At 62.4% G+C, this 57,671-nt stretch carries 46 protein-coding genes (2 of these 46 running past the window's edge); 28 read left to right on the top strand and 18 right to left on the bottom strand.

Translation table 11 applies throughout. The features are described from left to right. The 8 genes from tssB to tssA form a co-directional block, all read left to right on the top strand. A protein-coding gene (tssB, locus tag ACQKRQ_RS36295) for a type VI secretion system contractile sheath small subunit (protein WP_106280696.1) crosses the window boundary here: on the top strand, positions 1-395 show its 3' portion. Its footprint begins 154 nt before the window's first position; the window shows 395 of its 549 coding nt (coding positions 155-549); the start codon falls outside the window, past its left edge; the stop codon is at positions 393-395. Between the two features lie 14 nt (positions 396-409). Further along, on the top strand, positions 410-1,900 hold the full coding sequence (gene tssC, locus ACQKRQ_RS36290; protein ID WP_132382930.1) for a type VI secretion system contractile sheath large subunit: 1,491 nt from the start codon (positions 410-412) through the stop codon (positions 1,898-1,900). A 72-nt stretch (positions 1,901-1,972) separates the two neighbouring features. Continuing rightward, complete coding sequence (locus ACQKRQ_RS36285; RefSeq protein ID WP_020070381.1) at positions 1,973-2,476, top strand: Hcp family type VI secretion system effector; 504 nt, start codon at positions 1,973-1,975, stop codon at positions 2,474-2,476. 85 nt (positions 2,477-2,561) lie between these two features. After that, entirely contained in the window at positions 2,562-3,041 is a 480-nt protein-coding gene (tssE, locus tag ACQKRQ_RS36280) for a type VI secretion system baseplate subunit TssE (RefSeq protein ID WP_007176945.1), read from the top strand. Between the two features lie 135 nt (positions 3,042-3,176). Beyond that, complete coding sequence (tssF, locus tag ACQKRQ_RS36275; RefSeq protein WP_427482436.1) at positions 3,177-5,015, top strand: type VI secretion system baseplate subunit TssF; 1,839 nt, start codon at positions 3,177-3,179, stop codon at positions 5,013-5,015. Further along, the gene (gene tssG, locus ACQKRQ_RS36270; RefSeq protein ID WP_427482434.1) at positions 4,979-6,073 is read left to right on the top strand and encodes a type VI secretion system baseplate subunit TssG; all 1,095 of its coding nucleotides are present in this window, start codon (positions 4,979-4,981) and stop codon (positions 6,071-6,073) included. Before tssF ends, tssG begins: the two co-directional genes overlap by 37 nt. Positions 6,074-6,108: 35 nt before the next feature. Continuing rightward, the gene (gene tssH, locus ACQKRQ_RS36265) at positions 6,109-8,784 is read left to right on the top strand and encodes a type VI secretion system ATPase TssH (RefSeq protein ID WP_427482432.1); all 2,676 of its coding nucleotides are present in this window, start codon (positions 6,109-6,111) and stop codon (positions 8,782-8,784) included. A 53-nt stretch (positions 8,785-8,837) separates the two neighbouring features. Next, positions 8,838-9,944, top strand: a complete 1,107-nt coding sequence (gene tssA, locus ACQKRQ_RS36260) for a type VI secretion system protein TssA (RefSeq protein WP_427482559.1) — start codon at positions 8,838-8,840, stop codon at positions 9,942-9,944. Between the two features lie 93 nt (positions 9,945-10,037). Here the strand turns inward: tssA and ACQKRQ_RS36255 are convergent, their stop codons facing one another. The 4 genes from ACQKRQ_RS36255 to ACQKRQ_RS36240 form a co-directional block, all read right to left on the bottom strand. Continuing rightward, entirely contained in the window at positions 10,038-10,994 is a 957-nt protein-coding gene (locus ACQKRQ_RS36255) for an OmpA family protein (protein ID WP_427482431.1), read from the bottom strand. A 4-nt stretch (positions 10,995-10,998) separates the two neighbouring features. Beyond that, on the bottom strand, positions 10,999-11,991 hold the full coding sequence (gene tagF / locus ACQKRQ_RS36250; protein ID WP_132382940.1) for a type VI secretion system-associated protein TagF: 993 nt from the start codon (positions 11,989-11,991) through the stop codon (positions 10,999-11,001). Further along, a complete protein-coding gene (gene tssM / locus ACQKRQ_RS36245; protein WP_427482430.1) occupies positions 11,988-15,872 on the bottom strand; it encodes a type VI secretion system membrane subunit TssM in 3,885 nt (1,294 codons plus the stop codon). Before tssM ends, tagF begins: the two co-directional genes overlap by 4 nt. A 260-nt stretch (positions 15,873-16,132) precedes the next feature. Beyond that, positions 16,133-16,966, bottom strand: coding sequence for a M15 family metallopeptidase (locus ACQKRQ_RS36240; RefSeq protein WP_427482428.1), 834 nt, complete (start codon positions 16,964-16,966; stop codon positions 16,133-16,135). Between the two features lie 124 nt (positions 16,967-17,090). Between ACQKRQ_RS36240 and ACQKRQ_RS36235 the strand changes: the two genes are divergently transcribed. After that, positions 17,091-18,023, top strand: a complete 933-nt coding sequence (locus ACQKRQ_RS36235; RefSeq protein WP_427482426.1) for a hypothetical protein — start codon at positions 17,091-17,093, stop codon at positions 18,021-18,023. A gap of 173 nt (positions 18,024-18,196) precedes the next feature. Next, on the top strand, positions 18,197-19,339 hold the full coding sequence (locus tag ACQKRQ_RS36230; protein WP_427482425.1) for a nucleoside hydrolase: 1,143 nt from the start codon (positions 18,197-18,199) through the stop codon (positions 19,337-19,339). A 41-nt stretch (positions 19,340-19,380) separates the two neighbouring features. Here ACQKRQ_RS36230 and ACQKRQ_RS36225 read toward each other — a convergent pair whose 3' ends face one another. Next, positions 19,381-20,337 carry a LysR family transcriptional regulator gene (locus tag ACQKRQ_RS36225; protein WP_408178379.1) on the bottom strand — a complete coding sequence of 319 codons (957 nt, stop codon included), beginning with the start codon at positions 20,335-20,337 and terminating at the stop codon, positions 19,381-19,383. Positions 20,338-21,080: 743 nt separating this feature from the next. After that, positions 21,081-22,133 carry an NAD(P)-dependent alcohol dehydrogenase gene (locus tag ACQKRQ_RS36220; RefSeq protein WP_132382952.1) on the bottom strand — a complete coding sequence of 351 codons (1,053 nt, stop codon included), beginning with the start codon at positions 22,131-22,133 and terminating at the stop codon, positions 21,081-21,083. A 317-nt stretch (positions 22,134-22,450) separates the two neighbouring features. Between ACQKRQ_RS36220 and ACQKRQ_RS36215 the strand changes: the two genes are divergently transcribed. Beyond that, the gene (locus ACQKRQ_RS36215; RefSeq protein ID WP_427482423.1) at positions 22,451-23,419 is read left to right on the top strand and encodes an AraC family transcriptional regulator; all 969 of its coding nucleotides are present in this window, start codon (positions 22,451-22,453) and stop codon (positions 23,417-23,419) included. Positions 23,420-23,444: 25 nt separating this feature from the next. On the opposite strand, the gene ACQKRQ_RS36210 is transcribed toward ACQKRQ_RS36215, so the two are convergent. From ACQKRQ_RS36210 to ACQKRQ_RS36200, 3 genes are all read right to left on the bottom strand, one after another. Then, positions 23,445-24,221, bottom strand: a complete 777-nt coding sequence (locus tag ACQKRQ_RS36210; RefSeq protein ID WP_408178377.1) for a molybdopterin-dependent oxidoreductase — start codon at positions 24,219-24,221, stop codon at positions 23,445-23,447. Further along, positions 24,218-24,850, bottom strand: a complete 633-nt coding sequence (locus ACQKRQ_RS36205; RefSeq protein ID WP_132382957.1) for a cytochrome b/b6 domain-containing protein — start codon at positions 24,848-24,850, stop codon at positions 24,218-24,220. The genes ACQKRQ_RS36210 and ACQKRQ_RS36205 overlap by 4 nt, the downstream gene beginning before the upstream one ends. A 92-nt stretch (positions 24,851-24,942) precedes the next feature. Next, entirely contained in the window at positions 24,943-25,575 is a 633-nt protein-coding gene (locus ACQKRQ_RS36200; protein WP_132382959.1) for a hypothetical protein, read from the bottom strand. A gap of 203 nt (positions 25,576-25,778) precedes the next feature. Between ACQKRQ_RS36200 and ACQKRQ_RS36195 the strand changes: the two genes are divergently transcribed. Then, on the top strand, positions 25,779-26,450 hold the full coding sequence (locus tag ACQKRQ_RS36195) for a heavy metal response regulator transcription factor (RefSeq protein ID WP_408178375.1): 672 nt from the start codon (positions 25,779-25,781) through the stop codon (positions 26,448-26,450). Next, the gene (locus tag ACQKRQ_RS36190) at positions 26,447-27,847 is read left to right on the top strand and encodes a heavy metal sensor histidine kinase (protein WP_427482421.1); all 1,401 of its coding nucleotides are present in this window, start codon (positions 26,447-26,449) and stop codon (positions 27,845-27,847) included. Before ACQKRQ_RS36195 ends, ACQKRQ_RS36190 begins: the two co-directional genes overlap by 4 nt. On the opposite strand, the gene ACQKRQ_RS36185 is transcribed toward ACQKRQ_RS36190, so the two are convergent. Beyond that, on the bottom strand, positions 27,844-28,260 hold the full coding sequence (locus tag ACQKRQ_RS36185; RefSeq protein WP_132382964.1) for a VOC family protein: 417 nt from the start codon (positions 28,258-28,260) through the stop codon (positions 27,844-27,846). The two genes, ACQKRQ_RS36190 and ACQKRQ_RS36185, sit on opposite strands and share 4 nt — an antisense overlap. A 54-nt stretch (positions 28,261-28,314) precedes the next feature. Then, positions 28,315-28,656 (bottom strand): zinc ribbon domain-containing protein YjdM, encoded by a 342-nt coding sequence (locus ACQKRQ_RS36180; RefSeq protein WP_427482418.1) that lies wholly within the window; start codon positions 28,654-28,656, stop codon positions 28,315-28,317. Between the two features lie 268 nt (positions 28,657-28,924). On the opposite strand from ACQKRQ_RS36180, the gene ACQKRQ_RS36175 reads away from it, so the two are divergent. Continuing rightward, positions 28,925-29,227, top strand: coding sequence for a putative quinol monooxygenase (locus tag ACQKRQ_RS36175; RefSeq protein ID WP_427482416.1), 303 nt, complete (start codon positions 28,925-28,927; stop codon positions 29,225-29,227). A gap of 124 nt (positions 29,228-29,351) precedes the next feature. Here the strand turns inward: ACQKRQ_RS36175 and ACQKRQ_RS36170 are convergent, their stop codons facing one another. After that, positions 29,352-30,839: a sensor domain-containing diguanylate cyclase gene (locus ACQKRQ_RS36170; RefSeq protein WP_408178371.1), complete on the bottom strand. Its 1,488-nt coding sequence runs from the start codon at positions 30,837-30,839 to the stop codon at positions 29,352-29,354. Between the two features lie 257 nt (positions 30,840-31,096). Here ACQKRQ_RS36170 and ACQKRQ_RS36165 point away from each other — a divergent pair, with 257 nt between their 5' ends. Continuing rightward, positions 31,097-32,029 (top strand): 2-hydroxyacid dehydrogenase, encoded by a 933-nt coding sequence (locus ACQKRQ_RS36165; protein ID WP_427482414.1) that lies wholly within the window; start codon positions 31,097-31,099, stop codon positions 32,027-32,029. Positions 32,030-32,050: 21 nt separating this feature from the next. Here the strand turns inward: ACQKRQ_RS36165 and ACQKRQ_RS36160 are convergent, their stop codons facing one another. After that, on the bottom strand, positions 32,051-32,809 hold the full coding sequence (locus ACQKRQ_RS36160; RefSeq protein WP_132382974.1) for a GntR family transcriptional regulator: 759 nt from the start codon (positions 32,807-32,809) through the stop codon (positions 32,051-32,053). 258 nt (positions 32,810-33,067) lie between these two features. On the opposite strand from ACQKRQ_RS36160, the gene ACQKRQ_RS36155 reads away from it, so the two are divergent. The 10 genes from ACQKRQ_RS36155 (at position 33,068) to ACQKRQ_RS36110 (ending at position 47,454) form a co-directional block, all read left to right on the top strand. Further along, positions 33,068-33,412 carry a UxaA family hydrolase gene (locus tag ACQKRQ_RS36155; protein WP_240975458.1) on the top strand — a complete coding sequence of 115 codons (345 nt, stop codon included), beginning with the start codon at positions 33,068-33,070 and terminating at the stop codon, positions 33,410-33,412. Positions 33,413-33,471: 59 nt separating this feature from the next. Next, positions 33,472-34,647, top strand: coding sequence for a UxaA family hydrolase (locus ACQKRQ_RS36150; RefSeq protein ID WP_427482412.1), 1,176 nt, complete (start codon positions 33,472-33,474; stop codon positions 34,645-34,647). Between the two features lie 177 nt (positions 34,648-34,824). Then, positions 34,825-36,195 (top strand): C4-dicarboxylate transporter DctA, encoded by a 1,371-nt coding sequence (gene dctA, locus ACQKRQ_RS36145; protein ID WP_132382978.1) that lies wholly within the window; start codon positions 34,825-34,827, stop codon positions 36,193-36,195. A gap of 189 nt (positions 36,196-36,384) precedes the next feature. After that, on the top strand, positions 36,385-37,383 hold the full coding sequence (locus tag ACQKRQ_RS36140; protein WP_427482410.1) for an Ldh family oxidoreductase: 999 nt from the start codon (positions 36,385-36,387) through the stop codon (positions 37,381-37,383). A gap of 178 nt (positions 37,384-37,561) precedes the next feature. Continuing rightward, on the top strand, positions 37,562-40,486 hold the full coding sequence (locus tag ACQKRQ_RS36135; RefSeq protein WP_427482409.1) for a molybdopterin-dependent oxidoreductase: 2,925 nt from the start codon (positions 37,562-37,564) through the stop codon (positions 40,484-40,486). A 27-nt stretch (positions 40,487-40,513) separates the two neighbouring features. Next, positions 40,514-41,269, top strand: a complete 756-nt coding sequence (locus tag ACQKRQ_RS36130; protein ID WP_408178367.1) for a 4Fe-4S dicluster domain-containing protein — start codon at positions 40,514-40,516, stop codon at positions 41,267-41,269. A 20-nt stretch (positions 41,270-41,289) separates the two neighbouring features. Further along, on the top strand, positions 41,290-42,240 hold the full coding sequence (locus tag ACQKRQ_RS36125) for a dimethyl sulfoxide reductase anchor subunit family protein (protein WP_132382985.1): 951 nt from the start codon (positions 41,290-41,292) through the stop codon (positions 42,238-42,240). 435 nt (positions 42,241-42,675) lie between these two features. After that, a complete protein-coding gene (locus ACQKRQ_RS36120) occupies positions 42,676-45,354 on the top strand; it encodes a type VI secretion system Vgr family protein (protein ID WP_427482406.1) in 2,679 nt (892 codons plus the stop codon). Then, the gene (locus ACQKRQ_RS36115; RefSeq protein ID WP_427482404.1) at positions 45,354-46,217 is read left to right on the top strand and encodes a hypothetical protein; all 864 of its coding nucleotides are present in this window, start codon (positions 45,354-45,356) and stop codon (positions 46,215-46,217) included. The genes ACQKRQ_RS36120 and ACQKRQ_RS36115 overlap by 1 nt, the downstream gene beginning before the upstream one ends. A 79-nt stretch (positions 46,218-46,296) precedes the next feature. Next, positions 46,297-47,454: a glycosyl hydrolase gene (locus ACQKRQ_RS36110; protein ID WP_427482557.1), complete on the top strand. Its 1,158-nt coding sequence runs from the start codon at positions 46,297-46,299 to the stop codon at positions 47,452-47,454. A 54-nt stretch (positions 47,455-47,508) separates the two neighbouring features. Here the strand turns inward: ACQKRQ_RS36110 and ACQKRQ_RS36105 are convergent, their stop codons facing one another. Both ACQKRQ_RS36105 and ACQKRQ_RS36100 read right to left on the bottom strand, forming a co-directional pair. Continuing rightward, on the bottom strand, positions 47,509-50,085 hold the full coding sequence (locus ACQKRQ_RS36105) for an adenosylcobalamin-dependent ribonucleoside-diphosphate reductase (protein WP_408178364.1): 2,577 nt from the start codon (positions 50,083-50,085) through the stop codon (positions 47,509-47,511). 271 nt (positions 50,086-50,356) lie between these two features. Continuing rightward, positions 50,357-50,638 (bottom strand): DUF3331 domain-containing protein, encoded by a 282-nt coding sequence (locus tag ACQKRQ_RS36100; RefSeq protein WP_106311561.1) that lies wholly within the window; start codon positions 50,636-50,638, stop codon positions 50,357-50,359. 372 nt (positions 50,639-51,010) lie between these two features. Here ACQKRQ_RS36100 and ACQKRQ_RS36095 point away from each other — a divergent pair, with 372 nt between their 5' ends. Further along, complete coding sequence (locus ACQKRQ_RS36095) at positions 51,011-52,093, top strand: AI-2E family transporter (RefSeq protein WP_408314097.1); 1,083 nt, start codon at positions 51,011-51,013, stop codon at positions 52,091-52,093. Positions 52,094-52,144: 51 nt separating this feature from the next. Here ACQKRQ_RS36095 and ACQKRQ_RS36090 read toward each other — a convergent pair whose 3' ends face one another. Beyond that, positions 52,145-53,068, bottom strand: a complete 924-nt coding sequence (locus tag ACQKRQ_RS36090) for an alpha/beta hydrolase (RefSeq protein ID WP_427482401.1) — start codon at positions 53,066-53,068, stop codon at positions 52,145-52,147. A gap of 99 nt (positions 53,069-53,167) precedes the next feature. Further along, positions 53,168-54,277 carry an OpgC domain-containing protein gene (locus tag ACQKRQ_RS36085; protein WP_132382997.1) on the bottom strand — a complete coding sequence of 370 codons (1,110 nt, stop codon included), beginning with the start codon at positions 54,275-54,277 and terminating at the stop codon, positions 53,168-53,170. 521 nt (positions 54,278-54,798) lie between these two features. Here ACQKRQ_RS36085 and ACQKRQ_RS36080 point away from each other — a divergent pair. Next, entirely contained in the window at positions 54,799-55,959 is a 1,161-nt protein-coding gene (locus ACQKRQ_RS36080; protein ID WP_427482399.1) for a porin, read from the top strand. A gap of 30 nt (positions 55,960-55,989) precedes the next feature. Here the strand turns inward: ACQKRQ_RS36080 and ACQKRQ_RS36075 are convergent, their stop codons facing one another. Continuing rightward, positions 55,990-56,937 carry a LysR family transcriptional regulator gene (locus ACQKRQ_RS36075; RefSeq protein WP_427482397.1) on the bottom strand — a complete coding sequence of 316 codons (948 nt, stop codon included), beginning with the start codon at positions 56,935-56,937 and terminating at the stop codon, positions 55,990-55,992. Between the two features lie 229 nt (positions 56,938-57,166). On the opposite strand from ACQKRQ_RS36075, the gene ACQKRQ_RS36070 reads away from it, so the two are divergent. Then, on the top strand, positions 57,167-57,671 hold the 5' portion of the coding sequence (locus ACQKRQ_RS36070; RefSeq protein WP_427482395.1) for an aldo/keto reductase. 497 nt of this gene lie beyond the right edge of the window; 505 of the gene's 1,002 nt are visible here — the first part of the coding sequence; its start codon is at positions 57,167-57,169; the stop codon falls past the right edge of the window.

Below are 57,671 nucleotides of genomic sequence, written 5' to 3'. Positions count from 1 at the left end.
TCGAGCAGCCGAAGCTGCGCGATCGCAAGTTCGTCAATATCGACCGCGATAATTTCGACGACGTGATGAAGGCGATCGAGCCGCGCGCCGCGTTTCAGGTGGAAAACCGCCTGAGCGAAGCCGGCGGCAAATTCGCCGTCGACCTGCGCTTCAAGTCGATGGCCGATTTCAATCCGGACGAAGTGGTCGCGCAAATCGAACCGCTGCGGCGCCTGCTCGAAGCGCGCTCGAAGCTCGCCGATCTGCGCAACAAGCTGGCCGGCAACGACAAACTCGAAGACCTGCTGAGCGAAGTGCTCAACAACACGCAGCAGTTGCAAACGCTGGCGAAAGACCAGAGCAACGCGGCGGACCAGCACGGCGGCGCGCCGGACCACGACAAGCAGGGCGAATAAGCACGGGGTGTGAGATGAATCAGCAAACGGCAGCAGCCCAACTCGCTACCGCGCAAAGCGGTACGGAATCCACGCTGCTCGACGAAATCGTCGAGAAAAGCCGCGTGGCGAAGTCCGATTCCGAGCACGCGCGCGCGAAAGACCTGATCGGCGAACTCGTGCATCAGGTGCTCGACGGCACCGTGGTCGTGTCCGACAACCTGTCGGCTACCATCGACGCACGCGTTGCCGAACTCGACCGCCTGATCTCCGCGCAGTTGAGCGCGGTGATGCACGCGCCGCAATTCCAGCGCATGGAAAGCACGTGGCGCGGTCTGGACTATCTGTGCAAGGAAAGCAATACCGGCGCAACGGTCAAGATCAAGGCGCTGCATGCGCCCAAGCGCGACCTGGTGCGCGACTTCAAGACGGCGATCGAATTCGATCAGAGCGCGCTCTTCAAGAAGATCTACGAAGAAGAATTCGGCACGTTCGGCGGCTCGCCGTTCGGCACGATCATCGGCGACTTCGAAGTGACACGCCAGCCCGAAGACATGTACTTCATCGAGCAGATGTCACACGTCGCGGCGGCCGCGCATGCGCCGTTCATCGCGTCGGCGTCGCCCGAATTGATGGGCCTTGAAACCTTTGCCGATCTCGGCAAGCCGCGCGATCTCGGCAAGGTGTTCGACACGGTCGAATACGCGAAGTGGAAGTCGTTCCGCGACGCCGAAGATTCGCGCTACGTCGGTCTCACGCTGCCGCGTTTTCTGGGCCGCCTGCCGTTCAATCCGAAAGACGGCGCCACGGCCGAGGGTTTCAACTTCGTCGAAGACGTGGACGGCACGGATCACAGCAAATACCTGTGGTGTAACGCGGCATGGGCGTTCGCTGCACGCCTGACAGCGGCATTCGACGACTTCGGCTGGTGCGCGGCGATTCGCGGCGTGGAAGGCGGCGGTCTGGTGGAAGATCTGCCCACCCACACGTTCAAGACCGACGACGGCGAAGTCGCGCTGAAATGCCCGACTGAAATCGCGATTACCGACCGCCGCGAAAAGGAACTGAGCGACCTCGGTTTCATTCCGCTCGTGCACTGCAAGAACTCGGACTACGCCGCGTTCTTCGCCGCGCAATCGGTGCAGAAACCCAAGAAATACAGCACCGACAGCGCGAATGCCAACGCAGTGTTGTCCGCGCAATTGCAGTACATCTTCTCGGTATCGCGCGTCGCGCACTACCTGAAGGCGATGATGCGCGACAAGATCGGCAGCTTTGCATCGGCACAGAACGTCGAAGTATTCCTGAACCGTTGGATCTCGCAGTACGTGCTGCTGGACGACAACGCGACGCAGGAGCAGAAGGCGCAGTTCCCGCTGCGCGAGGCATCGATACAGGTCTCGGAGATTCCGGGCAAGCCTGGTGCGTATCGTTCGGTCGCATTCCTGCGCCCGCACTTTCAACTGGACGAGCTGTCGATCTCTTTGCGGCTTGTCGCTGACCTGCCGAAACCGGCTAATTCATAAAGCAAGTCAGCTAACCCGCGCTGGCCGCCCGGGTTGGCTGTTAAAACCACCTCTTTGGGGAGTCGATGAGTTATGAAGGATATCTATTTAAAATTCGGCAATCCGGCGATCAAGGGCGAGTCCGCCGATAAGGATCACGCCGGCTGGATCGAAATCGATTCGTGGAGCCACTCGATCACGCAACCGCGTTCGGCAACCGCCTCGACCGCAGGTGGTCACACCTCCGAGCGTTGCGAACATGCCGACATGCAGTTCACGAAAGACATCGACGTGGTCAGCCCGCTGATCTACCAACACGCGTCCGGCGGCACGACGTTCGACGAAGTCACGATCGACTTCATGCGTTCGGATGGCGAAGGCAATCGCATCAAGTACCTGGAAGTCAAACTCAAGTACGTGATCATTTCGAGCGTGACGCCGAGCGTGGTGGGCGAAGGCCTGCCGACCGAACAGTTCTCGCTGAAGTACGCCGCCGTGCAGTGGAAGTACACGCAGCAGAAGATCGGCGGCAACCAGGGCGGCAACGCGCAAGGCGCGTGGAGCCTGACGAAGAACGACAAGACGTACGCGGTCTGATGCACGGGTGCACGCGGCGCGCGGGGCTCGAAAGGGTTGTCGCTCACAGTGTGTGCCTTGCATCGATCCGTTTCTTCGGACGCTGATGAAACGCTTCGAACCCAGCTTTCTCGACAAGCTGTTCGACGACGAACCGCATCTGCCGGCTTCCCCGGCGATGCGGCAATTGTCGTTGGATGAATTGAAGAGCACGGTCGCGCGCGACGTCGAGGCGATCCTGAATACGCGCATTGCGCTGACCGAGCACGAACTGGCGGCGCTGCCGGAATGCCAGCGCTCGGTGCTCACGTACGGTCTGAATGATTTCGCGGGCCTGAGCCTCGCAAGCCATTACGACCGCACCTTCATTTGCAAATCGATTCAACAGGCCATTGCGCGGCACGAGCCGCGCTTGCAGCAGGTGGCGGTCACGCTCGAATTGAACGAACAATCCACCAATGCGCTGAACTTCGCGATTCAGGCGCTGCTGGTGGTCCACCCGGCGGAAGAACCGGTGAGTTTCGATGCGATGCTGCAGCCTTCCACGTTGCAATACTCGGTGACGCGCGCACGCGCGAAGCTGTAGTAGCAGAAATTTCAACCGCTGCATTCGCGTAGCGGCGTTGTCTAGCAGTTGCTTTGTGTACCGCTTTGCCGCAGCCGTTACGCGCGACGGTGGCGATAGTTTGGGCGGAGAGGCTTCAGGTCCGGGGATAGATCGATGGAAGAATTGCTGCCGTATTACGAGCGCGAGTTGTCATTTCTGCGGCGCTATTCACGCGACTTCGCCGAGCGCTACCCGAAGATCGCGGCGCGTCTGGCCATGTCCGGCGAACACTGCGAGGACCCGCACGTCGAGCGGATGATCGAATCGTTCGCACTGCTCGGCGCGCGCATCAACAAGAAACTCGACGACGATTACCCCGAATTCACCGAAGCGCTGCTGGAAGTGCTGTATCCGCACTACCTGCGGCCGTTTCCGTCGTGCTCGATTGCTCAGTTGGGCACGTCCGCCGCGCTGAGTCATCTGACCGAACCGGTTCGGGTCGAACGCGGCACCGAACTCAAGTCGCGGCCCATTCGTGGCGTGCAATGCCGTTTCCGTACCGCCTACGACGTGACGCTGGCGCCGATCCGCATCTCGGAGGCGAAATACACGTCGGTGGCGATGGCGCCGAGTGCCACCGTGCTGCCGGGCAATGCCACGGCGATCGTGTCGATCACTTTTGAATCGACGGCGGCGCAACTCGATCTCTCCGCGCTGAAAGTCGGCACACTGCGCACGCATCTGCATGGCGAGCAGTCTTTTATCGCGGCCTTGGCGGACTGCCTGTTCATCAACGGAATGGCCACTTACGTGGAAACCGACCGTCGCGGCGTGTGGAAGCAATTACGCGAATCGCCGGTCGTGCAAGCCGGTTTCGACGAAGAAGACGCGCTGATCGACTATCCGGCCAAATCGCACCCCGCTTACCGGTTGCTGACCGAATACTTCGCGTTCCCCGAGAAATTCAACTTCGCCGACTTCGATCTGGCGGCGATGACACGCACAAGCGGCCGCTGCCAGCGTTTGACGCTGCATGTCGTGTTGAAGGAAGTGCGCAGCGACTCGCACATTGCGCGGCTGCTGGATTCACTGGCCGCGCATCATTTCCGCCTGTTCTGCACGCCGGTGGTGAACCTGTTCGAACAGCACGGCGAGCCGATCCATATCAGCCATCAGGCGATTTCGTATCCGGTGATTGCCGAAGCGCGCCGCGCGTTTGCCTACGAAGTCTATTCGATCGATTCGGTGAAACTCGTCAGGCAACAGGCGCATGAAGAATCGGTGATTGAATTCCGGCCGTTCTATTCATTGCATCACGGCGAAGCGGCGCGTGCGGGTCACTATTGGTTCGCACGGCGCAATGATTGGGTCGCGCAGAAAAGCCCCGGCTACGAGACTGAAATCTCGATCGTCGATATCGACTTCGAACCGGCCGCGCCGCAAACCGATACCTTGAGTCTCGATCTGACGTGTACCAATCGCGATTTGCCCGCGGGCCTCGCGGTGGGACTCGAAGGCGGCGATCTGTTTCTCGAAGGCGGCTCGCTGACCGGCAGCATCTCGATGCTGCGCCGGCCTACGCCGAGCGTGCGCTTCGAGCGCGGACGCGCCGCGCATTGGCGGCTGATCTCGCATCTGGCGTTGAATCACGTATCGCTCGCGAATAGCGGCTTGTCGGCGCTCAAGGAAATGCTCGTGCTCTACGACTTGCGGCGCACGGCGGTGTCCGCGCGGCATATCGACGGGCTGGTCGGCATCGAACAGCGCGCCGCCGTGCAATGGCTGCCGGGCAAACCGTTCGCCACGTTCGTGCGCGGCATCGAGATTCGTTTGACGATCGACGAAGAGCATTTCGTCGGCACGAGTCTCGCGTCGTTCGTGCGCGTGATCGACACGTTTTTTGGGCTGTACGTGCATCTGAACAGCTTTGTGCAACTGGTCGTCGTGTCGAAGCGCACTGGCGAGGAGATTCTGCGATGCAAACCGCGCAGCGGCGAATCGATCCTGGCGTAGTCGAGCAGCTTCTCGACGAGCCGCATCGCTTCGAGTTTTTTCAGGCGGTGCGGATTCTCGAGAAGTGGTTCGCGCAGCAATCGCCAACCCACACCGGACGTCCCGGCGAAATCGTCGCGCAGCGGATTGCCTTTCGCAATTCGCTGTCGATGTCGTTTCCGCCGAGCGAGATTCACGGCGCGCAGTCTTACGACGACGCAGGCGCGGCGCTGAAGGAAAAAGCACAACGCACGGTGGCGCTCGAAAACGGCTCGCTCGATAAGGTCGATATCACACCGGCTTTTTTCGGTTTGCTCGGCGGGCAGGGCGCGTTGCCGCTGCATTACACCGAGCAGATCATCGCGCGTGAGCAGATCAAGCGGGATCGCGCCGCGCGTGAGTTTTTCGACGTGTTTTCGAATCGTGCGACGGCGCTGTTCTACGCGGCGTGGAAGAAATACCGCTTACCGTTTCACTACGAGCTGGATCGCGACGAACGCTATTTGCCTTTGCTGCTCGCGCTCGCCGGCGTCTCCGACGACGATACGCGCAACAGCCTGCAAAGCGGCGATGGCGCGCTATTCGACGAGGCGATTGCCGGTTACGCGCTGGCTGCGCGGCATCGGCCGGTATCGGCGGCTTATTTGCAACGCACGCTGTCGGAGTACTTCAAGGTGCCGGTGCGCGTCGAGCAGTTCATCGGTAAATGGTACGACGTGCCACGCGATCAGTTGACCTTGCTCGGCAGCGTCAACGCGACGCTCGGCGCGACCGCGCTGGCGGGCGAGCGCGTCTGGCAACGCGACATGCGCGCGCGTCTCGTGATCGGACCGCTCGACAAGGCCGACTATGAAGCGTTTTTACCGGGCGCCGATCGCGCGGTGGCGCTCGAACGCATGCTCACGCTGCTCGCGGGCGTCACGCTCGAATACGAGGTGTCGCTGGTGCTGCGCCGCGAGGCCGTCGGACCGAGCCTGTTGAGCAAGGGCGCGCGCCTCGGCTGGGACGCGTTCCTGTGCACGAAGGAAGCCGACCGTGATCGCGCGGATGCCCGCTACGAATTGCACGTGATTCACTGACCATAACGACAGAACCCGGACCCGGACCGCACGACATGAGCACGTCCCTCAATACCCTGATCGCCAAACTGAACCCGAGCTGCCGGCAGGCGGCTTTGCTGGCGGCGAACAATTGTCTTGCGCGCGGTCACTACGAGGTCGACCTCGAGCATCTGCTGCTGGCGCTGCTGGACGAACCAGCGAGCGACGTCGCGCTGGTGCTGCGCGCGAGCAGGATCGACATGCACGCATTGCGCGCGGATCTCGAGCGCGAGTTGCAGCGTTTGAAAACCGGCAATACGCGCACGCCGGTATTTTCGAAGCATCTGATCGAGCTGCTCGAACAGGCGTGGCTGATTGCGTCGCTCGATTCGCAGATCGGGCGGATCCGTTCGGGACATCTTCTGCTGGCGCTGCTGACCGCGCCGGATCTCGCGCAATTCGCCGAGCGCATGTCGCCGTTGCTGCGCGACGTGCGCGTGACCGACCTGAAGCACAAGTTCGATGAGTTGACCGCGGGTTCGCGCGAAGTCGAGCGCAGCAATGAGACGCAAAGCGCGGAAAGCGGCGCGGACGATGGGACGCCGACCGATACCGCGCCGGGCGCGCCGTCTAAAACGCCCGCGCTCGACACGTACACGAGCAACCTCACGCAGCGCGCGCGTGAAGGCAAGATCGATCCGGTGATCGGCCGCGAGGGTGAGATTCGCCAGACCATCGACATTCTGATGCGCCGCCGCCAGAACAATCCGATCATGACAGGCGAAGCGGGCGTCGGTAAAACGGCGGTGGTTGAAGGTCTCGCGCTGCGCATTGCCGCCGACGACGTGCCCGCGCCGCTCAAAGGCGTGGCGCTGCACGTGCTCGACATGGGTTTGCTGCAAGCCGGCGCGAGCGTGAAAGGCGAGTTCGAAAACCGCCTGAAGAACGTGATCGACGAGGTGAAGAAGAGTCCGCATCCGATCATTCTCTTTATCGACGAAGCGCACACCATCATCGGCGCTGGTGGCCAGGCGGGGCAGAACGATGCGGCCAATCTGCTGAAGCCGGCGTTGGCGCGCGGCGAATTGCGCACCATCGCGGCCACCACATGGAGCGAGTACAAGAAGTACTTCGAGAAAGACGCTGCGCTCGCGCGGCGTTTCCAGGTCGTGAAGATCGAGGAGCCGAGCGAGATGCTCGCCGCGGCCATGTTGCGCGGCATGGCCACGTTGATGGAAAAGCACTTCAACGTGCGCGTGCTCGACGATGCGATCACTGAAGCGGTACGTCTATCGCATCGCTACATCAGCGGCCGGCAACTGCCGGACAAAGCGATCAGCGTGCTCGACACCGCTTGTGCGAAAGTCGCGCTCGCGCACAGTTCGACACCCGCAGCCATCGACGACACGAAGAAGCGCCTGGAACGTATCGACGCTGAAATCGCCGCGCTGGAACGCGAAGTGGCGAGCGGCGCGCTGCACGACGAACGGCTCGCCGAATTGCGCGGCCTGCGTGAAGAAGACCTGAAGGATCTCGCCGAAGACGAAGCACGCTACGACAAGGAACGCGCATTGGTGACGGAGATCGTCGGCTTGCGCGCGGACATCGACGCGGCGCGCGTGAGCAGCGCGGACCCTGAACAAGCCGACAAGGCACAGCAGGCGCGCGAAACGCTCGGCACGCGCGTAGCCGAATTGCACGCCTTGCAAGGCAGCCAACCGATGGTGCCGTTGCAGGTCGACGGCCACGTGGTCGCCGAAATCGTCGCCTCGTGGACCGGCATTCCGCTTGGTGGCATGGTCAAGGATGAAATCCAGACCGTGCTGAACCTGCAACCGCTGCTGGCCGCGCGCGTGATAGGCCAGGACCACGCACTCGACGCGATCGCGCAGCGCGTGCGCACGGCGAGCGCAAATCTCGAAGACCCGAACAAACCGCGCGGCGTGTTCATGTTCGTCGGCCCGTCGGGCGTCGGCAAGACCGAAACCGCGCTCGCGCTGGCCGACGTGTTGTATGGCGGCGAACGCAAGATGGTCACGATCAACATGAGCGAGTATCAGGAAGCGCATAGCGTATCCGGCCTGAAAGGCTCGCCGCCGGGCTATGTCGGTTACGGCGAGGGCGGCGTGCTGACCGAAGCGGTGCGCCGCAATCCGTATTCCGTGGTGCTGCTCGACGAAGTCGAAAAGGCGCACCCCGATGTGCTCGAAATGTTCTTCCAGGTGTTCGACAAGGGCACGATGGACGACGCCGAAGGCCGCGAGATCGATTTCCGCAACACGCTGATCATTCTCACTTCGAACGTCGGCTCGCAGGCGGTGATGCAGGCCTGCCTGAACAAGAGCGCGGAAGAGTTGCCCGACGCCGACGAACTCGCGGAGACCTTACGTCCGCAACTGTACAAAGCGTTCAAACCGGCATTTCTCGGCCGCATGAAAGTGGTGCCGTACTATCCGATTTCCGACGACGTGCTCGCCGAAATCATCGAATTGAAGCTCGATCGGATTCGCCGCCGCATCGAGTCGAATCACAAAGCGGTGTTCGAGTGGGACGAGTCGCTGGTCGATGCGGTGCTCGCGCGTTGCACCGAGGTGGACTCCGGCGCGCGCAACGTCGATCACATTCTGAACGGCACGCTATTGCCCGAAATCGCGCAACAGGTGCTGGAACGTGTGGCGAACGGCGCGACGATCGAACGCATTGCCGTGCGCGCGAGCGAGGCCGGCGAATTCGATTACACGGTGGTGTGAACGGACGCGCCAATCTGTTTTAATGCCGTACCGGATACTTATTGCTTTCTTTCATGCCGATCAATCTGAACACGTTGCTGGCTCCGCTCAGCGAAACCTCGCCTTGTGGTGAAGATCTGCTGTTTTCAGCGGATTTCGATGCGATTCAGCACGCGCGCCGTTTCGAAGACCCGTCGCTGGATCAGGGCGAATGGGTCACGGAGATCAAGGAGGCCGATTGGCCTTTTGTGGTCGAGCGTTCGGGCAGTCTGCTGCAAACGCAGACCAAGGATTTGCGCCTCGCCGTGTGGCTCACTGAAGCACTCGCGATCGACGAGGGCATCAATGGTCTTTCGCAGGGCTACGCGCTGTTGACGGGGCTTTGCGAGCGCTACTGGGATCACGTGCATCCGCTGCCGGAAGGCGACGACACCGAATATCGTCTCGGCAACGTCGCGTGGCTGGTCGGCCGCACCGGCGATCTGCTGCGCGCCATGCCGCTCACGTCGTCGCAAGGCAATGCGTACAGCACGATCGATTGGGACGTGGCCACGCACGTCGCGCAAGCGGTCAAGCGCGATCCGGATCACGCCGACGATATCGCGCGCGGCAAGCCGTCGATCGAACAGATCGAGGCGTCGAAGCGCGCTACGCCGTCGGCGTTTTACTCGGCGCTGCTTGTCGATCTTAAAGCGTTCGAAGCGGCCATGCTCGCACTCGAACAGGAACTGGACCGGCGCGCCGCCGACTCCGCGCCGAGTTTCCGTCAGGCGAAGGACGCGTACGAAAGCGTCTACCGCCTAGCCGAACGCTTTGCACGCGAACTGGGCGTGAACGCCGAAGCGCCGCCGCCCGCGAAAACGCCTGCGCCCAACGAAGTCGAACGTGCCGAGCCTACTTTCAAGACCGCACCGCAACGCGAGGAACCTGTGTTGACGACCATGCCGACGAGCCCGATTGCAGGAATCCAGAGCCGTGCGCAGGCCGTCGCGCAGTTGCGTGCGGTGGCCAAGTTCTTTCGCGCGACGGAGCCGCATAACCCTGCCGCGTATTTCGCCGACAAGGCGGCGGAGGCAGCGGATATGCCACTGCATCAATGGCTATCGACCGTGGTGAAAGACGACGGATCGCTCGCGCATATTCGCGAGTTGCTGGGCGTGAAGCCGGAAGAGAACAGCTGAACAAAGCCTTCAACGCAGCAAACAAAAAAGCCCAGCTTCGGTTATCTATCGAAGCCAGGCTTTTTTCATGCACACCGCCACGCAGGCGCTAACTCAAGATCCCGCACGAAACTCGATGCGCCGATTACGTGCCCGTCCATCGGTCGTGTCGTTCGACGCGATCGGCTGATCCGGACCGACGCCCGTCGTCGTCATCTGTTGCGGCGGGATGCCTTTCGCGACCAGATAACCCTTCACCGCATCCGCGCGCGCCTGGCTCAGCGCGATATTCGACGTGCGGTTGCCCGAGTTGTCAGTGTGCCCGATGATCGCGACGGTCTTGGTCGTCATTTTCCCCATCGCGGCGGCCATCTGATCGAGAATCGCGCGGCCTTGCGGTGTGAGCGTCGCGCTGCCGGTTTCGAATTCGATCGTGCGATTCGCGAGCGTCTGATCGAGCAGGCCTTGTTCGGAAGCGCTCACGCGCAGACCGTTCTTGATCGTGTAAGTCGGGTTCAGCGCATTCGCCATGTCGCTCGCGAGCTGCTGGCGCTGTGATTCGTTGTGCACTTCGCCCTTCACGTCGATCTGCGTGCCGTCGATTTTCAACTGGCCCTTGCTGATCTGCTTCAACTGCGGGCCGATCAACTTTTGCACGTTCGCGGACCAGTTCGGCGGCGTGGCCACATCGGCGACTTCGATTTGGTCGACCACGTTGGCCGCGCCGTACGTATCGCGCAAGCGCGCAAGCACGGCCGCCTTGGTCGCTTCGTCCGGCACCTTGCCGCCGACCACGACCTGGCCCGGCGTCGCGTTGGCGGGCGGCGGCGCCGCGGTAATCGCGCCGGTGCCGGCGCCGGTCGTGCCGCTCGCGAGTCCCGCCGTATTCACCGCAGGGCCAGCATTGCCCACCGGCGCCGACGAAGCCGGCGGCAGCATCGTGGTGTGTATCGAAATGCCGCTGTTGTCGACCGGCGTGACGCGAGCCGGGCCGTCGTTGTCGGCATGCGCGAGGGCGCTCAGCAGAAGACCGGCGAGCAGCACGGACGTGCGAATGGAGAGATTCAGCATCGTGTCACGCTCCCGTGAATGCTTCGCGGAACGTGTCGATGCTGACGCGCAGCGACAGTTGCGGTTGATCGAGGTAACTGACGAGCTTGCTGATGCCATGATCGTTTTGTGCGTGTTCGTCGATCCACTCGGGATCGTCGATATCGATGTTGTGCGCCGCGTACGACTGCGGATCGACCACGCTGTGCAGCGTCTTGGCCGAGGCGCCGTTAAAGCCGATGATGAGCCGCTCGCGCTCGGCAATCGTGCCGATGAAAATCGCCAGCTCGAAATCTGCCTGCGCGACGAACGGCGCAATCAGTTCGAGCCAGAACGCGGCAACGAGGCTGCGGTAGAACGGATCGTTCGGCAGCGGCAAGGTCAGTCCGCGTTCAAGGTGCGAGGAGCCGCTTTGCATCACCGGACGCAGCAGCGAGCCCAGCGCCAGCATCGCGCCACGCAGACGCACCGGATGGCCGCTCGCGAGCAGCATCTGTTCGAGCCCGGAGAGTGTCTGGTGTTCGACGAAGTCGTTGAAGGTGCCGTCGTGCGGATTGCCCGGACCGGCGCCGATTTCGATGGGAACCTGCGTCTCGCCGAGCGCCTGCAGCGCGCCGGGCGGTTCGCTGGCGCCGAGTAGCGGCTTCATCTGCGCCGCGACGCGCGACCAGAGGCGCGCGAAGGCGAGCGGACTGTGCGCGAGGAACGTCAGCGGCTTTTCGACTTCGAGCGCGGTCGCGGCAAGAAACGGAAAGCGCCGCGACGACTGATCGTGACTGGCCATCATATGTCCGGCGATCGCCAGCTTGCTGCGCGAGCCGAGGAACGCGAAGTGCATCGGCTTGGCGTTTTCGTAGACGATCTTCCAGCGCGGATCGTCGGTGAGCAGTTCCATTGCTTCGGCGATCCAGCGGTCTAGCGTGGCCAGCAATTGCGGGTTATGCGCGCTCTTCACGAAGTCGCCGCGCGACGGGATCTTGCCGAAGTAGGCGATTTGCGCCTGCACGGTTTGCGTCATTGCGCACCCCCTGTATTCGAAACCGCGGTGGCGGCCGTAGCCGGCCGTGCCGCGGGCATTGCCGGCGCGGCGGCGGGCAGGGAGCCCGGCGCACCCGCAGCGGTCGCGTTGACCGAATTGGCCGCCGCGCTCACATCCGCCACCGAGGACGGCAGCCGCAAGCCGCGCAGGCTCTGCTGTTGCGGCGCATCGCTGCTGGCGCTCGACGCCTGCGACGTGCTGATGATGCGCATGCTGACCGCCACCGTCACGCTGCCTTGCGTCCACGACAGATCGAACGTGCCGTCCGGACGACGCTTGCGTTGCGCCGAGTTGATCAGTTTCTCCAGACCGTAGCGGCCCGGTTCGTTGACCAGTTGCAGCGTGCGGCCGTCGAAGGTCGTGGCGCTCAGTGTCGCGCCCGGCGAACCCGACGGATTCGGCCACACGAAGTTGGTCCACTGCGGCGGCGTATTGCGGTAGCGCATCTGCTGACCGTCGATCGCCAGCGTGTATTCCGTCGTGCCGCTGCTCGGCTGCGGCAGGATCTGGAACACGGTCTGCGGTTCAGCCGAGCCTTGACCGGCCGCTGCGCCGGCCGCGCCGCCTGCAAGCGGCGCTACCCAGCGCGCGAAGCCGTTGGTGAAGTCAGGCGTGAGCGCGAGACCCATATCGCCCCACGTGCGAGCTGTCAGCGTGTCGCCACGGCGCACCGCGAGCGGCCCGAGCGTGGTGCCGACGAACTTGGCGATCGCGCCGTCCGGGCCGAACACCTGGGCGATTTCGCCGGCGCCGGCTTCGACCTTCGCGTCGCTGGCAAACGGATACTTGTTCGCGAGCGAGCCCTGGAAGCTCTGATACACCTGCGCATTCCACACCTTGTTGACTTCGACGCTGGCCGGCTGGATCACCACCGCATACGCCGCCATCAACGGACGCACGAGCAGCGGACGCAGGGCTTTGCGCTGCGAGTCGGTGAGGCCGGTGAGCATCTGTTCGTCGACGTACTTCAGCGAATCGGCGAGTTCGGAGCCGCTGCCGTCGAGCGTCTGCTGCATCAACTGGCGCGCGCCCGGTCCCGGATCGCCCTGATTCTTGATCACGTTAAAGCGCGTGCGGACTTTCGACAGCGTGTCCATATAGCCCTTGAGCATCGAACCGTTGTCGCCGCTCACGACGATACGGCCCAGCGCCGAGAACTCCTGGCCGATCGGACCCATCGGCACTTCGACCGGATTGCCGTTGATGTCGATGTTCGCGTTGAGCTGGCCGGTCGGCGCACGCGAGAACCAGTTCTTGAACCAGCTCGTCACGCCCGTTTGCGCGCGCTTCAGGTTCGCGTTGAAGAGCGACGGGTTGTCCCATGAAGTCTGGTCGTACGCGGTTTCGAGCACCTTGCGGATCGGCGAGTCCTGCGGATCGCCCAGACGGTTCATCGCGTCCACGGCCTGGCCGAAGCTGCCGAAACTCTGCACCGCAATGCCTTGCATGAACTTCTGCCAGTGCATCGCGTACTCGGTCTTGTACATCGCGACGAGCGCTTTCTGGATCTGCTCGGGGCTGCCTTCGAGCGTCAGGTCGTCGTGCGCGGACGTGTTGAGCACCCAGTCCTTCGCCTGCAACTCTTTCGTGGCGGCGTCGCGAATGGCGGGTTGCACGTACTGGAACCACGCCTCACGCGTGAAGGTGCCGGGGATCGCATAGCTGCCCGCCACCAGCGCCGTATTGTTTTCGCCGACGATGCGCGCGATCGTCATCGGCGCGAAACGGGTCGACGCACGCGCCTTGATTTCCTCGTAGACGCGCTGACGGGCCGGCATGCCGCGCACCACGCGGCGCAGGTTCTCACGCGTCTGATCGACGAGGCCGAGGTTCTGGTCGATCATCGGCCAGTCGTCGTCGGAAACGCGCGACAGGTAGAACGTGATCATGCGTTCGGCGCTGCGGATCATCTCGTCGCGAGGCATGTTGCCGCGATTCGTTTCGAGCCAGCCGCGCCAGAAGCGGGCGACCTGATCGGTGAGGTGAGCCGTTTCCACATGACGCTTGTCGCTCAGCATCAGGTAGGTCTTGAGCGCGTTGTACGCGTCTTCGACGTTGGTCGGCGAGGCGTCGCTATACAGGCCGCCCTGGCTGTTCGCTGTCATGGCCGAATGCGTGGAGACCGGAATCGCAGCGGCGTCCGGCGCGCGGTTCAACGGCGCGAGCTGATCGGGATGCGCGTTGACGTCCTTCAGGAACGACGCGAGATTCTGCGAGACCGGATCGAGCAGGATCTGACGCACGCCGTTGTAGTACTCGGTGAGCAGGCGCTGTTCGAGGCGATCGCCTTGATACAGGCCGAGTGACACCGCGAGCGGCCGGTCGCGGCGGAACTGTTCGAGCTGGTCGATGCGGTCCTCCAACACGTCCATGGCCTGCAGGCGCGATTGCAGGTCGTTGCGGTTCTGCTGCAAACGCACGACATTGTCGAGATCGGCCTGCACGTTCGCCGTGAGCTGCTGGTTGTTGACCGTCGACCAGGTCCAGCCGCCGAGCGCCAACGCGAGCACCGCGACGAAGCCGAAGAAGGTCGCATAGCGCATGCGCGTCTTGGCGGGGCTGGCGAATTGCTTGACCGTTTGCCGGTCGGCGAAGATCACCTTCGAAAACAGATCGCGCAGGAAGAAGCCGTTCTTCGAAAACGCGCTATGCGGCTTGGGCAGGCTATCGGAACTCAGGCCGAAACGGTTGGCGATGCGCGTGGCCGCGGCGCTATTGGTTTCGCCTTCCTGCAAGGCGCTGGTGAAATAGAAGCCGCGGAAAATCGGCTTGTACTGGAACGGGTTGGTTTCGAACAGCGTGGCGAGAAACGCGCGCAACGCGGGCTTGATGGTCGAAAATTCGAGCGGAAAGCTCAGTTGACCCGGCGAGAGTTTGTTGCCGCGATTAATCGACATCTGCGCGACGCTGATTTCTTTCAGGCCGTCGTACAGCTCTTCGAAGTGTTCGTCGAACAGGCCGACCACGTCGCGCTTCTCATCCGGCTCGTAGGGCAGGGTGGCGCCCCATACGCGGTCGTATTCGTGGCGCTCGCTGCCGCTGAAGAACTCGGTGAAGCCGGTAATCAGGTCGGCCTTGGTGAACATCACATACACCGGCGCGAACACTTCGAGCTTTTCGGTCAACTCCTGCACGCGCTGGCGCAGGTTCTTCGCGAGATTGATTGCGAATTCGGGCTTGCTGTTGGTCAGTTCCGCAATGCTCGCGGTGACGATGATGCCGTTGATCGGCGCCTTCGGCCGGAAACGTTTGAGCAGGCCGAGAAAGCCGAGCCATTCGGTGCGGTCTTCTTCATGCACGGAATAGCGGCCCGCGGTGTCGAGCAGAATGCCTTCGGTCGTGAAGAACCAGTCGCAGTTACGCGTGCCGCCAATGCCGTGGATCACCGCGTTGTTCTTGTCGGCGAAGGGGAACTGCAAGCCTGAATTCAGCACCGCGCTGCTCTTGCCCGCAGCGGGGTTGCCGATCACGATGTACCAGGGCAACTCGTATAGCGCCGAACCGCCCGAGACCTGGCCGATCTTCGAGGTCTTGATGGTCTTCACCGCATCGACGAGGCGCGTGCGCAGCACGTCGAGTTCGGCCTGGCGCGCGGGCGTGGGCGCGGGGCCGGCTTCGGCCTGCTTCTCCGCCTGCTGTTCGAGCATCTCGCCGAGCTTGCGATTCGCGCGGCGCGCGCGCAGGCGGCGCACGATCCACACCAGCAGCCACAGCGCGATCACGGCGCCGAACACGATCGCCGGCCACATCGGGTCGATCTGCAAGGTGTCGGCGCCGATGAATAAGACAGCAGCGAGCGCGAGCAGGCCGATGATCGAGAGCGTGCGTGTGTGGGTCAACACGTTGAGAATGCGTCGCATAAGCCGTTCAGGTCTTGATGATGAGTGTTGTGGCGCGTGGTGTGGCAGGCAGCATGGCGCGCGTACGCCGTTTGAAATAAAACGAAAGCATATTCAGGCGAAAGCGAATGCGGCCGAATTGTTAAATCGGCAATAGCCGGCCGTGGCGACAGTGAGCGGAGCAATGCCGTTATGCGTGCGGCATTGCCGCTTTTTGCCAGAAAAATTGATTGAACGCCCCATGTCAACCTCTTTATTACCCGGTTTTTACCCATTCGGCCTTAATGACCGCGCCCGAGGACGAAGCCGGGTTTGTGGTATTCGACGTGCCCGAGATCCATCATTTTCCAACGGCCACCCCACGTCAGACCGACCTGTTCGGCTGTCTGCCCGTATAACTGATAACCTCGCATGGCCCAGGGATCTTTTTCTGAAATGACGAGCTTGCCGTCGCGCAAAAAGGCATTGTCCGAGGCGAGACCGTATTGGTGATAGCTTTGAAACGCTGCGGCATTGGTGACGTTGCCCCCCATTTGCGCCAGCCGGTTTTGCCGCTCCGGACTGCGATAACCTTCCAGCAAAGCCATTTCATACCCGTATTGCTCGCGCATGATTTTGTACACGAGCAATAAACGCGTTCTGAAATCGGCGTCGAGCAAATTCCAGTCGCGGCTCGCGTCTTTAAGCGCGGGCCGGATCTGCTCGACTTCCTGCGTTGCGAATACCTCCGGCGGCAACGGCGGCGGGGGCACGAGCTGTTCGCCATTCAATAACGCGGCAATTTTCTCGTCCGGAACCCGTGCAGTGTCATCGAATTGGAATAATTGCCGGCCGCGTAAAGCCAATGCCACCAATGGAGGCGTCGCAAGAATACCTGTCGTGGTAAAAATCAGCAAGCGCCGCTTTACCAGTAACTTTTGCATATCGACTGCCGTCGATTGCGAAATTTTTGCCGAGCGTGCTAATTGACCGCGAGCGCGCGATGCTCCACGCATAACACGGCCGTGAATAGTGAGCGCCGCACCTAATAAAGAGGCGCGTACCGTCGGCAATAGCAGCATTGCAGCGATCACGACGGCGATGGCGAAATAGGCGAGAAGTACTACGGCAATCAAAGGCGACCCCGGAAATTGGAAACAATTGTATTTTGTAATGCTTGCTCTTAGAATCAGGCCTGCTCGGAGACGAGCCGGAACGTATTATCACGGCGAAATAATCCAGGATTCAATGAGACAGTGAATGAGTGCGCCGGAAAGTTCGAATTCCAAAGCCCCGCCTAGCCTGTTATCCGATAAGGCTAAAGGCGCTGATGGCAATGGTTCGCGAATTCTTGCGAACCTCGAAGGCCGCGTTGCGCCGCCTACGGAAAAACCACGCCGGTGGAAAGCGCCGCTTCTATTGGTCGCCTTGCTCGTAATCGCAGCCGGCGGCTGGGGTGCCTGGCATATGCAGCAGCGTACGCAGAGCGAGTCGCTGGCAGCGGCCGCGCCGGCCAGCGGAGAGAAGACTGCCGCGGCGGCGGTTGCCGCGAGCGCCGCGCCACAGGTCGTCGCCAAAGCTGAGGCGCCGGCTCCCGCTTCCTCGCAAGCGGCGACGATCGTTGCCGACGATAGCGACAGCAAAGCCGCTGCGGCGCCCGCAAGCGACGGCAGCCGGCTGTCGCGCGCGCTCGCCGACGGCGCGGAGTCGAGCAGCGCACCCGCGCCGGTTGCAGCCGCAACGGCTGCTTCCGCGGCCACGGTGCCGGCGGCGAAGCATGGCAAAAGCGCAACGGCTGTGGCCAGCAAGGACAAGCACGAGAGCGCGGTCCACGGCAAGAAGGAGAGCGCCACGGCCAGCAATCGCCATGCGAGCGCGCCGACCGAGGTCGCTCAGTCGAAGAAGACGCGCGCGAGCGGTAATGCTTCGAAAGATGATTCGGATGCCGATCTATTGGCTGCGCTCGTTGCGCGGACCAAACCCGCGGATGCGAAACCCGCGGCAGGCGGTAACGCGGCGACCAAGGTCAGTGCATCGGCTGCGCCTGGCAATGCCAAGCTGGCCGAGCGCGTGAAAGAGTGCGGGCAGCGCGGCTTCTTCGAAGATCAGTTGTGCCGCTGGCGCGTGTGTGACGGTCATTGGGGCAAGGATCCGGCGTGTCCGGGTTCAGCACAGCAGGCTCATCAGCCGTAGGCGCGCTTCGTCATTCAATCGCCATGCGCGTCATTCGACGCGCATGCGTTCCACCATCCGCCGCAAACTGATTCCGTGAATTATCCATTCGACATGACGATTTGATTTCATCTGGATTACGTCTATGATGAGCCTCCTTCGCGCGGCACAGCGCTATAAAAAAGGAGACATCAGTGAAGCGACTTCTCGTGGCATTGACGTGTGTGGCAAGCGTGGCGACCGTCACGGCGCTCTCGGCGTGTGGTGGTAGCGAGATCAATGCGCAGAACCCGCCGAAGGTGATCATCGACAGCGACTACAACACACTGAGCGACGATGGCCAGCTCGGCGTCATGGCCGCGCAATTGCAGGCGCAAGGCTCATTGAAGGTGCTTGGTATTACGGTGGTCTCCGGCAATCAATGGTTGAAGCAGGGCGTAGCGGATGCGTTGAAATCGGTCGAACGGCTTGGCGTTGAAAATCAGATCGGCGTGTATGCCGGCGCCAATTACGCTCTGTCTCACGACTTCGCCACCATTCAGGGCGAGCAGAAGCAATTCCCCGGCGGCGACGGTTATCTCGGCGCATGGAATACACCCGAGCCGAAATCCGATAGCGATCTCGTTGCGCCGCCCGACGGTTTCGCGACCCACACCAAGGTGCAGAGCAAGAGCGCGGTGGATTTCATCGTCGACTCGGTGAAGCAGTATCCCGGCGAGGTGACGATTCTCGCGATCGGCCCGCTGACCAACATTGCGCTCGCTACGCGTCAACATCCCGAGATCGTGCCGCTAATCAAGCAGATCATTTACATGGGCGGTGCGATCGACGTGCCGGGCAACACCACGCCGACAGCCGAGTTCAATTGGTGGTTCGATCCGGAAGCGGCGAAGGCCGTGTTGCGTCTGCCGATCAAACAGGTGGTGGTTCCGCTCGATGTGACGGACACCGTGAAGATGGACAAGGCGTTGTACGATCGTGTCGCGCACGACCCGACGAAGCAGACCATCATCACGCAATTGTTCAAGACGTTAAATGGTTATGGTTTCGACGGCAAGAATGGCTTCGAGACCAACCCGAACTACACGACGAACATCTGGGACACGTTGACGCTGGCGTATCTGATGCATCCTTCGTTCGCCACGCAGACCGTGGACGAGTGGGTGGACGTGGATATGAGCTTCGGTGCGAATGACGGCAAGGCTACCGGTTATACGAGTTCGCCGCCGGCGGGATTGCAGAAGATGACGGTGGTGAAACGCTTCGACAATCCGAACTTTTTTAACTTCTATGTTGATCTGTTGACGCGGCCGGTGCCGGTCAAGTTACCTAATTGACGCGGTTTTCTACCGCGCTGCCTGCGTGCCCGCAACCCGCCTCAGGCGGGATGCAGGCCGCGCAGCAATTGACGGACACGCGAGAGATCCTGATCGACGTGCTCCGCTTTCTCGAACAGCTCCGCCAGCCAGTCCACGAACGCGCGCACGCGCGGCGACACGCGGCGATTCTTCACGTAGGCCACCGAAACCGGCATCGGCACGGGCTTCCATTGCGGCATGACTTCGCGCAATAGTCCCGAGTCGAGATACGGTTGCGCGGCGATCCGCGCGGGCTGGATCAAGCCGAGACCTTGCAGGCCGCAGGTGAGATAGGCCTGTTCGTCGCTGACCTTGACGAATCCTTTTACCTTGACGTTTTGCGCTTCGCCGTCCACTTCGAAATCGAAGTCCACTTCGCGGCCGTTATGCGGCGACATGCAATTGACGGCCACGTGTCCACGCAAATCGTCGAGGTCCGCGGGCGTGCCGTAGCGGGCCAGGTAGGCCGGACTCGCGCAGGTCACGTGCTCGAGGGTGCCGAGTTGACGCGCGACCAGATTCGAATCCGGCAATTCGCCGAGCTGGATGCTGCAGTCGATGGCTTCGGTGATCAGATCGACGGTGCGGTTGCTGATACCGATGGCGAGATCGAGGTTAGGGTAGCGCGTGTGGAAGTCGTCCAGGGCCGGCAGGATGATGGCGCTGGCCACGGCCCCTGGCATTTCGATACGTAGGCGGCCGGTCAGGTTATCCGTGGCGTGACGGATGCTGGCTTCCATTTCGTCGATGTCGGCGAGGATTTGCGCGCAGCGTTCGTAGTAGGCCGCGCCTTCGGGCGTGACGCTTAGGCGCCGCGTTGTGCGGGCGAGGAGGACGGTGCCTAATAGCGCTTCCAGATTCTGAACGATGGTGGTCGCCGTGGCGCGGGGAATGTTCAATGATTCCGCTGCGCGGGTGAAGCTGTTGGTGTCCACGATTCGGATGAATGTGCGCATTGCAGTTATTCTGTCAATCACGGTTCATGCTCCAGTCGAGGGTTTAGGGTTTTGTCTTGCTATTGCTATTGCTATTGCTGTTGCCTGCGCGGCGGATTGTGGTCTTTTTTTGTGTTGGCCTTTCCTTGAAATCACGGTGGTCTATTAGCGTTGCCCCTGTGCGGGGCGGCACCTACTTTCTTTGCCGCCGCAAAGAAAGTAGGCAAAGAAAGCGGCTTCACACCGCTAATTCTTAAGCGGGTCCCTCGCGCAGTCACGGCAGTGGTGCATCTGGAATCTGTCGTCTCGCACATTCCGCCACAGTGACACGGCAGTCATACTTCCCGCCTCGCGCTCCGCGCTCGCCGGAATGGTCTGGTTAAACAAATGACTTCGTTTGTGCGTGGTGGGGCCTCGCCTCGGCGACACGCCGAAAAAGCCCGGTGGGTTAATGAAGTACCGTGGGGCGCGCGTAGCGCCGCCGGAAGAATGACGGCCTTGTCACCGGGGCTGAATGTGCGAGGGCACAGATTCCAGATGCACCACTGCCGCGACTGCGCGAGGGACCCGCTTAAGAATTAGCGGTGTGAAGCCGCTTTCTTTGCCTACTTTCTTTGCGGCAAGCAAAGAAAGTAGGTGCCGCCCCGCACAGGGGCAACACTAATAGACCACCGTGATTTCAAGGAAAGGCCAACACCCCAAAGCACACAGTCAAAAAAACGACTACAAAAAAACCCACGCCGCAGGCCAAAAAAAACCCACGGCGCAAGCCTAAAAAAACCGACTCACTTCCGCAAGGAATCCAAATCAACCACAAACCGATACTTAACGTCACTCTTCAGCATCCGTTCATAAGCCTCATTAATCCCCTGCATAGGAATCACCTCAATATCAGAAGTAATCCCGTGTTCGCCGCAGAAGTCCAACATCTCCTGCGTCTCAGCAATCCCACCAATCAGCGACCCAGCCAGCCGGCGACGCTTGAAAATCAGATTAAACACTTGCGGCGACGGATGATCATGCTCCGGCGCACCAACCAGCGTCATAGTCCCATCCCGCTTGAGCAGATTCAAAAACGGATTCAAATCATGCTGAGCAGCAACGGTATTCAGAATGAAATCGAAGCTATTCAAATGTGCTTCCATTTCTTCGGCGTTCTTCGAAATCACCACCTCATGCGCACCCAACCGCTTCGCATCTTCGATCTTCGACGGTGACGTAGTGAACAACACAACATGCGCACCCATCGCACGTGCGAGCTTCACCCCCATATGCCCGAGCCCGCCAAGGCCAACAATGCCGACCTTCTTGCCAGGACCGGCACCCCAGGTCCGCAGCGGCGAATACGTCGTGATACCCGCGCACAGCAACGGCGCGACACCAGCAGGATCGAGATTCTCCGGCACACGCAGCGTGAACGCTTCATCCACGACGAGCTGCGTGGAATAGCCACCGTAAGTGATCTGACCGTCAACCCGGTCGACACCGTTATACGTGCCGACAAAACCGTTCTCGCAATACTGTTCGAGATCTTCCTTGCAACTCGCACACGTGCGGCACGAATCGACCAGACAGCCGACGCCGACCACATCGCCCGCCTTGTATTTCGTCACGTTCGGCCCGACCGCGGTCACGCGGCCGACGATTTCATGGCCCGGCACAACCGGAAACACCGTGTTCTTCCATTCGTTGCGTGCCTGATGCAAATCGGAATGGCACACACCGCAAAACAGAACTTCCATCTGCACGTCATGGGCGCGCAGTTCGCGGCGCTGGATTTCGAACGGGGCGAGCGGCGCGGTAGCGTCGGTCGCTGCATAGGCATAAGTCGTGCTCATGGGTAGCTCCAGCAAAGAGGGTGAAGTCGCAAGGCGCCAGCGATAGGCGACGCGAATCGCCGATGTGGCCAACCTCGTTATGAACCGGGATCACGGCGCGGGCGGTGGCTGGCAAATTCGTCAAACTGGAATTGGCAACCGAGCCCGGCGCAGCGCGGAAAAGGATGATCCGGCAGGGTTCCCATGATAGGAGCGAGGAGGGAGCCCGGGAATACCTGAATGTCTTGAAGATTTGCCTAAAACTCCTGGTGAGGAGCGCGATAGGTCGTTTGGTGATAAATTTCAAGCATTATTCTCTCGCACGTCACTATACCGTCATGTCAACCCGTTCCGCTGAACCCGTCTCGGTCGATCCCGCCCAGCAGCGCGTGGTCGAATTATTCGATGCGCTCGCACCCACCCCGGGCCTCACGCGCACGAGTCTCGAAGGCGTCAACCTGATGCGCGCGAATAGTCGCATGCCGCGTATGCCGGTTATGTACGAGCCGAGCATCGTGATCGTCTGCCAGGGCCGCAAGCGCGGCTTTCTTGGCGATCAGGTGTTCCAGTACGACGCGCAGCAGTACCTGGTCCTCTCAGTGCCCTTGCCATTCGAATGCGAGACCGAGGCGAGCCCGGAAAAGCCGTTCCTCGCCATCTCGGTGCGCGTCGATCTGACCATGGTGGCCGAATTGTTGATGGCGCTGAACGAAACGCACGGCGCCGCGCAGCACGAACCCGTCGGCATCTATTCGACGCCGCTCGACCCGGCGCTATGCAATGCGGTGCAACGTCTGATGGACGCGCTGGTGTCGCCGCTCGACGCGCGCATTCTCGCGCCCGGCGTGGTGCGCGAAATCTGCTATCGCGTGCTGACTGGCGAGCAGGGCGACGCGATTCGCGCGGCGCTCACGCATCAGAATCATTTCGGCCGCATTGCCAAAGCGCTGCGGCGAATTCATGCCGATTACCACGGCGTACTGGACGTCGATACGCTCGCGTCCGAAGCGGGCATGAGCCTCGCCGTGTTTCATGCGCAGTTCAAAGCCGTCACGGCCACTTCGCCGATGCAATACGTGAAGACCACGCGCTTGCATCACGCGCGTTTGTTGATGGTGCAGGATGGGTTGAATGCGGGCGCGGCCGCGGCGCGCGTCGGTTATGAAAGCGCGTCGCAATTCAGCCGCGAGTTCAAGCGTCTGTTCGGGCTGAGCCCGGTCGACGAAGTGAAGCGCATGCGCGCCGTCTACGATGCTCCGCCGCCGCGCGTGATCAAGCCGGTGGCGCGTTACGTCACCGCAGTGTGATCGGGCGAGCGGGCCGCGCTACAGGTTACAAGCCGCTAAACCAGTTGTACCCCTGGTCTTCCCAATAGCCGCCGGGATTCGTGTTGGTCACGAAGATCGCCGCGATGTGCTTGGGATTCTTGAAGCCGAGCTTGGTCGGCACGCGCAGCTTCAGCGGGTAGCCGTACTTGGCCGGCAGCGGCTCGTTGCGGAAGTCGAGCGTGAGCTGCGTCTGTGGATGCAAGGCCGTTGCCATATCGAGGCTGGAGTAATAGCGGTCCGCGCATTTGAAGCCGACATAGCGCGCGTTCAGATCGGCGCCGATGCGCTCCAGAAACGTGCGAAACGGCACGCCGCGCCATTGTCCGATCGCGCTCCATCCTTCAATGCAGATGTGGCGCGTGATCTGCGAAGCCTGCGGCAATGCGCGTAGCTGATCGAGATTCCAGCTGCGCTTGTCCGACACGAGCCCCGACACTTCCAGTTGATACGTCGAGCCGTCGATGTCCGGCGCGTCGAACTCCGGATAAAACGCATTGAACGGGAACGGGTCGGTGATTTCGCGCGCCGAATAGGTCGGTGCGAGCTTGTTGCGGTCGAACAGCCACGCCTGCACGCGATCGTTCCAGCGCGACATGGCCCACAGCACCTTGTCGACCGAATCGCCGTCCTGCATGTTGCAGCCCGAGAGCATTGCCAATGCGCCAATGGAGAGCGACGAGCGCAGGAACAGGCGTCTCTGCAGCCGTTCGATTTGCGGCTGATGATCGGCAAGTACGATGCGGGACCGGCGCGCGTCGTCGTTGGATTTCGATGCGCTCATGCCTGGCTCCTTTCATGCGTCGAATGCCGTGCGCGCCCTGTCAGCATCGGCAGCAACGTGCGCGGCACGAGCAGCACCAGCGCCAGATGCACGACCACGAAACCGACTACGCCTGCCATCGCGATGAAATGCACGCGTCGAGCGAAGTCGAAGCCGCCGAATAGCGCGGTGAGCCAGGAGAATTGCACCGGCTTCCAGATGGACAGGCCCGACGCCACCAGCAACACGCCAAGGCATAACACGAGCAGATATAGCGCACGTTGCACCGCGTTATATCTGCCGGTATCGTGCGGAAGCTTGAAGCGTAGCGCGAGGCTCGCATCATGCACCACGTCGCGCGGATGAACCGGCAGCAGCTTGCGCCGGAAATGCCCGCGCCCGACGCCATACGCAAGATACAGCAGCCCATTCGCGCAGAGCAGCCACATCGCCGCGAAATGCCACGCGATCGAGCCGCCCAGCCATCCGCCGACGGTCGCCCACACCGGAAATCTGAACGGGAAAAACGGCGACGCGTTATAGATGGCCCAGCCGCTCATCACCATGCAGACCATCGCGAATGCGTTGATCCAGTGCGTGATTCGCACGACGAGCGGGTGAACGAGCAGGCGCGTTTGCGGTTCGGGCATGGTGCAAGGGTCGCGAGGCGAACAGGAAGTGGAAAGCCGCGCCATTGAAGAACGCGGCTGTTCAAGCAAACAGCAAAGCTGGCAACGCCGTATTACATCGGCGGCGTCACGCCATGCTCGCCTGCGGAGATGAAGTTGGCGGCCATCGAGCCGTCGGCTTCCTTGTGGGCAAACAGCACGACTTTCGCGCCCGGCACCAGCAGCGAACGGTCACCCGGTTCCAGCGCGACGATAGGCACGTCTTGCGGAATCACGATTTTCTTTTCACCGTCCTTGTACTTCACGGTGATCGTGCGGCCGTTGCTGACCACGAGCGAACCCACGGTGCCGTTGGTCATCGAGCTGTTGCCGCCGAGATCCCACGGACGGTGGCCTTCGCCCGAGCCGCGCATGCTGGCCGGGAACACGTGCACTTCGAGCGCCTTCAGCGTGCCGTCCGCTTGCGGAATCGCGGCGGTGCCGACATAGCTGTCCGGCTTGATGTCGTTCACATTGGCGAGCACGACGCCGCGAATCGGCGTGTCCTTGGCGAGCTTCACGTCGACATCCTTGCCGTCGCGCGTGTGGACCTTGAGCAGATCGCCCGACAGCGACGTCACCGTGCCGCGCACGCCGGTAGGCATGGCGTTCTGGGCTTGGGCAGCCGGCCCGGCGGCGAGCAGAGCAGCGGCAACGAGCGCGGGGGCGGCGAAGGCGCGCAACGCGTGCGCGGAAACGATCTTCATGAATCAGCTCCAGGTGGTGACGGATGGGGGCAGATTAGACCCGGGACCGGCTCCGGCGAGTGACAGGCGGATGACAAAAACGTCATGAATGGCGCGCGGCAGCCACGTAAAATGGCCGGCATATCCACGTCCAGCATTTCAGCGTTTCAGCGAGCGCCAGAACGAACTGCTGAGCGGACGTCCGAATCGGAGCACCGAGCACCATGAGCATCCTCGTCATCGAAGACGATCCGAAAACCGGCGACTACCTGAAGAAAGGTTTGCGCGAGAGCGGCTATGCGGTCGATCTGGCGCGCACCGGCACGGACGGCCTGCACATGGCGCTCGAAAATGCTTACGACCTCGTGGTGCTGGACGTGATGCTGCCCGGTATCGACGGTTGGGAAATCATGCGTGCGCTGCGCGCGCGGCGCGATTTGCCGGTGATTTTCCTGACCGCGCGCGATCACGTCAGCGACCGTATTCGCGGCCTCGAACTCGGTGCGGACGATTATCTCGTCAAGCCGTTTTCATTTACGGAGCTGGTGCTGCGTATCCGCACGCTGCTGCGCCGCGGCGTGATCCGCGAAAGCGACGTATTCGAAATCGCCGACCTCAAGCTCGACGTGCTGCGCCGCAAGGTGACGCGCGAAGGCGTGGAGATTCCGCTCACCAACAAGGAATTCATGCTGTTGCATCTGCTGGTGCGCCGCCAGGGCGAAGCGCTGTCGCGCACGCAGATCGCCTCCGAAGTGTGGGACATGAATTTCGACAGCGACACCAACGTGGTCGACGTGGCCATCAAGCGGCTGCGCGCCAAGATCGACCATCCGTTCGAAAAGAAGCTGATTCATACGGTGCGCAGCATCGGCTACACGTTCGGCGACAGCTCATGAAATTCTGGACCGGGCGCTCGCTCACGGCTCGCACCACGGTGCTGTTCGCGGCGATCGCGTGCGTGGTGATCGGCACGCTCGGCGCGTATTTCTATCAGTCCGCGGAAGTGTCGTTGCAACGCCGCGCGGACGTGGTGCTGACCGCCCGCGTCGAGCACTTCAGCCGCATCGTGCGCGATCTCTATTCAGTGAGCGAATTGAAGAGCCGGCCGCTGCTGTTCGAGACCATGCTCGGCGCGGAACAGGACGTGCTGCTGTTTCGCCGTCCGGGCGAGGCGCCGTTCATCGACGTGAACCCGGCGGGCGTGGCGGTGCCCGCGCTGCAAGCCGGTGTTGAGGACCGCTTGCCGACCGTTGCCGACATTCGCCAGACACAGCTGGGCAACGGTGTGCCGGTGCATTGGGCGATCGCCACCGCCAAAGCGCGCGAGGACGGCACCGAAGTCGAAGTGATCGCCGGCCACCCGATGACGGAGGAAGTGCGCATGCTGGCTGCGTACCGCAACCGCATCGTGCTGGCCACGCTGATCGGCATGCTGGCCGCGACGCTGCTCGCCTGGTACGTGCTGCGCCGCGCGTTGCGTCCAGTTCGCGAGATTGCCACGCGCGCCGCGCAGATTAGTCCCGCGAGCCTGTCCGTGCGGCTCGACAGCGAGGCGGCGCCGCTCGAATTGCGCCAGCTCACGCACGCGTTCAACGCCATGCTCGACCGTCTCGCCGACGGTTATCAACGGCTCTCGCAGTTCTCCGCCGATCTGGCGCACGAGATCCGCACACCGGTCGGCGCGTTGATTGGGCAGACGCAAGTGACGCTGGCCCGGACCCGCGAGCCCGACGAATATCAGCAGGTGCTCGAATCGAATCTCGAGGAGCTGAGCCGCCTGAGCCATATCGCGGAAAACATTCTGTTTCTCGCGCACGCGGACCATGCGGCGCTTTCAGTGGAGCGTGAACGGGTCGATCTGCGCGAGGAACTCGTCAGGATCGCAGACTATTTCGAAGGTCTCGCCGACGAACGCGGCATGCGCTTCGTGGTCGAGGCCGCAGGCGTGGCATCGGTCAATCCGATGCTGTGCCGCCGCGCGATCAACAACCTGGTCGTCAATGCCGTGCGTTACGGCGCGAGCGATACGGTGGTGCGTCTGCGTGGCACGCAGGACGAAGCGGGCGCCACCGTGGTGGTCGAAAACGACGGCGCGCCGATTCCCGACGAGCAACTAGGCCGTCTGTTCGATCGTTTTTATCGCGCAGACGCGGCACGCAGCGCGTTCACCGAATCGAGCGGTCTGGGCCTCGCGATCGTCAAGGCGATCATGCATCTGCATGGCGGCACGGCGCGCGTGGTGTGTCCGGCGCCGGGCGTGGTGCGTTTCGAGTTGCGCTTTCCGGGCGCTTAAGTACCGGTTGCAACGGTGGAGGTCTGCGGCTCATGACAGCACACGCAGAGCTTGTTGCCGTCCGGATCGCGAAAGTAAGCGCCGTAGTAGTTCGCGTGATACTGCGGACGCAAACCCGGCGGCCCCTCGCACGTGCCGCCGTGAGCGAGCGCCGCGGCGTGCGCGCGATCGACCGTGGCGCGGTCGGCGGCGAGCAGGGCGATCATCTGACCGTTGCCGGCCGACGCTGGTTGGCCGTCGTAAGGCTTGCCGATCACGAACAGCGGGCGCGGCGCATCCGCCGCCATCCAGCCGGACCAGCATGCGTCGGGATCGCGGAACTTGAGCCGCAGATCGAGCGTATCCATCAGCACGTCGTAAAAGCCGCAGGCACGTTCGAAATCACTGATGCCGATGAAAACGTGGGAAAGCATGGCTGTCGCTCCTCGTGAGTGCTGCCCGTGCCGGCCAGCGCCGTTGTTTCAGACTCAGACCTTCTTCAGATACGCGGCCTTCAACATGAAGTTGCCGGCGTCCATCTTGCAGTCCACCTCATGATCGCCGCCGACAAGGCGAATGCTCTTCACCTTGGTGCCCATTTTCAGCGTGATCGACGAGCCTTTCACTTTCAGGTCCTTGATCAGCACGACGGCATCGCCATCGGCCAGCGGGTTGCCGTTGGCGTCCTTGACCACGGGCTCGTCGGCGTCGTCGGCGGACACGGCGGCGTTCGTCGGCCATTCATGCGCGCAATCGGGGCAGACGTAGTTGTCGCCCTCCGGGTAGGTGTTTTCCATCGCGCACTGCGGGCAGGCGGGAATTGTCGACATGATTTTCTTTCCAGACCGCGGCGGGCCGCGGATAACTTCAGGGTCGGCGAGTATAGCGGACGTGTGGCGGCCGCCGGCGTCCGATGCGCGGGATGCTGCGCCAGCGCAAACTAGCGAGTGCGGAGGCCGGCGCGAGTCACGTGTGGCGACGCTGCACGGGCAGCGGACTATACTTTTCCGATAGCTGGCGGTCCCGCAAGTTTCGTCACGTCTGGCGAAGCTTTGCAAAGCACACCGATTGCTCGAATCTCACAACAGGAGTTCTGTCATGGTCAAACTCGCACTGTACGTTCGTCTCGAAGCCAAGCCCGGCAAGGAAAAAGAGGTCGAAGCGTTTCTGCTCGGCGGCTTGCCGCTCGTCGAGGAAGAGCCGGGCACCGTCGCGTGGTTCGGTTTGAAGCTGGGGCCGTCCACATTCGGCATCTTCGACGCCTTTCCGGATGAAAGCGGCCGTGACGCGCACCTGAACGGCAAGGTGGCGGCCGCGTTGATGGCGAAGGCCGGCGAACTGTTCGCCTCGCCGCCCACTATCGAAAAGATCGATGTGCTGGCGGCCAAATTGCCGGGCTGAACGAGCCGCTGACGGCGCGCCCGGTCGCACGGCCTTCCCGTTTGCTGCCACTGCAACGCGGAATATGGCGGTTATCACGCCGACGCAGCGCCGGCGCCGCGCCGCGATCCGGCGCGTGCGCTTGTCAGCCGCCTGCCGCGTCGGACGCGTTCGCAGCGGGCTGGTTCGCGTAGGTCGCGCGCTTTTCCTCGTACATCAGCAGATCGGCGCGCTGCACGCCTGCTTCGAGCCGGTCGCCGCGCTGGCAGGTGGCCGCGCCCATCGAGAAGCTGAGCGGCGAGCCCGGATAGAACTGATTGTTTAACTCCACCAGTTGCCTGATCGCATCGACCATCGCGGCGCCGCCGCGCTCGTCGGTGTCCGGCATCAGGATCGCGAACTCGTCGCCGCCGATGCGCGCCGCGTGAAACGGCGTCTCAGTCGCCTTGGCCAGCACCTCGCCGGCGCGCCGCAAAAGCGCGTCGCCCGCGGCGTGGCCGAGCTGATCGTTCACGCGTTTCAAACCGTTCAGATCGGCCATGATGATCGTCACGGGCCACGGGCCCTTGCGTTCGAGCCGGTTCAGTTCGTCCACGTAGAAAGAGCGGTTGCGCAGTTTGGTCAGCACGTCGTGCTTGCCGAGGAACTCGAGATAGGCTTCGGCTTTCTTGCGCGCCGTGATGTCCGTGAGCGCCACCAGCACCAGATCCCACGTCTTCTCATGGCCCGGCAGGACGGAGAACTGCAGGTGCACGTGCACCTCGCTGCCGTCGAGCGAATAGTTGAGCACTTCGCGCTGCTGGAACAGCTTGCCGTCCCACAGGTCGACCAGTTGCTCGCGGAAATGCGGACGCATGTCATCACGGAACACGTCGGCGAGACGCGCGAGCAGCGTTTTCTTGTCTTTCGCCGCGAACATGTCGAGCGTGTGCTGGTTCACGTCGAGCACATGGATTTCCTGCATGCAGCGTTCGACGAACTCGGGATGCACGTCCGTGAACACGCGGAAATCGTTGATGCCGGCCGCGCGCGCTTCGTCAAGCAGACGCTTGACCGCGCTGAAATCCTCCACCCAGAGCGACACCGGCGAATACTCGAACAGGCCGCGCACATACTGCTCGGCAAGCGTCACGCGATGCCGCGCGCCTTCCAGTTCCGTAATGTCTTCGACCGACACCAGCACGCGGTCCCAGCGCGCCTCGTGGCCGGGCAGCACGGCGCCCTTGAGCAGCACGTCGAGGCGCCGCCCGCCGAGCGTGTAGTTGACCGTCTGGCTGGTGAACTGCGATTGCCCGGCCCACAACTGGCATAACTCTTCGAGGTGGGTCTTGAGCATGTCGTCGCGGAATACCGAGGCGAGATTGCCGGTGAGCGCCTCGAAATCGGCGGCCTCGAATTGCGTCAGCGTCTTCTGATTCACCTTGATGACGCGGATGCTGTGCGCGCATTGCGCGACGCAGCCCGGATTGGCGGCGAAATGCGCGCGCAGATCGGTCACGCCGTCTGCCCGCCATGCGTCGAACAAGCTGCGCACGCCGCTGAAGTCTTCGAGCCAGAGCGAGACGGGCGCGAGTTCGAACATCTCGGAATCGTCGTTGGCGGGCGCAGGGCCGCGCGGGAGGATGTCCAGCATGAGGTTCTCAGGATCGGAAGTGCCGCCATTTTAAGACGGGTTGGGCTGTGGCTGAAAAGAAAGACCCGTTACGCATCATTTTTGCGTCAGGGCGTCTAACAAGATAACGGCGGGCTTCCGATCGACTTGAGGTGCGCCGGGGTGCGCCCGGCGGGGCATCCAGTTCTCGGGACGCTTGCCGGCAAGCGTCCTGGAGCCTTGTTACACTGGCCTGAAACTTGTCCGGTCCATCCACGTTGCCAAGAAAAAGCGCCGCCATGAAGCCATCCCTGCTAGTTCTGATCCACCTCAACGATACAAGCCGCGCCAAGATCGAGGCGGCGTTCGAAGTGGTCTACGCGCCCGATGCCGCCGAACGAGCCGCCGCGCTCGACGCGCACGGCAAGACGATTCGCGCCGTGCTGACCAACGGCACGACCGGGCTCGCCGCCGCGGACATCGACCGCATGCCGCAGCTCGAACTGCTTAGCGCGCTGGGCGCGGGCTATGAAAACCTCGCCGTCGACCACGCCCGCTCGCGCGGTATCGTGCTCGTCAACGGCGCGGGCACCAACGATCATTGCGTGGCCGATCATGCATTCGCCTTGCTGCTCGCGGTGGTGCGCGACGTGCCGCAACTCGATCAGGCCACGCGCGCGGGCGTCTGGCGCGACACCTTGCCGATGCGCCCGAACGTCTCCGGCAAGCGCCTCGGCATTGTCGGGCTCGGCAATATCGGCGAGAAGGTCGCGCGCCGCGGCGCGGGCTTCGAGATGGAAATCGGCTATCACAACCGTAAGCCGCGTGAAGGCTCCCCACATCAGTACTTCGACAGCGTGGAAGGGCTCGCGCGCTGGAGCGACTTTTTGATCGTCGCGACGCCGGGCGGTGCGGGCACGCGTCATCTGATCGACGAGGCGGTGTTCGAGGCGCTCGGCCCGCACGGCTTCGTGGTCAACGTCTCGCGCGGCAGCGTGCTCGACACGGCGGCGCTCGCTCACGCGCTTACAGCCGGCACGATTGCCGGCGCCGCGCTCGACGTCTACGAGGGCGAGCCGAATCCACCGGGGGCTTTGCTGGCACTGCGCAACGTGGTGTTGACGCCGCACGTGGGCGGCCGCTCGCCGGAAGCGATCACCGCCTCGGTCGACAACTTTCTGAGCAACGCCCGGCGGCATTTTGCGGGCGAGCCGGTATTGACGCCAATCTGACGTCGCAAGCGCGTTCCGCGGCTACTTCTCTTCGTTGCCGCCCGGCCGGTTGCCGATGTACTCGTACTCTTCGGTATTGACCCGTGAAACGCGCAGCTCGACCACGCTGCGGTGATACGAGTAGGCGATACGCCGGATCTCCAGCAACGGCGCGCCGACCTCGACGCCGAGTTGCGCGCTCTCCAGTTCGCTCGCGAGACCCACGCTCACGCGTTCATCGGTTTCGACCACGTTGATGCCGAAGCCGTCCTGATAGAAGTTGTACAGCGTGTTCGGTCGGTTGCGCAGTTTCGTTTCGGTGAGGCCCGGAAAATGGGCCTCCGGCACGGTGATATGTTCGATCAGCACCGTTTTGCCATGCAGCGCCAGGCCGTTGACGAACTGGAACACGCGCGCGCCGGTTTCCACGCCGAGGGCGGCCGCCACGTCGCGCGAGGCGCGGGCCTTTTTGAAATCGACCAGCGTGACGACGGGATAGGCCTTGTCGCCGTCGCGCCGCACGATCCTGAAGAAACGGAAAAAATGCCGGTCGCGCTGATGCATGGACACAAACGTGCCCAGGCCCTGGTGACGGATCAGGATGTTCTCGGCGCACAGTTCGTCGATCGCTTTGCGCAGCGTGCCGATGGACACGCCGAAGCGCTCGGCGAGCCGCTTCTCCGAAGGAATGCATTCGCCGCCTTTCCATTCGCCTGCCGAGAGCGCGGCGAGAATCGCGCTCTTGACCTCTTTGTAGCGCGTGCCGCCCAGTGCGGGCGGATTGATGGCGAGCGTGCTCATGACAACCTCTGAAATACGCGAGTCGCGCGACGCCGCTCGCGAAGGTTAAACCTGCCTGGATTTTAAACGACAAACTCATCTAGTCCATCTAGATGACATGGATTATCTCGACACTACTGGAAAACACTCATCTAACACATATAGATGACCTAGTTGACATCCATCGATGCGGCGCCTACTATCGAATCACAGCAGCGCATCTGGCTGCGCTTTCCCCGGCGGCACGACACCGCATTCAATACACGAACGGAGACGCTAATGAGCAATCCCACGGCAGACATTAAGGGCACCGCGGCAGCGGGCGCATCGCCCGAACGCAAGACGATTCACATCGTGTTGCACGAGGCGAAGGACACAGTCGGTGTGGCGGTCGTCGAGGGCATCAAGGCGGGCACGCAACTCAACGCATGGATCATGGACGACGACGAGATCGTGACTTTCCCTGCCAAGCAGGACATTCCCATCGGTCACAAGGTGGCGCTCAAGGACATGGCGGTGGGTGACACGGTGTTCAAGTACGGCGTCGATATCGGCAAGGTGGTCGCGCCGATCAGCGCCGGCGAACACGCCCACGTGCACAACATCAAGACGAAGCGCTGGTAAGTCGCGCCGGACAGACTGCCGCAATTGAATCGCCCCCACACCTGAACGAGAGATACACCATGAGCGTGATTGACCTGGATACGACTTTCCGCGGCTATCGTCGCGACAATGGCCGCGTTGGCGTACGCAACCACGTGATCATCCTGCCGGTCGACGATCTGTCGAACGCCGCGGCGCAAGCCGTGGAGAACAACATCAAGGGCACCATGGCGCTGCCGCATCCGTACGGGCGGCTGCAGTTCGGCGCCGACCTCGATCTGCACTTTCGCACGCTGATCGGCGCGGGCAGCAATCCGAATGTCGCGGCGGTGGTCGTGATCGGCATCGAGGAAGGCTGGACCAAGCGCGTGGTGGACGGCATTGCGAAAACCGGCAAGCCGGTGATGGGCTTCGGCATCGAACTGCACGGCGACCACGACACCATCATGCGCGCCTCGAAGGCGGCCAAGGAAATGGTGCAGTACGCCACGTCGCTCGATCGCGAGGAATGTCCGATTTCGGACCTATGGGTCTCCACCAAATGCGGCGAGTCGGATACGACCTCGGGCTGCGGCGCCAATCCGACTGTCGGCAATGCTTTCGACAAGCTGTACGGACTCGGCACCACGCTCGTGTTCGGCGAGACCTCGGAGTTGACCGGCGGCGAGCAGATCGTCGCTGCACGCTGCGCCAACGACGGCGTGCGCGAGCGCTTCCAGTTCATGTTCGACCGCTATCAGGACATGATCAACCGCTGGAAGACCGACGATCTTTCCGAGTCGCAACCCACCAAGGGCAACATCGCGGGCGGCCTCACGACCATCGAGGAAAAGGCGCTCGGCAATATTCAGAAAATCGGCAAGAAGTGCATGGTGGACGGCGTGCTCGACAAAGCCGAGGAACCGACGCACGCGGGCCTGTGGTTCATGGACTCGTCTTCGGCGGCGGCAGAGATGGTGACCTTGTGTGCGGCGTCCGGCTTCGCGGTGCATTTCTTCCCGACGGGGCAGGGCAACGTGATCGGCAACCCGATCGTGCCGGTCATCAAGATCTGCGCGAACCCGCGTACGGTTCGCACCATGGGCGAGCATATCGACGTCGACGTAACCGGCATCCTGCAGCGCGAACAAAACCTCGATCAGAGCGGCGATAAACTGCTCGAATGCATGATGGCCACGATCAACGGCCGCTTTACCGCGGCGGAAGCGCTCGGTCATCGCGAGTTCGTGCTGACCCGGCTGTTCGAAAGCGCCTGAGTCTGGCGGCCGGGCAAGCGCGGTTGCCTCGCGCTTGCCTGGTAGTATCGCAGTGGACCCCCAATTCCCGGCGCGCGCCGGCACGGAGAACGGCCACGACGCCGCCCGTTGCCGGCAAGCCATGCCGCTACGGCGCCGGTTCGACACCTGGCGGCAGCGAGTGGAGGAGACACCATCTTGCGCGTGCTCAAACATCTCTACGTGCAGGTCCTGATCGGACTTGCGGCCGGAATTCTCGTCGGTTACTTCGCGCCCGCGTTCGGCGTCGAAATGAAGCCGCTCGGCGATACCTTCATCCGCCTCATCAAGATGCTGATCACGCTGGTGATCTTCTGCACCGTGTCAGTCGGCATTGCGCGGATGGAAAGCCTCAAGCAGGTCGGCCGCGTCGGCTTCAAAACATTGCTCTACTTCGAGGTGGTGACCACCATCGCGCTCGTGATCGGGCTGGTCGTGGCAAACGTGCTGCATCCCGGCGCGGGGCTGAACATCGATCCCGCCACGCTCGACGCGCACGCCGTGACGCACTACGTGGCGGACGCGCATTCGGCGTCCTCGAGCTTCTTCGATATGATCGTGCCGAATTCGGTGGTCGGCGCGTTCGCGCGTGGCGATCTGCTGCAGGTGCTGCTGTTCTCGGTGCTGTTCGGCATCGCGCTGTCGATCATGTCGCAGCGCAGCCGGTTGCTCATGCGCGGCATCGAACAGTTCGGCGATACGCTCATGCGCATCGTCGAGATGATCATGCGGCTCGCGCCGCTTGGCGCATTCGGCGCGATTGCCTTCACGGTCGGCAAATACGGCATCGGCACCTTGCAGCAACTCGGTCTGCTGATTCTCTGCTTCTACATCACCAGTATCCTGTTCATCGTCGTCGTGCTCGGTGCGGCGGCGCGCTGGGCAGGCGTCGGACTCTGGCCGCTGTTGCGCTACTTCCGCGAGGAACTGCTGATCGTGCTGGGCACGTCCACCACGGAATCCGTGCTGCCGCGCCTGATGGAGAAGCTTGAACGCATGGGCTGCCCGCGGGCGATCGTCGGCCTCGTGCTGCCCACGGGCTATTCGTTCAACCTCGACGGCGCCGCGATCTATCTGACCATGACCTCGCTGTTCATCGCGCAGGCCACCAACACGCATCTCTCGCTGATGCAGCAACTGGGTTTGCTGGCGATTCTGATGCTGACGTCGAAGGGCGGCGCGGGTGTGGCGGGCGCTGCGCTGGTCGCATTGACGGCGACACTGTCGACGCACAACATCATTCCCGTGGCGGGCATCACGCTGATTCTCGGCGTCGATCGCGTGCTCAACGAAATCCGTGCGCTGACCAATATGATCGGCAACGTGGTGGCGACGCTGGTGGTTGCGCGCTGGGAAGGGGCTTTCGATGCGCGCGCGGCGCGGGAATTCCTCGCGGCTCCGCGCGAAGTCCGGGATCAGGTGCAGCCGCAGTCGCAGTCGAAACCGCAGGCACAGGGGCCGTCGACTCAACCCGGCCTCGAGGAGAGACGCCCGGCCGCCGGCACGACGCTGCTGGAAAAGGGCGGCTAAGTAGGACAATCACGACGGCGATCCGAATGAGGATCGTCATGGGCAATGCCGCAATCGATGCATTGCGGCATTGCTTCGTGTGCGCTTCGATCGCATGCTCGTCGCGCAGTGCGTGGCTGGGTTTCCGGTTGAACGGTTCGCCGCGGCGCCCGACCAATACCAACAACACAACAACTTAGGAATGACCCGATGGCCCGATTGTCTCCCGACGCGCTCACCACGCTTGCCGTCGACTCGCTGCGCCGCGCGGGCGCGTTGCCGGCCACCGCCGAGTCCACGGCTCGCGCGCTGGTCTATGCGGACCTGCGCGGTTTGTCGTCGCACGGTGTATCGCGTTTGCCGATGTATTGCGCGCAGTTGCGCAACGGCCGCGTCGATCCCGCCGCGCAAGCGACGATCGTGGCGGATCGCGGCGCGGCGGTGCTGATCGACGGCGCGGACGGTTTGGCCTATCGCGCGTGCGACCTCGCGGTCTCGACGCTTGCCGAGCGCACGAAGCGGTACGGCAGCGCGGTCGCGGGCGTGAAGCGCAGCCACCATTTCGGCGTGGGCGCGGCCCATCTGGCCGCGCTCGGCGCCGCTGGCATGGTTGCTCTTGCGTTCAGCAATTCGCCGGCGGCGATGCCCGCGTGGGGCGGCCGCCGTGCCCTGTTCGGGACCAACCCGATCGCCGCCGTGTTCCCGCGTCGGCATGGCGAGCCACTCGTGATCGACCTCGCGCTGTCGCAGATCGCGCGCGGCAAGATCGCGCTGGCCGCGCGCGACGGCAAGCCGATTCCCGAAGGCTGGGCGACCACCCGCGACGGCCAGCCGACCACCGACGCCCGCGCGGCCCTCGACGGCATGATGCTGCCGTTCGGCGGCGCCAAAGGCGCGATGCTGGCGCTGGTCGTCGAACTGCTGGCGGCGGCGCTGACGGGCGCGAACTTCGGCTACGAAGCCGGCTCGTTTCTGACTGAAGAGGGAGAGCGCTCGCGCATCGGTCATCTGTTCTGGGCGATCGATCCAGGTGCGCTCGCCGGCGACGAAACCTATCTGTCGCGCGTGGAAGCGCTGATCGACATGATGCTCGCGGACGACGACGTGCGCTTGCCCGGCGATCGAAGAGAGCGTCTCGCGGACACGGCGCACAAAGACGGCGTCGAGATCCCGGATGCGCTGATCGCACAACTCGAAGGTCGCGGTTAGCCGACGTTGACCAAAGCGCCGCAGCCGGCGCGCCATTGAAAGGCAAAAGGAAACTATCGGCGTGGCGGATAGTTTCTCTCGAAAATGGCGATTTCCCTTGTGAGGCCGCGGCGCATAGGATGAGCGGTATCGCATCACCACCGCTTCGGCCCCACCGGAGCAGCGACGGAGATCCCGCATGGAACATCACGCCCGCACGCAGGATGAACGGCTCGACATCAAGACGACCACCTGCTACATGTGCGCCTGCCGTTGCGGCATTCGTGTGCATCTGCGTGAAGGCGAGGTGCGCTACATCGACGGCAATCCGGAGCATCCGCTGAACCAGGGCGTGATTTGCGCGAAGGGCGCCTCGGGCATCATGAAGCAGTACTCGCCCGCGCGTCTCACTCAACCGTTGATGCGCAAGCCAGGCGCGGAGCGCGGCAGCGCGCAGTTCGAGCCGGTGTCGTGGGAGCATGCGTTCGACGTGCTCGAAAAGCGCCTCGGCGAGATTCGCGCCACCGACCCAAAAAAATTCGCGCTTTTCACCGGGCGCGACCAGATGCAGGCGCTGACCGGCCTCTTTGCCAAACAGTTCGGTACGCCTAATTACGCGGCGCACGGCGGCTTCTGCTCGGCGAACATGGCGGCGGGCATGATCTATACGATCGGCGGCTCGTTCTGGGAATTCGGCGGGCCGGATCTCGACAGCGCCAAGCTCTTCTTCATGATCGGCACGGCGGAGGACCATCACTCGAATCCGCTCAAGATCGCCATTTCGAAGTTCAAGCGCGCGGGCGGCCGCTTCATTGCGATCAATCCGATCCGCACCGGCTACGCGGCAATCGCCGACGAATGGGTGCCGATCAAACCCGGCACCGATGGTGCGCTGTTCATGGCATTTCTGCACGAACTGATTGCCGCCGACGCGTGGGATCACGAATTCGTGCGCCGCTACACCAACGCGGCGGAACTCGTCGATCTCGACGAAGCCAGCGAAAACTTCGGCCTGTTCGTGCGTGATCCCGAGCGGCCGGTCGGCAACCCGCTGTTTCCGCAGAATCATCTCTGGTGGGACGCTCAAGCGGCGCGCGCCGTGCCGCATCACACGCCCGGCGTCGAACCCGCGCTCGACGGCCGCTATACGCTCGACGACGGCACGCCGGTCACGCCGTCGTTCGCCTTGCTGCGCGAACGCGTGGCCGATTGCACGCCCGAGTGGGCGGCAGGCATCACCGGCATTTCGGCGGACACGATTCGCCGCCTCGCGGGTGAAATGATCCAGACGAGCCGCGATCACCGCATCACTTTGCCGATCCGCTGGACCGACGCGTGGGGCGAGACGCACGAAACGGTCACCGGCAATCCGGTCGCCTTTCACGCGATGCGCGGCCTCGCGGCGCACTCCAACGGCTTCCAGTCGATCCGCGCGCTGGCCGTGCTGATGTCGCTGCTCGGCACGATCGACACGCCCGGCGGCTTTCGTCACAAGTCGCCGTTTCCGCGCGCCGTGCCGCCGTCGGCGAAACCGCCGAACAGCCCCGACGCCGTCAAGCCGAACACGCCGCTCGCCACCGGTCCGCTCGGCTGGCCCGCTGCGCCCGAGGACCTGTTCATCGACGAACAGGGCGGGCCGGTGCGCATCGACAAGGCCTTCTCGTGGGAATATCCGCTCGCCGTGCATGGCCTGATGCACAGCGTGATTACCAACGCGTGGCGCGGCGATCCGTATCCGATCGACACGTTGATGATTTTCATGGCCAACATGGCGTGGAATTCGTCGATGAACACGATGAAAGTGCGCGAGATGCTGGTCGACAAGCACGCCAGCGGCGAGTACAAGATTCCGTTTCTGGTGGTGTGCGACGCGTTCCAGTCGGAGATGACGGCGTTCGCCGATCTGATCCTGCCCGACACGACGTATCTGGAACGGCACGACGCGATGTCCATGCTCGACCGGCCGATCTCCGAATTCGACGGTCCGGTGGATTCGGTGCGCGTGCCGGTCGTGCCGCCCACCGGCGAATGCAAGCCGTTCCAGGAAGTGCTGATCGAGCTTGCGTCGCGTTTGAAGTTTCCTGCCTTCACGACCGCCGAGGGCGCGCGGCGTTATCGCGACTATCCCGACTTCGTGGTCAATTTCACGACTTCGCCGGATTCCGGCGTGGGCTTTCTGATCGGCTGGCGTGGCAAGGATGGCGACAAGGCGCTGGTGGGTGAACCGAATCCGAACCAGTGGGAGCAGTACGCGAAGAACAATTGCGTGTTCCATTACCGGTTGCCCGAGACGCTGCAGTACATGCGCAACTGCAACGGGCCGTATCTCGAGTGGGCGGTCAAGCACGGTTTTCGCAAGTTCGGTGAGCCGATTCTGATCCAGTTGTATTCCGACGTGATGCAGAAGTTCAGGCTCGCCGCGCAGGGCCGTACGAGCGGCAGGCAGCCGCCGGATCACTTGCGCGCGCGCGTCGAAAAGTACTTCGATCCGCTGCCGTTCTGGTATGCGCCGCTGGAAAGCGCGGCCACCGACCTAGACCAGTTTCCGCTCGCCGCGGTGACCCAGCGGCCGATGGCGATGTACCACTCGTGGGACTCGCAGAACGCGTGGCTGCGGCAGATTCACGGCGAGAACTATCTGTACATGAATCCGTTGATGGCCGCCGAGAACGGTATTGCCGACGGCGCCTGGATCTACGCCGAATCGCAATGGGGCCGCGTGCGTTGCATGGCGCGCTTCAGCGAGACCGTCGAACCGGGCACGGTCTGGACATGGAACGCGATCGGCAAGGCGTCGGGTGCATGGAACCTCGGCCCGGGCGCGAATGAATCGCAACGCGGTTTCCTGCTCAATCACCTCATTACCGACGAGCTGCCCGGCCGCGACGACGACGTGGCGCGGCGCATGTCGAATTCCGATCCGGTGACGGGCCAGGCCGCGTGGTACGACGTGCGCGTGCGCATCTATCCGGCGGAAGCCGACGCGCGGCACACGCTGCCGCAATTCGCGGCGATGGGCGCGGTGCCGGGTGAGAACGGCGTGATCTCGCGGATCGTGCAGACCTACTTCGCGGGACGAGGGGAGTTCGCGGCGCGGCTGCGCGGCGCGACGGGGCGCAAATAGCATCGAGACAGCCGCAAGGAGCCTTTGATGACACAGATGGCATTGGTGATCGATCTGAACGTGTGCGTGGGGTGCCATGCGTGCGTGACGAGTTGCAAGGAGTGGAACACGTCGGGCGAATCGGGCAGTCTCGCCGATCTGAATCCGTACGACGCGGATCCGTCCGGCACCTTCTTCAACCGGGTGCAGAGCTTTGAAGCCGGTAGTTTTCCCAACGCCGAGACGATCCATTTTCCGAAGTCGTGTCTGCACTGCGAGGACCCGCCGTGCGTACCGGTCTGTCCGACCGGTGCGAGCTATAAGCGCAAGGAAGACGGGCTCGTGCTGGTGGACTTCGACCGCTGTATCGGCTGCAAGTATTGCGCGTGGGCGTGTCCGTACGGCGCGCGCGAGCTCGACGAAGGGCGCAAGGAAATGACCAAGTGCACGCTGTGCGTCGATCGGATCCACGATGAAAATCTGTCCGAGCGCGACCGTCAGCCGGCCTGTGTGCTCGCTTGCCCGACTTCGGCGCGGCTGTTCGGCGATATTCATGATCCGGATTCGGTGGTGTCGAAGGCGATCGAGGAGCGCGGCGGCTACCAGTTGATGCCCGAGTGGAATACACGGCCGGCGAATCACTATTTGCCGCGTGTGCCGACCGAGGCCGCGGGTTGCGGCAGCGGTTCCTGTTCATGCAAATCGTCCGGCTCGCTGCAGGAGCCGGGCGTGTCGCCGGAATCGCTCGATGCGCAATTCGAGCGCGGCGAGTTGCATCTCGCGTCGATGGCGACGCGCATCTAATGAACCGATAGGACCTCACGATGAATCCCGCATTCTCCGTGGTTTTTCTGACCACTTTGAGCGGCGCGGCGCAGGGGCTGCTGATCGCGCTCGTCGGCGTGGAAACTGCCGCGCATCTTGGCCTGCTCGGGTCGCCTGTCGAGGCGTTCTATGTCGCCGGCGCGGGCGTGTCGGTGGTGTTGGGCGCGCTCGGACTGCTCGCATCGTTCTTCCATCTCGGCCATCCCGAACGCGCATGGCGTGCGATCGCGATGTGGCGGACCTCGTGGTTGTCGCGCGAATGTCTGTGCCTGCCGGCGTTTCTCGCCTGTGCGTTTTTCTACGGTGTCGCGCATTGGTTCGGCTCGCCGTGGTCGCTTGCGATCGGCTGGCTCGGCGTGCTGGCGAGCGCCGTGCTGTTCGTCTGCACGGCGATGATCTACGCGTGTCTGCGCTTTCTGCAGGAGTGGGCTACGCCGCTCACACTGGTCAACTTCGCGCTGCTCGGCTGCGCGTCAGGCTTCACGCTGGCGACGGCTTTGACCGCGTGGTTTGCGCCTGAGTGGACTGCTGGGCTCGCTGTCTGCGCGTGCTTGCTGACGCTCGCGGGTCTCGCGAGCCGCTCGGCGTCGCTCGTGCGCAATGCGCGCTTGCGGCCGAAGTCGACGGTGCAGAGCGCCACCGGCATTCACAATCCGAAGCTGGTGCAGGTGTCGCGCGGCTTCACCGCCGGGGCGTTCAATCTGCGCGAGTTCTTTCATGGCAAATCGGCGGGGACGCTGCGCGGTGTCAAATGGGGCTTTCTCGCGACGGCGTTCGTCGCGCCGGTGTTGTTGATGGCGTTAGGGGCGAGCTTGCATTCGATCGGCGTTTCGCTCGGTCTGCTGGCTGCGGCGTGTCTCGTGCAGTACGCGGGGCTGGTGGCGGAGCGCTGGTTTTTCTTTGCAGAGGCGAAGCATCCGCAGAATCTTTATTACGCGAGGGTGGGGTGAGGAGCGGGGTCGCGCGGGTTTGGGTTATTGACGAGCCATTCGCCATGTGAAAAAACGGTGGGGAAATCATTCTGCAATAGAAGAATCAGAAAATCCGGATCATTTTGACTTCTAAGGCGAATTCATAAGGCCTGCATTTTTTCTGAGGCCTCCGCTGTACCGGTCGGTCAGTTCATTGCTGATAAAAGAACGTCATTGTTAAGTCAAAGGGATCGGCCAAAGGGTGGGCCCGTACGGCCGTGGCTGCTGTATGACGTGTTTACCATCCAACGCTTCTCATGCCGAAGCATTTCCACGTATGCCCGACGCATATTTACAATTCAAAGATTAATGTCGCTTCACACTTGCTGACTATTAGTGGCTGGCCGATTCTTCTGATGTTTTGTAGAATCGCGCAGAGCGCGGTCGCGCAGTCGGCTAACAAGAAGAGGCGGTATGAGTGCGCAGGACATAATCGGGGCGATAACCGGCGGGCTTGTCCAGAGTGACCGCTTGTTGAAGCTGGATACCTCACTGGGAACTGATGTCCTGGTGCCCCAGCGGGTCGTCGGTCGCTCACGAATCGGTCGTGACTACGAGTTCACTGCCGATGTCGTTTCCACATCGGGCGCGGTTGAACTCAAGACCCTGATCGCCCAGCCGGCGACGTTGTGGATCCAGCAGACAGACAAGTCCTATCTGCCTCATCACGGATATGTGCATACCGCACGTCGCCTCGGATCGGATAGCGGGCTCACGAGCTACCAGATCGCGTTTGCATCGTGGATGCACTTTCTGCGCTTCCGTAAAGATGCGCGTATCTGGCAAGACAAGCCGGCCGACGAAATCCTGACCGATGTATTCAACATGCACCCGCAGGCCCAAGGTGCATTCCGTTTCGCCCTAAGCAAGCCCTTGCCCTCGCGTTCGTTCTGCGTGCAATACGAGAGCGACTGGAATTTCGTTCACCGGCTCATGGAAAGTGAGGGACTGTTCGGCTATTTCGAGCAGGCGGGCGACGGCAAGTCGCATACGTTCATCGTCACGGACAGCTTGGACTCGCTCCCCTCACTTTCACCGCAGACGGTTCAGTTCTATCGCGCCGGCACGAACAGCGAGACCGATGCGTTTGTTCTCTGGTCGGGCACGCGAATGCTGCAAAGCGTGACGCTCACGACTCGCACCTTCGATTACAAGGCGCCCGCTTCGCCGGGCAATCCGAAGGGGACTAACATCCCGACGCTTCCTACTCAAGGAAGCCTGCCCCAGCAAGCGGAAGTGTATGAATATACCGGGGCTTATAGCTACGGCAAACAGGACCGGGGCGATAGCCTGTCCAAAGTTCGCGTGGAAGAGTGGGAATCACGAGCCAAGCGGTTCTTCGGTGCGGGCGGTGTGCGAGGCGCGGATGCCGGCCGCTGGTTCGAACTCGACAATCACCCCGCGCACGCCGCAGATAGCGCCCAGAACCGGCGGTTCGCAATTGTCGAGGCCACCTGGTTCGTTGAGAACAACCTGCCCGCGCCCGGCCACGCTGCGGATTTCCCTGATGGCCTGAAGGGCGACCTCGCGGCCATCAGAACAAACTATGCCGCTGAAGACGGACTGAAAGTTCGGCACGCTGATGGTAGTGAAGGCTTCTTCGTTGTCGAAATTGAGGCACAACGCAAGGCCGCTCCATATCGCAGCCCGTTCGAGCATCACAAACCTGACATGCATTTGCAGTCAGCGATTGTCGCCGGCCCTGCCAATGAAGAGGTCTACACGGACTCGCTGAACCGCATCAAGGTGCGCTTCCATTGGGACCGGCTCAATAACGGCGATGAAAACTCGTCATGCTGGGTGCGCGTTGCCATGTCCGATACGGGCGGTGGATATGGTGGCGTACATGTGCCACGGCTCGGCGAAGAGGTTCTGATCAGTTGGTTGGACGGCGACTGTGACAGGCCGCTAGTCACGGGCCGCGTCTACAACGGCGCAACACAACCTCACTGGCATTCCAACGGGTTGCTGTCCGGCTACCAATCCAGGGAATATCAGGGCAGCGGCTACAGCCAGATGTTAATGGATGACTCTACCGGCCAGAATCGCGTTCATCTATATTCCACGAACTCCAATGCCCAATTGCATTTGGGGTACCTGATCGATCAGTCCGGTAATAGGAGAGGACGTTACCTCGGCAGCGGCTTCGATCTGAAGTCCGATGCCTACGGTGCAGTGCGCGCGGGTCAAGGTCTGTACGTCACCACCTATCCGGCGGCCAGCCAACCGCTGGACGCGCGGGAAACGTCCGCCCAACTGGTCAATTCGGAAAGCGTGCTGGAAGCGATGTCGAATTCCAGTACCACGCATCAGGCGGAAAGCCTCAAGGATGGGTACGACTCGCTGAAGTCATTCAGTGACGCGACACAGAACAGCGTGTCGGGCTCATCATCAGGTGGAAACACCGCGGGAGGCGGAACGGGGAGTGCGAACGCATTCAAGCAGCCGGTCATGCTGTTTGGCAGCCCGGCGGGCATCGCCATGTCCACGCCGAAGTCCGCACATTTGTCCGCTGACCAGCATCTGAACCTCGTCGGCGGACAGAACATGCATATCGCAGCCGGTAAATCACTGATCGCGAGCGTCTCAGAGAAAATCAGTCTGTTCGTGCAGAGCGCGGGGATGAAACTGTTTGCGGGCAAAGGCAAGGTGGAAGTTCAGGCGCACGCGGACAACATCGAACTGACCGCACAAAAGACGTTGAAGCTGTTGTCGGCAACGGAAAAGGTCGAGGCGGCAGCGAAGCAGGAAATCCTGCTTACATCGGGCGGTGCGTATATCCGAGTTAGGGACGGCAACATCGAGATTCATGCGCCTGGCAAGATCGATGTCAAGGGCGGCCAGCATTCGTTCGCAGGGCCAACACAAATGTCCGCTGCCATCCCCACCATGCCCGGTTCGGAAGGTAACTACGATCAGGCATTTATCGCGCATTGGGCAGGCACGGATATCCCCGCGGCCAATACGAGGTTCCAGATGTTCTCTGACGGCACGCTCATTTCGCAGGGTGTCACGAACGATCTCGGTGAAACAGGGCTGACGCAGAGTCACGTGCCCAAAGACGTGGTCATTAAATTTCTGGAGAACCATTGATGGGTGACAAGCAGGGCACAGTCCTTGGAACGGGCACGGCAATGCTGACGCCCAGCGGCTATCAGGTTCGCCCGACAGTCGCGCTAAGCAGTTGCAACAGGATCGTGCAACCCGCAGCGGCTTCGATAATCGGGAAATGTCCGTACTACTATCAGCCATTACACGGTGAGTATCTTGAAACGGTAGAAAAGGTTAGTGTGTCAAGTGCCTGGGAAACGGTCAAGGCTTTTGCCACCTCGTGGGATCCATGGAAAGACAAGGAGGTCGTGCGTCGTTTGCTGCATCGTCGCGAGCAGTTGATAGCGCCTGAGAGCACCGATTCCGATTGGTCTCGTCATGGTAATTTCATGATGCGACATGTCGGTTGCGAGCATAAACCGCCCTCGTATTACGTGAGCTATGGGTACTACTATTGCTCTACTTATGGAGCCAAGCTGTATCCGAAGTTGAGTCCGGAAGGGCAGGCGTGGCTACAAAAAGCGCGGTGGCATCTTCAGAAAAATATGGAAGATGGACTCAACAAGAACATGATGGGAGATTTGATTCGGATGAGCAGCCAGAAGCCTGGGAATGGCAGCTTCAAGATGATGGTTCCGCAATACGAACTTGAACTCGACGACGATATGTTCAAGGCCTTCGCGTTCAGGACACACCCTCTGGCCTATCTGGATGGCGGTCTCGCAGATATTCCGGTTTCGGACCTCGCAAAAATTACGGCGCAACCAAACATTCAGGAGTGGGGTGACGCACGAACGTGGGAGCAGGCGGTCGACAGTGGCAAAGTGGTCCTCCCGAACATGATTAACCGCTCGGATATGGATGATCCCGTCGGCAAGGCTCTCGGCCGACTGCTGGCGAAGTGATATGCAAAAAGCTAAACGCTGGAAAATTTCGATCGGCGGGCTCGCGCTTCTCGCCGCTGTAACCTATGGATACCAGAGCATGACGACAGGTTGGGAAACGATTGCGACCGCCTTTTCAAAAGGTGACAAGCCCTATGGTGGCGGAGAATTTCGTATTCGCGGAAACCAGGTGATCAGTCTGAAGCTCGCAGATCCAGAAATCACTTTCAAGCCAGCGAGTCAGTTGAAGGATCCGCAGGTGGCAGAGCCAACCGAAGAATGGATGAATGACTCCGGCGAGCGCCTAAACCGGTCAACTGTAAATTTCTTGCAGGGGACCATCGAAGCTGGGATAAAGCGCACGTTCCAGCAACGAGGTCAGGATGCCGCATGGTGGTATTCAAAAGACTGGGGTACCGTCTATATCAGCACGGGTTGGATGGATTACAAAGCACCTCGCCTATCGAACGGCCTGGCACCGCAAATTACCAAACTCTGGCGCTCCAGCGACGGCGGCCGCAACTGGACGCAATTGAACTGGCAAGCAGATCACAACATCGGACAGTTGCTGTTTCTCGATCCGCAACGCGGCTATGCAATTGGATGGGGACCTCACATATGGCGCACGGCGGATGGCGGTCAGTCCTGGCACGAGGTCAAGGTGCCGCCGCTCGCCGACGTTGGTAAGCCCCGCAAAACATTTGACGGGATGAACCTGGCCCCCGATGGTGTGCTGCGTGTTGCCTACTATGTCGAACAATCTGGCGACATCAAAACATCCAGTCTTGTCTACCGGCTGAACTGGGACCAGGCGGACTTCGAGCAGGATGTCGTGCTGCCGGACCAGACGGTAGTCGACCTGCAATCATCCCCGCAAACGAGCGGCGGTTACTCGCTGTATGCGCTGTCCCGGTTGGGGGCGCCGCGCAATTGGGATGACCCGAGCGACAAGGGGCATCGCACAGGCGCTGTTTCAGTATGGAGAAACGTCCAGAAAGCCAGTGTGCAGCAGTTGCATACGTTTGACGACCGTTTGATGCTCGACGGTCTCAGCGTAGGTCAGCAAGGGGTGCTGCTGGTCTACGCCACGGATGCGACGGGCGATGGCGCACCACGGGATCTCACCTTCGTCAGCAAGGATTTCGGAAGGTCATGGAGCGACCTGAATGACGGGGCTGCTCAAGGCGGCTACTTCGATCCCGATACGAACACGCAGTACGCGTTGTTTGCCTACACGCTGAAGAAAAGGAAACTATAGCGATCTGGGTTTATCGTTTTTGAATAGGTGGGTCGACGTCACGACCCACCCAATCTACCCGCACGCCCCCACCTCACCACACGCCGTGCAAAAGTCGCACCCGTCCTTGCGAATCACCGCATTCGCCCCGCACGACCCGCACTTACGCCCAAGCATCGTATGCAGGCCTTGCGCTCCGCCGGGCTGCGTCAACGCGAGCGCGTCGGCGTCAGTCTCAACGGGATGCGGCCGGATGCCGAAATCCGCCGGCAACGCCGTCTCGGCGCGCATCTGTCCGCGCGGCAAACGCGCCAGCATGCGCGAAGGCACCTGGTTACCTTCGGCATCGAGAAACCCGCGCCGATGCAGAATCTGCTGGATCGCAAAGGCGAGGGCGGCCACTTCCGAATCGTGCCAGCGCGGCGTGCGATGCCCGTCGAGACGCTGCACCTCGCCGAGCCGGACCTGGCCGCGATCCCACGAAACCTTGCGCATGTCCTGCAAGTTGCGCGCGACAAAACCGCCGCGTGCCGCCAGCGACAGCGAACGCATCGTCGCCGTGATCCATTGCTGCGATTCGTCGCGCTGACCGGTCGGAATGAAGAACTCGATAGGCCGTTCGATGGTGACGTCTTCACCGCCCAGCCGTCCCGTGACCTCGATGAACGATACCGCCACATAGAGCGACTTCTTGCCCGCCTGCGTCAGATATTCGACTTTCTCGATGATCGCGGGCAGCTCGCCTTTAGGCCGATGATCGATCGCGATCCGCAACGGGTCGAGGTCGCTCTCGGCCAGCGTGTCGTCGGCTTGCGGCGGGCTCACGCTGAGCACCGCGCCGAGCGTTTCGTTGGGCCGATAGGTGGCAAGACCCTTGAGGCCGTTTTTCCACGCATCGAAGTAGAGGCTTTCGAACGCTTCGAACGGATAGTCGGCGGGCACGTTCACCGTCTTCGAGATCGACGTGTCCACGTACGGTTGCACGGCCGCCATCATGTCGAGATGGTCGCGCGCCGACATTTCCAGCGCGCTGACGAAATAGTCCGGCAGCTTGCTCGTGTCGCCGCCGAGTTCGCGATAGAGCCGATACGCGTAGTCTTCGACATCGAAGGATTCGCGGCCGCCGTCGGCCATCACCTTCATACGCGTGTAGGTCCACGAGAACGCCGGCTCGATACCGTTCGACGCGTTGTCCGCGAAAGCGAGGCTCACCGTGCCGGTCGGCGCGATGGACAGTAGATGGCTGTTGCGAATGCCATCGCTGCGAATCGCCTGCTTGATGTCCTCGGGCAGACGCGAGGCGAACGTGCCGGCTTCCAGATAACGCGCGGCATCGAAGAGCGGAAATGCGCCACGCTCGCGCGCCAGTTCCACGGATGCGCGATACGCCTCGTCGCGCATCAGTTGCGCGATGCGCACGGCGAAGTCGCGCCCTTCCTGCGAGTTGTAGCGCAAGCCGAGCATGACGAGCGTATCGCCGAGGCCAGTGAAGCCCACGCCGATGCGCCGCTTGGCGCGCGACTCGTCGTATTGCTGCTGCAGCGGCCACAGCGTGACGTCGAGCACGTTGTCGAGAAAGCGCACTTGCGTGCGCGTGCGTTTGGCGAGGCCGTCCCAGTCGAACGAAGGCTTGCGGCCTTTCATCTGCGCGAACGGATCGATCACGAAACGCGTGAGGTTCAGCGGCCCGAGATTGCAGCAGCCGTACGCCGGCAGCGGTTGTTCGCCGCACGGATTGGTGGCGCGGATGGTTTCGACCGCGCGCAGATTGTTGTCCTCGTTCATGCGCGAGATGAACACGATGCCGGGTTCCGCGACGTCGTACGTGGAGCGCATGATGCGATCCCAGATCGCGCGCGCGGGGCGTTCGCTGTAGACCCACAGGCCGTCTTCGCGTTGCCGCACGTCGTCGGCCGCGCGTTGGGCGGGCGAAGGCTCGGCGCGATGCACGAGTTGCCAGGGCTGATCTTCCTCGACCGCGCGCATGAATTCATCGGTCACGCCGACCGAGACGTTGAAGTTATTCCAGCGGCCCTTCGAATGCTTGGCCTCGATGAACTCCAGCAGGTCGGGGTGATTGCAGTCGAGCACGGCCATCTGCGCGCCGCGCCGCGAACCGGCGCTCTCGACGGTGCGGCACGACGCGTCGAACACGTCCATATAACTGCACGGCCCGGACGCCGATGAACTGGTGGTGTGAACGCGCGCGCCCTTGGGACGGATCGCGGAGAAGTTGTAGCCGACTCCGCCGCCGCGGCGCATGGTTTCGGCCGCCTGCAGCAAGGCGACGTAAATGCCGGGCAGGCCTTGTTCGTCGACGCCCTGAATCGCGTCGCCCACCGGTTGCACGAAGCAATTGATCAGTGTGGCCGCAATGCCGGTGCCCGCCGCGCTCATGATGCGGCCGGCGCCGAGCGCGCCGTGCCGCAGGTTGTCGACGAAGAGCGCTTCAACCGACTCGCGCAACGCTTGCGGCTCCGCCTCGGCGACGCCGCGCGCGACGCGCTTGAACACATCGTCGGCCGATTGTTCGTCGCCTTTCGCGTACTTCTCTAGCAGGACGTCGAGGGAGAATTGTTGCGGTGCGACGAGTGGAGCGGGCGGCGCGGGGGGCGCTATTTGCGCGCGGGTTTCCGGCGTGTCTTCGGCCATGGTATGCCCTCAATCGGCGCCGCACGGGGCACGGCGCGGTGGGTGGACGTGCGGGTCACGATAGCGCCGCGCGTGGAGCCGGCAGGTGACTTGACGCAACGACGTCCACCTTAACGCACGTGGCGAAGGGCCGCAATCAGAGGGTGTTTCACCCACGGCGCGGAGCGGGTCGCGCGAGGCGCGTGCCGCTATGTGGGTTGGTCCGCCGGGCAGATCGGGCGCGTCAGGCACGTGGCGGAACGCACGCGCGACGCCGGCAGGCAGATGAGGCTCAGGCTTCGACGCACTCCAGCAGTTCAGCGCAAATCATCGCGGAAGCGTTCAAAGGCGCCGGCCGCTCGGCCGGTTTGAATACCGCGTCGCCGCGGCGAATCTTGCGGCGCGAGACCGCGCAGGTTCCCGAGGTATGTGCCGACCTGCGGCGCCACCGCTGCTCGCCGTAATGACATTTACCCGGCTCGACCCAGCGAATTACCAGCGTCGTGTCCGAACGCTCGAGAATCTCGATGCGGACGCCATTGGTACCGTCAAGGGGGATGGACTCTAAGGTCATCGTCGTCGGCTCCGTATTGTGTGGTGTGCCGAATGTAGTCCCGCGCGCGTCGGATAGCCATTGTGTCGCGGTTGAAACACTGTTCTTCAAATAGCAACAATGAAACTTGACATTCGCGCTATCCCGAAAAGACGGGCCTTCGCGGGCCATTGTTAAGTTGAATTTACGATAGGGCGGATTTTTGCAACGCAGTGTTGTACGCAGTGAGACAAGCGTTCGACCCGCAAAGGGCGCCGGTGCTTCCTTTAAGATGTGGTTATTGATGAGCGACCGTGCAACGGCAGTGTAGCGGTTTTGCATTTTTCCGGTCGGCTCGCGCACACACCGAAGGAAGTCCCTTGGGGGCACCTTCACAAAACCATAAGAGCTCACATGAATTCACGCCCGCCTGTCGCACCTCCTGAACCACCTGACGCGTCGGACTGCCTGAAGAAGCAGAAAGCGGCCTCCCTCGTGTTGTACATCGGACTGGTGCTGCTGGCGTTGTGGGTCGCGCGCGATTTCATCGCGGTGGTGGCATGGGCCGCCGTGATTGCGATCGCACTCTGGCCGCTGTTGCGCAGGGTCGAGGGCAACCGCTGGTTCACCGGACGCACGACGCTGATCGCGGCTGTCTTGACGCTGGCGATCGCGTTGCTGGTCGTGCTGCCGGTGGGCATCGGCATTGCCCAGGCGCTACGCGAAGCGCATGACATGAACGAGTGGTTCAAAGATGCGCAGGAAAACGGCATTCCGTTGCCGGATTTCATCCAGCATCTGCCGTTCGGCGTGCAGCAGGCTTCCACGTGGTGGCAGGCCAACCTCGCTCAGCCGCTGCGCGAATCGGCCGCCATGAAAGGACTGCACAGCACCACGGTGATGACGCTCGGCCGCCACTTCGGCGCGCGCGCGGTGCATGCCGTGGCGGTGTTCGGCTTCATGCTGATCACGCTGTTCGTGATCTTTCAGGCGGGGCCGCGCTTGTCCGGCTCGCTGCTGAAGGGCGTGCGGCGCGGCTTCGGCGACGACGGCGCGCAACTTCTGCTGCGGATGGCCACGGCGGTACGCGGCACGGTGTCGGGACTGGTCGTGGTCGGACTCGGCGAGGGCGCGTTGATGGGCGTCGCCTATTTCGTGACGGGCCTGCCGCATGTCGCGCTGCTCGCGCTCGTCACCGCGATCGCCGCGATGCTGCCGTTCTGCGCGCCGATCACCTTTGGTCTCGCGGCCTTGTGGCTGGTCGCGCAAGGCTCGGTGGCAGCGGGCGTCGGCCTCGCCGTGTTCGGCTCGGTCGTGGTGTTCATCGCCGAGCACTTCGTGCGGCCGGTGCTGATCGGCAACTCGACGCGTTTGCCGTTCCTGCTCGTGCTGTTCGGCATTCTCGGCGGAGCGGAAACTTTCGGCCTGCTCGGCATCTTCATCGGCCCCGCGCTGATGACCGTGCTGATGGTGTTGTGGACCGACCTCGTGCAATAGTTGCACGGTTTTTTCAGGCCCATCCCATTTCAGCCAGCACTGCTGAACCGTTCACGGCCGCTGATACGAAGGATGTTCCAGCGGCGGTTGCTGTGGTTGCTGTGGTTGCTGCGGTCGCGACTGCGGTTGCGGTTGCGGCTTCACGCAACCAAGCGTGTATTTGAGCGCCGCGGGCAGCAGCGTGCTCCAGACGTCCCACGTGTGGCCGCCGTCGATAATGCGCAGCGCCGCCGGATTGCCCGCCAGCCGCAAGTGCGTATAGAGCGAAGACGCATCGGCCTGGATCGCGAGGTCGTCGTCGCCGGCGGCGATGAACATCGGCAGACGATACGGCCGGCTCATATAGCGGTCCCACTGCGCCGGATAGTTGAGTTCGTGCCAGACCCGCGCGTCGAACTCGCGCTCGCCGAACACGCCGACGCGGCGCGCAGCCGACGCGCGCGGCGGCTCGTTCGGATAGATCGCGGGGCTCAGCAGCAGCGCGCCGCAAAAGCGCTCGGGTTGCGTCATCGCATAGCGCAGCGCGCCGAAGCCGCCCATCGAGACGCCGCCGATCATCCGTCCACCGCGTTGCGTCGAGACCGCGTAGCGCGCTTCGATCTCGGGCAGCAGATCCTCGAAGAACGCGGTCTCCATCTTCTCCTTGCGATCGACGTACCAGTCCGTGCCGCCTTGCGGCATCACGATCACGACGGGCGGCATGTCCTTGTGCTCGATCAGCGCGTCGGCGGCGCTCTGCAGGTGGCCTTGCGCGATCCAGTCGTTGGCGTCGCCGTTGTTGCCGTGCAGGAGATACAGCACGGGCAGGCGGCCGGCGTCATGGCGATAGCCGGTCGGCAGATAGATCGTGTAAGCCCAGTCGCGGCCAAGGGCGTCGGAATGGAAGCTGCGGCTGATCATGGTGCTGGCAAGCACTGGCGCGCTGCTCGAGGCCGCGCAGAGCGCAACGAGGGCGGAACGTAGGAATAGACGCATGTCAGAGTAGGAGGCCGCGGCGTGGGTCGCGCGCGGCCGTCATGCTATCAGGATCGGCGGTGAATTTTTGAGCAACAGTCGCCGGCCGGCGCACGCCGCTCAGGGCGACGTACGCAGCCGCCCGGCATACAGCCGGCCGGCCAGACGCTTGAGCGGTTCCGCGCCCAGCGCCACCGCGAACAGCGCGCCGATCGCAATCGCATCCGCGAGCAGTCCGAGCGGATAGTTCAGATAGCCGTCCGTCGCCGCGTACAGCACGGAATCGACCACGAGCGAGATCACCGCGCCGGCGATAAAGCACAGCAACCCCTTGCGGCCGATCACGCCGACCCACGGCACCCATTGCGCGAGCTTCTTCGCCCAGCCGAGCTGAATCAGATTCGCGACGAGCCACGCGATGGCGAGGAAATTGACCGCGCGCAGGTACGAGAGGTTTTGCTTGAGGCTGCCATCGAGCGGCTCGTGCTCGATAAAGAGCTTGTAATAAGCGGCGGCCGCGACCACCGCAAACGCCAGCAAGCTGACGACCCAGCTCAGACGGTGCGCGCTGATGCGCTGATAAACCGGCTGGCAACGGGCCAGCACGCCGAGCACGAACAGCAATTGCCAGGCGAACGGATTGAAATCCCAATGCATGTCCGGCGCGGCGGGCAGGTAGGCGTCGATTGCGGGCGCGCCGGCCCACAGCGCGACGCTACCGGCCAGCAGCAGCCACGGCTTGCTGCGCGCGAGCGGCAGGATCATCGGCACCAGCAGGGCGAAGAACGCGTACATGGGCAGCACCGAGGCCAGATACGGCTGACGGCGGAACAGCAGGATGTCGCCGAGAGCCGCGAGCGGGGTGTCCATCAGATCGTCGAGATCGGTGGTGGCGAGATTCGGCCCGTCGATGCTGAAGGCGGTGAGCACGGCGCTGACCAACAGCATCAGCGCAGCAGTGACGAGGAACGCGCGATAGATCTCCAGCGAGCGCCGCAGGAAACGGCTGCGCGCGATCGTCTCGTTGCGCCGTTCGGCCAGTGCGGCGTAGGCCGTGGCGGTCGCGAAGCCGCCGAGGAACACGAAGACCTCGGCGGCATCGCACAGCGCGTAGGCGTGCAGGGTGACGCGCGACAGAATGCTGCCGCCGATGTGATCGACGACGATGATCAGAAGGACCAGCCCTCGAAAAAAATCGAGTTCGATCAGGCGGGATTGCGACTTTTGCATTGTGTGGCGCCAAAAGCAAACCCCGTGCGACGGCGCGCTGGTTCAGCGCGGCAGGCGTCTCACAAGGCTTTTAGAAATTGGATTGGATGCTGCGGCGGATACGCGACCCGCGTCGCCGCTTTCAACCGGCCGGACGTGGCGCGGTTGCAGGGGGCAGTAAAAATGACCCACGTGGCGGCGCGGAGTTCCGCTGCGCCGCCGCAAGAAGGTTGCGATTATATTTCTTTTCGTGACAAATCTGCCTGCGGCAGGGCAAGTCAGCGCGCGTGGGCCGCAGCCGGTATCAAGTCCGCGCGGCGTTGCGCCGTTTACCTGAATGAGCGCCGCGACAAAAGGGCCCAACGCACCAAGTGGAGATTTCGCAACGTTTCGAGATATCGATACGACACCCAATGGACGGCGACCTAACGGCGTGTGAGGATTTCTGAAAGCGCGTCAAGGTCGATACAGCACCTTGTAAGGCGCAAAGAACAAAGCGGCCGGATCGAGTTGTCCCATTGCTCGAGTGCAGGGAGATCGTCATGAACAAGCAAGTGTTCGCGCTAGCTGTCTCCACCGCTATGTCCGCCGCTTTTGCCGCGCCCGCCCTGGCGCAGACGAGTGTCACGCTGTATGGCGTGCTCGACGAAGGCATCAACTACACGAACAATGTCGGCCGCGGCCACGTCTATGAGCTGGCGAGCGGCTATGCGCAAGGCAGCCGCTGGGGGCTGAAGGGCGCCGAGGAACTGGGCGGCGGCCTGAAAGCGATCTTCCAGCTGGAAAACGGTTTCGACGTGAGTTCCGGGCGGCTCAACCAGGGCGGCCGGATGTTCGGCCGCCAGGCCTTCGTCGGCTTGAGCGCGGAGCGCTACGGCACGTTGACGTTCGGCCGCCAGTACGATTCGGTGGTCGATTATCTGGCCCAGACCACGGCCAACGGCAACTGGGCCGGCTTGCTCTTCTCCCACCCGTACGACAACGACAACACGGACAACTCGTTCCGGCTCGACAACTCGATCAAGTACACGAGTCCGTCGCTGTCCGGCTTCCAGTTCGGCGGCGTCTATAGCTTCAGCAACGACACCAACTTCGCCAACAATCGCGCGTACAGTTTCGGCGGCCAGTATTCTTATGGCGGCCTGCTGGTGGCCGCGGCCTATCTGCAAGCCGACAATCCCGGCAATGGAGCGAACGGGGCGATCACGGCGAACGACGCCAGCTTCATCGCCGCCCGTATGCGTGTGTTCGGCGGTGGCATCACCTATACGTTCGGTCCGGCGACGGCCGGCTTCGTCTATACCAACTCGAACTATCTGGACCCGACCGGCAACGGCTATCTCGGCGTGACGCCGCTCGTGCCGCCGGGCGTACTGCTGAACTCGCTGAAGTATCAGAACTTCGAGGTGAACGGCAAGTATCAGATTTCGCCGATGCTGTACGTCGGTGCACAGTACGTGTACACGATGGAAACCTACGACGCCTCGACCGGCGGCGTGAAGCCGAAGATTCACTCGTTCGGCCTGATGGCGGATTACAACCTGTCCAAACGCACCGACGTCTACATCCAGGGCGAGTATCAGCAGGTGACGGGCGACGCGACCTATTCGATTCTGGACGACGCGTTCAACGTCGGCACGCAGTCTCCTTCATCGACCTCGAGGCAGGTCGTGGTGCGCGCAGCGATCCGGCACAAGTTCTGACTTCACCTGGGCTAACCACCTCGCCTAACTTTACCTGGCCGCGCCGCGCGGCCGTTTGTGTTTAGGCGCCGCCACAGCGGGCGTCTTTGTGCCGATCAACTCCGCCACCCAGTCGACAAAAATCCGCACCCGCGGCGCCAGATGTCGGCCGTGCGGAAACACCACCGACACCGGCAGCGGCGGCGCCTTCCAGTCCTTCAGCACTTCGACGAGTTCGCCGCTTGCGAACAGCGGCGCGTCCACGCTGCCGACCGGCCCCTGAATCATGCCGAGCCCGGCGAGACAACAACCTATATAGGCATGCGCGCTGTTGACCGAGACGGCGCTGCGCATCGCGACCGTCTTCAGTTCGCCTTGCTCCTGATACTCCCAGTCGAGATCGCGTCCGCTGCGGCTGGAGAAAAAGCCGACAGCGACATGGTCGTCCAGATCGGCGGGCGTACGCGGCAGGCCGTGTTTCTCGATGTACCCGCGCGACGCGCAATTGACCTGCTCGAACTCGCCGATGCGCCGCGCGACCAGCGTCGTGTCGCCCATGCTGCCGACCCGCACCGCGCAATCCACGCCGTCCTCGATCAGGTCGATCATGCGGTCGGTCGCGCTCAGCACGACGCGAATGTCCGGATAACGCGCGAAGAATTCCGGCAGCGCGGGGATCACCACGTGCACCGCCAAGCGCTCTGGCAGGTCGACGCGGATCACGCCGCGCGGGCCGTTGGCGACATCGGCGAACAGCGCCTCGGCGTCGTCGATCTCGGCCAGCACCTGGACGCAGCGCTCGTGATAGGCGGCGCCTTCGGGCGTGAGCGCGACGCGCCGCGTGGTGCGCTGAAGCAGCCGCACGCGCAGATGGCTTTCCAGGTATTGGATCGCGTTACTGACGGTGGGGCGCGGCAGTTGCATCTGCTCGGCGGCTTTGGTGAAGCTGCCGAGTTGCGCGACGCGCGCGAAGACTCTCATGGCTTGCAAGTGATCCATCGACGACGCTCTCCGTCTGAGAAGCAGCCGGACCGGGTTCGGGTGGCTTTCCATTACCCTGATTGTTAACCGTTTTCGACCAATCTGATCGAACGCCGCGCCTTTATCGCTTGTCGGCTCGGGCGCAGAATGCCGCTCAGGCGTGACGGATCCGGCTTCAAACGCGGCTTCACGCAGGCCGGTTCGCCGTCATCCTAAACGTGATCAAACGACTTCGGGAATGCACGCAATGAATACACGTCAACTGGGCCAGCAAGGCCCGCGAGTTTCCGCCATCGGCCTCGGCTGCATGGGCATGTCCGATCTGTATGGCCCGGCCGACCGCGACGAAAGCATCGCCACGATTCACGCGGCGCTCGACGCTGGCATCACGCTGCTCGACACCGGCGACTTCTACGGCATGGGCCACAACGAAATGCTGATCCGCGACGCCCTGCAAGGGCGCCAGCGCGAGAACGTGGTGGTCAGCGTGAAATTCGGTGGGATGCGTGATCCGGCCGGCGGCTGGATCGGCTTCGACGCGCGGCCGGCGGCGGTGCGCAATTTCCTCGCGTATACGCTGCGGCGGCTCGGCACCGACTATATCGATGTTTACCGCCCCGCGCGACTCGACCCGGCCGTGCCGGTCGAAGAGACCGTCGGCGCCATTGCCGATCTGGTCAAGGAAGGCTACGTGCGCCAGATCGGTTTGTCGGAAGTCGGCGCGCACACGCTGCGCCGGGCGCGGGCCGTCG

This window comes from Paraburkholderia sp. NPDC080076 (assembly GCF_050281145.1).
Classification (GTDB): domain Bacteria; phylum Pseudomonadota; class Gammaproteobacteria; order Burkholderiales; family Burkholderiaceae; genus Paraburkholderia.
This window is presented reverse-complemented; position numbering and strand designations above follow the sequence as displayed.

Coding starts and splice junctions, on each gene's coding strand:
- tssC (WP_132382930.1), top strand. CDS start 410: ATGAATCAGCAAACGGCAGCAGCCCAACTCGCTACCGCGCAAAGCGGT.
- ACQKRQ_RS36285 (WP_020070381.1), top strand. CDS start 1,973: ATGAAGGATATCTATTTAAAATTCGGCAATCCGGCGATCAAGGGCGAG.
- tssE (WP_007176945.1), top strand. CDS start 2,562: ATGAAACGCTTCGAACCCAGCTTTCTCGACAAGCTGTTCGACGACGAA.
- tssF (WP_427482436.1), top strand. CDS start 3,177: ATGGAAGAATTGCTGCCGTATTACGAGCGCGAGTTGTCATTTCTGCGG.
- tssG (WP_427482434.1), top strand. CDS start 4,979: ATGCAAACCGCGCAGCGGCGAATCGATCCTGGCGTAGTCGAGCAGCTT.
- tssH (WP_427482432.1), top strand. CDS start 6,109: ATGAGCACGTCCCTCAATACCCTGATCGCCAAACTGAACCCGAGCTGC.
- tssA (WP_427482559.1), top strand. CDS start 8,838: ATGCCGATCAATCTGAACACGTTGCTGGCTCCGCTCAGCGAAACCTCG.
- ACQKRQ_RS36255 (WP_427482431.1), bottom strand. CDS start 10,994: ATGCTGAATCTCTCCATTCGCACGTCCGTGCTGCTCGCCGGTCTTCTG.
- tagF (WP_132382940.1), bottom strand. CDS start 11,991: ATGACGCAAACCGTGCAGGCGCAAATCGCCTACTTCGGCAAGATCCCG.
- tssM (WP_427482430.1), bottom strand. CDS start 15,872: ATGCGACGCATTCTCAACGTGTTGACCCACACACGCACGCTCTCGATC.
- ACQKRQ_RS36235 (WP_427482426.1), top strand. CDS start 17,091: ATGAGTGCGCCGGAAAGTTCGAATTCCAAAGCCCCGCCTAGCCTGTTA.
- ACQKRQ_RS36220 (WP_132382952.1), bottom strand. CDS start 22,133: ATGAGCACGACTTATGCCTATGCAGCGACCGACGCTACCGCGCCGCTC.
- ACQKRQ_RS36215 (WP_427482423.1), top strand. CDS start 22,451: ATGTCAACCCGTTCCGCTGAACCCGTCTCGGTCGATCCCGCCCAGCAG.
- ACQKRQ_RS36210 (WP_408178377.1), bottom strand. CDS start 24,221: ATGAGCGCATCGAAATCCAACGACGACGCGCGCCGGTCCCGCATCGTA.
- ACQKRQ_RS36205 (WP_132382957.1), bottom strand. CDS start 24,850: ATGCCCGAACCGCAAACGCGCCTGCTCGTTCACCCGCTCGTCGTGCGA.
- ACQKRQ_RS36200 (WP_132382959.1), bottom strand. CDS start 25,575: ATGAAGATCGTTTCCGCGCACGCGTTGCGCGCCTTCGCCGCCCCCGCG.
- ACQKRQ_RS36195 (WP_408178375.1), top strand. CDS start 25,779: ATGAGCATCCTCGTCATCGAAGACGATCCGAAAACCGGCGACTACCTG.
- ACQKRQ_RS36190 (WP_427482421.1), top strand. CDS start 26,447: ATGAAATTCTGGACCGGGCGCTCGCTCACGGCTCGCACCACGGTGCTG.
- ACQKRQ_RS36185 (WP_132382964.1), bottom strand. CDS start 28,260: ATGCTTTCCCACGTTTTCATCGGCATCAGTGATTTCGAACGTGCCTGC.
- ACQKRQ_RS36180 (WP_427482418.1), bottom strand. CDS start 28,656: ATGTCGACAATTCCCGCCTGCCCGCAGTGCGCGATGGAAAACACCTAC.
- ACQKRQ_RS36175 (WP_427482416.1), top strand. CDS start 28,925: ATGGTCAAACTCGCACTGTACGTTCGTCTCGAAGCCAAGCCCGGCAAG.
- ACQKRQ_RS36170 (WP_408178371.1), bottom strand. CDS start 30,839: ATGCTGGACATCCTCCCGCGCGGCCCTGCGCCCGCCAACGACGATTCC.
- ACQKRQ_RS36165 (WP_427482414.1), top strand. CDS start 31,097: ATGAAGCCATCCCTGCTAGTTCTGATCCACCTCAACGATACAAGCCGC.
- ACQKRQ_RS36160 (WP_132382974.1), bottom strand. CDS start 32,809: ATGAGCACGCTCGCCATCAATCCGCCCGCACTGGGCGGCACGCGCTAC.
- ACQKRQ_RS36155 (WP_240975458.1), top strand. CDS start 33,068: ATGAGCAATCCCACGGCAGACATTAAGGGCACCGCGGCAGCGGGCGCA.
- ACQKRQ_RS36150 (WP_427482412.1), top strand. CDS start 33,472: ATGAGCGTGATTGACCTGGATACGACTTTCCGCGGCTATCGTCGCGAC.
- ACQKRQ_RS36140 (WP_427482410.1), top strand. CDS start 36,385: ATGGCCCGATTGTCTCCCGACGCGCTCACCACGCTTGCCGTCGACTCG.
- ACQKRQ_RS36135 (WP_427482409.1), top strand. CDS start 37,562: ATGGAACATCACGCCCGCACGCAGGATGAACGGCTCGACATCAAGACG.
- ACQKRQ_RS36130 (WP_408178367.1), top strand. CDS start 40,514: ATGACACAGATGGCATTGGTGATCGATCTGAACGTGTGCGTGGGGTGC.
- ACQKRQ_RS36125 (WP_132382985.1), top strand. CDS start 41,290: ATGAATCCCGCATTCTCCGTGGTTTTTCTGACCACTTTGAGCGGCGCG.
- ACQKRQ_RS36120 (WP_427482406.1), top strand. CDS start 42,676: ATGAGTGCGCAGGACATAATCGGGGCGATAACCGGCGGGCTTGTCCAG.
- ACQKRQ_RS36115 (WP_427482404.1), top strand. CDS start 45,354: ATGGGTGACAAGCAGGGCACAGTCCTTGGAACGGGCACGGCAATGCTG.
- ACQKRQ_RS36110 (WP_427482557.1), top strand. CDS start 46,297: ATGACGACAGGTTGGGAAACGATTGCGACCGCCTTTTCAAAAGGTGAC.
- ACQKRQ_RS36105 (WP_408178364.1), bottom strand. CDS start 50,085: ATGGCCGAAGACACGCCGGAAACCCGCGCGCAAATAGCGCCCCCCGCG.
- ACQKRQ_RS36100 (WP_106311561.1), bottom strand. CDS start 50,638: ATGACCTTAGAGTCCATCCCCCTTGACGGTACCAATGGCGTCCGCATC.
- ACQKRQ_RS36095 (WP_408314097.1), top strand. CDS start 51,011: ATGAATTCACGCCCGCCTGTCGCACCTCCTGAACCACCTGACGCGTCG.
- ACQKRQ_RS36090 (WP_427482401.1), bottom strand. CDS start 53,068: ATGCGTCTATTCCTACGTTCCGCCCTCGTTGCGCTCTGCGCGGCCTCG.
- ACQKRQ_RS36085 (WP_132382997.1), bottom strand. CDS start 54,277: ATGCAAAAGTCGCAATCCCGCCTGATCGAACTCGATTTTTTTCGAGGG.
- ACQKRQ_RS36080 (WP_427482399.1), top strand. CDS start 54,799: ATGAACAAGCAAGTGTTCGCGCTAGCTGTCTCCACCGCTATGTCCGCC.
- ACQKRQ_RS36075 (WP_427482397.1), bottom strand. CDS start 56,937: ATGGATCACTTGCAAGCCATGAGAGTCTTCGCGCGCGTCGCGCAACTC.